This window comes from Albibacillus kandeliae, assembly GCF_003116585.1.
GTDB classification, from domain to species: Bacteria; Pseudomonadota; Alphaproteobacteria; order Rhodobacterales; family Rhodobacteraceae; genus Albibacillus; species Albibacillus kandeliae.
Map to the genome: position 1 here is coordinate 451,976 of NZ_QEHM01000006.1, position 57,671 is coordinate 509,646.

General features: G+C 67.2%; 46 protein-coding genes (2 of these 46 running past the window's edge). 15 read left to right on the forward strand and 31 right to left on the reverse strand.

Features of this window, described 5'->3' with window-relative positions:
• The 3 genes from DDT93_RS15505 to DDT93_RS15515 all read right to left on the reverse strand — a co-directional run.
• On the reverse strand, positions 1-644 hold the 5' portion of the coding sequence (locus DDT93_RS15505; RefSeq protein WP_109466752.1) for a winged helix-turn-helix domain-containing protein. 28 nt of this gene lie to the left of the window's left edge; the window shows 644 of its 672 coding nt (coding positions 1-644); the start codon lies at positions 642-644; its stop codon lies off the left edge, out of view.
• A 135-nt stretch (positions 645-779) separates the two neighbouring features.
• Positions 780-1,403, reverse strand: a complete 624-nt coding sequence (locus tag DDT93_RS15510; protein ID WP_109466753.1) for a LysE family translocator — start codon at positions 1,401-1,403, stop codon at positions 780-782.
• 199 nt (positions 1,404-1,602) lie between these two features.
• Complete coding sequence (locus DDT93_RS15515; RefSeq protein WP_109466754.1) at positions 1,603-3,345, reverse strand: sugar phosphorylase; 1,743 nt, start codon at positions 3,343-3,345, stop codon at positions 1,603-1,605.
• Positions 3,346-3,630: 285 nt separating this feature from the next.
• Between DDT93_RS15515 and DDT93_RS15520 the strand changes: the two genes are divergently transcribed.
• Together DDT93_RS15520 and DDT93_RS15525 are read left to right on the forward strand one after the other, a co-directional pair.
• A complete protein-coding gene (locus DDT93_RS15520) occupies positions 3,631-4,272 on the forward strand; it encodes a DUF1326 domain-containing protein (protein ID WP_109466755.1) in 642 nt (213 codons plus the stop codon).
• 13 nt (positions 4,273-4,285) lie between these two features.
• A complete protein-coding gene (locus DDT93_RS15525; RefSeq protein ID WP_109466756.1) occupies positions 4,286-5,095 on the forward strand; it encodes a DUF2182 domain-containing protein in 810 nt (269 codons plus the stop codon).
• Between the two features lie 3 nt (positions 5,096-5,098).
• On the opposite strand, the gene DDT93_RS15530 is transcribed toward DDT93_RS15525, so the two are convergent.
• From DDT93_RS15530 to DDT93_RS15555, 6 genes are all read right to left on the reverse strand, one after another.
• Positions 5,099-6,727, reverse strand: coding sequence for a Na/Pi cotransporter family protein (locus DDT93_RS15530; RefSeq protein WP_109466757.1), 1,629 nt, complete (start codon positions 6,725-6,727; stop codon positions 5,099-5,101).
• Positions 6,728-6,874: 147 nt separating this feature from the next.
• Positions 6,875-8,317, reverse strand: a complete 1,443-nt coding sequence (locus DDT93_RS15535; RefSeq protein WP_109466758.1) for a glutamine synthetase family protein — start codon at positions 8,315-8,317, stop codon at positions 6,875-6,877.
• Positions 8,310-9,626: an aromatic ring-hydroxylating dioxygenase subunit alpha gene (locus DDT93_RS15540; RefSeq protein ID WP_109466759.1), complete on the reverse strand. Its 1,317-nt coding sequence runs from the start codon at positions 9,624-9,626 to the stop codon at positions 8,310-8,312. The genes DDT93_RS15535 and DDT93_RS15540 overlap by 8 nt, the downstream gene beginning before the upstream one ends.
• Before the next feature lie 60 nt (positions 9,627-9,686).
• Positions 9,687-10,985, reverse strand: a complete 1,299-nt coding sequence (locus DDT93_RS15545) for a TRAP transporter large permease (protein WP_109466760.1) — start codon at positions 10,983-10,985, stop codon at positions 9,687-9,689.
• The gene (locus tag DDT93_RS15550; RefSeq protein ID WP_109466761.1) at positions 10,982-11,509 is read right to left on the reverse strand and encodes a TRAP transporter small permease; all 528 of its coding nucleotides are present in this window, start codon (positions 11,507-11,509) and stop codon (positions 10,982-10,984) included. The genes DDT93_RS15545 and DDT93_RS15550 overlap by 4 nt, the downstream gene beginning before the upstream one ends.
• 114 nt (positions 11,510-11,623) lie before the next feature.
• Entirely contained in the window at positions 11,624-12,640 is a 1,017-nt protein-coding gene (locus DDT93_RS15555) for a TRAP transporter substrate-binding protein (protein WP_157960190.1), read from the reverse strand.
• Positions 12,641-12,841: 201 nt separating this feature from the next.
• Between DDT93_RS15555 and DDT93_RS15560 the strand changes: the two genes are divergently transcribed.
• Positions 12,842-13,621, forward strand: coding sequence for an IclR family transcriptional regulator domain-containing protein (locus DDT93_RS15560; RefSeq protein ID WP_109466763.1), 780 nt, complete (start codon positions 12,842-12,844; stop codon positions 13,619-13,621).
• Positions 13,622-13,631: 10 nt separating this feature from the next.
• Here the strand turns inward: DDT93_RS15560 and DDT93_RS15565 are convergent, their stop codons facing one another.
• Together DDT93_RS15565 and DDT93_RS15570 are read right to left on the reverse strand one after the other, a co-directional pair.
• Positions 13,632-14,582 (reverse strand): hypothetical protein, encoded by a 951-nt coding sequence (locus DDT93_RS15565; protein ID WP_157960191.1) that lies wholly within the window; start codon positions 14,580-14,582, stop codon positions 13,632-13,634.
• 10 nt (positions 14,583-14,592) lie between these two features.
• On the reverse strand, positions 14,593-15,357 hold the full coding sequence (locus DDT93_RS15570) for an SDR family NAD(P)-dependent oxidoreductase (RefSeq protein ID WP_109466765.1): 765 nt from the start codon (positions 15,355-15,357) through the stop codon (positions 14,593-14,595).
• A 184-nt stretch (positions 15,358-15,541) separates the two neighbouring features.
• Here DDT93_RS15570 and DDT93_RS15575 point away from each other — a divergent pair, with 184 nt between their 5' ends.
• Positions 15,542-16,375 carry a bifunctional allantoicase/(S)-ureidoglycine aminohydrolase gene (locus DDT93_RS15575; RefSeq protein WP_109466766.1) on the forward strand — a complete coding sequence of 278 codons (834 nt, stop codon included), beginning with the start codon at positions 15,542-15,544 and terminating at the stop codon, positions 16,373-16,375.
• Positions 16,376-16,437: 62 nt separating this feature from the next.
• Here DDT93_RS15575 and DDT93_RS15580 read toward each other — a convergent pair whose 3' ends face one another.
• Complete coding sequence (locus tag DDT93_RS15580; protein ID WP_109466767.1) at positions 16,438-17,217, reverse strand: MBL fold metallo-hydrolase; 780 nt, start codon at positions 17,215-17,217, stop codon at positions 16,438-16,440.
• A gap of 110 nt (positions 17,218-17,327) precedes the next feature.
• Here DDT93_RS15580 and DDT93_RS15585 point away from each other — a divergent pair, with 110 nt between their 5' ends.
• Entirely contained in the window at positions 17,328-18,311 is a 984-nt protein-coding gene (locus DDT93_RS15585; RefSeq protein ID WP_109466768.1) for a type I glyceraldehyde-3-phosphate dehydrogenase, read from the forward strand.
• 108 nt (positions 18,312-18,419) lie between these two features.
• Here the strand turns inward: DDT93_RS15585 and DDT93_RS15590 are convergent, their stop codons facing one another.
• From DDT93_RS15590 to puuE, 3 genes are all read right to left on the reverse strand, one after another.
• Positions 18,420-19,877: a uracil-xanthine permease family protein gene (locus DDT93_RS15590; protein WP_109466769.1), complete on the reverse strand. Its 1,458-nt coding sequence runs from the start codon at positions 19,875-19,877 to the stop codon at positions 18,420-18,422.
• Positions 19,878-19,943: 66 nt separating this feature from the next.
• Complete coding sequence (locus DDT93_RS15595) at positions 19,944-20,429, reverse strand: ureidoglycolate lyase (protein ID WP_109466770.1); 486 nt, start codon at positions 20,427-20,429, stop codon at positions 19,944-19,946.
• Positions 20,426-21,838: an allantoinase PuuE gene (gene puuE, locus DDT93_RS15600; protein ID WP_109466771.1), complete on the reverse strand. Its 1,413-nt coding sequence runs from the start codon at positions 21,836-21,838 to the stop codon at positions 20,426-20,428. Before puuE ends, DDT93_RS15595 begins: the two co-directional genes overlap by 4 nt.
• 144 nt (positions 21,839-21,982) lie before the next feature.
• Between puuE and uraH the strand changes: the two genes are divergently transcribed.
• Entirely contained in the window at positions 21,983-22,336 is a 354-nt protein-coding gene (uraH, locus tag DDT93_RS15605; protein WP_109466772.1) for a hydroxyisourate hydrolase, read from the forward strand.
• 36 nt (positions 22,337-22,372) lie between these two features.
• On the opposite strand, the gene DDT93_RS15610 is transcribed toward uraH, so the two are convergent.
• The 5 genes from DDT93_RS15610 to DDT93_RS15630 form a co-directional block, all read right to left on the reverse strand.
• A complete protein-coding gene (locus DDT93_RS15610; RefSeq protein WP_198654864.1) occupies positions 22,373-23,968 on the reverse strand; it encodes a caspase family protein in 1,596 nt (531 codons plus the stop codon).
• Positions 23,969-24,178: 210 nt separating this feature from the next.
• On the reverse strand, positions 24,179-24,952 hold the full coding sequence (locus tag DDT93_RS15615; RefSeq protein WP_109466774.1) for an AAA family ATPase: 774 nt from the start codon (positions 24,950-24,952) through the stop codon (positions 24,179-24,181).
• Between the two features lie 103 nt (positions 24,953-25,055).
• Positions 25,056-26,585 (reverse strand): catalase, encoded by a 1,530-nt coding sequence (locus DDT93_RS15620; RefSeq protein ID WP_109466775.1) that lies wholly within the window; start codon positions 26,583-26,585, stop codon positions 25,056-25,058.
• A gap of 127 nt (positions 26,586-26,712) precedes the next feature.
• Entirely contained in the window at positions 26,713-27,798 is a 1,086-nt protein-coding gene (locus DDT93_RS15625) for a sensor histidine kinase (protein ID WP_109466776.1), read from the reverse strand.
• A gap of 101 nt (positions 27,799-27,899) precedes the next feature.
• Positions 27,900-28,829 (reverse strand): LysR family transcriptional regulator, encoded by a 930-nt coding sequence (locus DDT93_RS15630; protein WP_109466777.1) that lies wholly within the window; start codon positions 28,827-28,829, stop codon positions 27,900-27,902.
• A gap of 331 nt (positions 28,830-29,160) precedes the next feature.
• Here DDT93_RS15630 and DDT93_RS15635 point away from each other — a divergent pair, with 331 nt between their 5' ends.
• The gene (locus DDT93_RS15635; protein WP_109466778.1) at positions 29,161-30,918 is read left to right on the forward strand and encodes an autotransporter assembly complex protein TamA; all 1,758 of its coding nucleotides are present in this window, start codon (positions 29,161-29,163) and stop codon (positions 30,916-30,918) included.
• Positions 30,918-35,108 (forward strand): translocation/assembly module TamB domain-containing protein, encoded by a 4,191-nt coding sequence (locus tag DDT93_RS15640; protein WP_109466779.1) that lies wholly within the window; start codon positions 30,918-30,920, stop codon positions 35,106-35,108. Before DDT93_RS15635 ends, DDT93_RS15640 begins: the two co-directional genes overlap by 1 nt.
• A gap of 37 nt (positions 35,109-35,145) precedes the next feature.
• On the opposite strand, the gene DDT93_RS15645 is transcribed toward DDT93_RS15640, so the two are convergent.
• The 4 genes from DDT93_RS15645 to xylF form a co-directional block, all read right to left on the reverse strand.
• Positions 35,146-36,111 (reverse strand): glucokinase, encoded by a 966-nt coding sequence (locus tag DDT93_RS15645; protein ID WP_109466780.1) that lies wholly within the window; start codon positions 36,109-36,111, stop codon positions 35,146-35,148.
• Positions 36,104-36,880, reverse strand: coding sequence for an ATP-binding cassette domain-containing protein (locus DDT93_RS15650; protein ID WP_232825470.1), 777 nt, complete (start codon positions 36,878-36,880; stop codon positions 36,104-36,106). The genes DDT93_RS15645 and DDT93_RS15650 overlap by 8 nt, the downstream gene beginning before the upstream one ends.
• A gap of 2 nt (positions 36,881-36,882) precedes the next feature.
• A complete protein-coding gene (locus DDT93_RS15655) occupies positions 36,883-38,184 on the reverse strand; it encodes a sugar ABC transporter permease (RefSeq protein WP_109466782.1) in 1,302 nt (433 codons plus the stop codon).
• 85 nt (positions 38,185-38,269) lie between these two features.
• Positions 38,270-39,292: a D-xylose ABC transporter substrate-binding protein gene (gene xylF / locus DDT93_RS15660; RefSeq protein WP_109466783.1), complete on the reverse strand. Its 1,023-nt coding sequence runs from the start codon at positions 39,290-39,292 to the stop codon at positions 38,270-38,272.
• A gap of 212 nt (positions 39,293-39,504) precedes the next feature.
• Between xylF and DDT93_RS15665 the strand changes: the two genes are divergently transcribed.
• Entirely contained in the window at positions 39,505-40,701 is a 1,197-nt protein-coding gene (locus DDT93_RS15665) for an ROK family transcriptional regulator (RefSeq protein ID WP_109466784.1), read from the forward strand.
• A gap of 21 nt (positions 40,702-40,722) precedes the next feature.
• Positions 40,723-42,279 carry a CRTAC1 family protein gene (locus DDT93_RS15670; protein ID WP_109466785.1) on the forward strand — a complete coding sequence of 519 codons (1,557 nt, stop codon included), beginning with the start codon at positions 40,723-40,725 and terminating at the stop codon, positions 42,277-42,279.
• A gap of 129 nt (positions 42,280-42,408) precedes the next feature.
• On the opposite strand, the gene DDT93_RS15675 is transcribed toward DDT93_RS15670, so the two are convergent.
• The 7 genes from DDT93_RS15675 to gap all read right to left on the reverse strand — a co-directional run bounded on the left by DDT93_RS15675 (position 42,409) and on the right by gap (position 51,523).
• Positions 42,409-43,704, reverse strand: coding sequence for a cytochrome-c peroxidase (locus DDT93_RS15675; protein ID WP_109466786.1), 1,296 nt, complete (start codon positions 43,702-43,704; stop codon positions 42,409-42,411).
• On the reverse strand, positions 43,701-44,645 hold the full coding sequence (locus tag DDT93_RS15680) for an aldose epimerase family protein (protein WP_109466787.1): 945 nt from the start codon (positions 44,643-44,645) through the stop codon (positions 43,701-43,703). Before DDT93_RS15680 ends, DDT93_RS15675 begins: the two co-directional genes overlap by 4 nt.
• A gap of 8 nt (positions 44,646-44,653) precedes the next feature.
• Positions 44,654-45,961 (reverse strand): xylose isomerase, encoded by a 1,308-nt coding sequence (gene xylA, locus DDT93_RS15685; RefSeq protein WP_109466788.1) that lies wholly within the window; start codon positions 45,959-45,961, stop codon positions 44,654-44,656.
• 10 nt (positions 45,962-45,971) lie between these two features.
• Positions 45,972-47,423, reverse strand: a complete 1,452-nt coding sequence (gene xylB, locus DDT93_RS15690; RefSeq protein ID WP_109466789.1) for a xylulokinase — start codon at positions 47,421-47,423, stop codon at positions 45,972-45,974.
• Between the two features lie 84 nt (positions 47,424-47,507).
• A complete protein-coding gene (locus DDT93_RS15695) occupies positions 47,508-48,629 on the reverse strand; it encodes a hypothetical protein (RefSeq protein ID WP_109466790.1) in 1,122 nt (373 codons plus the stop codon).
• On the reverse strand, positions 48,622-49,569 hold the full coding sequence (locus DDT93_RS15700; RefSeq protein WP_109466791.1) for a CpsD/CapB family tyrosine-protein kinase: 948 nt from the start codon (positions 49,567-49,569) through the stop codon (positions 48,622-48,624). Before DDT93_RS15700 ends, DDT93_RS15695 begins: the two co-directional genes overlap by 8 nt.
• A gap of 946 nt (positions 49,570-50,515) precedes the next feature.
• Positions 50,516-51,523 carry a type I glyceraldehyde-3-phosphate dehydrogenase gene (gene gap, locus DDT93_RS15705; RefSeq protein WP_109466792.1) on the reverse strand — a complete coding sequence of 336 codons (1,008 nt, stop codon included), beginning with the start codon at positions 51,521-51,523 and terminating at the stop codon, positions 50,516-50,518.
• A gap of 236 nt (positions 51,524-51,759) precedes the next feature.
• On the opposite strand from gap, the gene DDT93_RS15710 reads away from it, so the two are divergent.
• The 5 genes from DDT93_RS15710 to DDT93_RS15730 form a co-directional block, all read left to right on the forward strand.
• Positions 51,760-52,542 (forward strand): 2-dehydro-3-deoxygalactonokinase, encoded by a 783-nt coding sequence (locus DDT93_RS15710; RefSeq protein WP_109466793.1) that lies wholly within the window; start codon positions 51,760-51,762, stop codon positions 52,540-52,542.
• Positions 52,539-54,002, forward strand: coding sequence for a flavin-containing monooxygenase (locus DDT93_RS15715; protein WP_157960192.1), 1,464 nt, complete (start codon positions 52,539-52,541; stop codon positions 54,000-54,002). Before DDT93_RS15710 ends, DDT93_RS15715 begins: the two co-directional genes overlap by 4 nt.
• 3 nt (positions 54,003-54,005) lie before the next feature.
• Positions 54,006-54,911: a LysR family transcriptional regulator gene (locus tag DDT93_RS15720; RefSeq protein ID WP_109466795.1), complete on the forward strand. Its 906-nt coding sequence runs from the start codon at positions 54,006-54,008 to the stop codon at positions 54,909-54,911.
• Positions 54,912-55,015: 104 nt separating this feature from the next.
• Positions 55,016-57,094 carry a hydantoinase/oxoprolinase family protein gene (locus DDT93_RS15725; RefSeq protein WP_109466796.1) on the forward strand — a complete coding sequence of 693 codons (2,079 nt, stop codon included), beginning with the start codon at positions 55,016-55,018 and terminating at the stop codon, positions 57,092-57,094.
• 5 nt (positions 57,095-57,099) lie between these two features.
• Positions 57,100-57,671: the start of a hydantoinase B/oxoprolinase family protein gene (locus DDT93_RS15730; protein ID WP_109466797.1), read on the forward strand. The gene runs 1,138 nt beyond the window's last position; only the first 572 of its 1,710 coding nucleotides appear in the window; it begins with the start codon at positions 57,100-57,102; its stop codon lies off the right edge, out of view.

The window sequence follows — 57,671 nt, forward strand, 5'->3', positions numbered from 1 at the left end:
CGCACCGTCTTGATCAGCTCGGTGTCGAAGGGACGATCCACCTTGGCGCGCAGACGGCTGATGTGGGTCTCGACCACGTTGGTGCCGGGGTCAAAGCTGATGTCCCAGATCGCTTCCAGCAGCATGGTGCGGGTCTGCACCCGGCCCTTGCGGCGCAGCAGGTGCTCGAGGATCGAGAACTCGCGCGGCAGCAGGTCCAGCGTCTGCCCTGCCCGTGTGACCCGGCGCGCGATCAGGTCCATCTCGAGATCGCCGGCGCGCAGCACGCTCTCGCGCTCCATCGCCTGCGGGCGGCGCGACAGGGCCGCGACCCGGGCCGAGAGTTCGCCGAATGCGAAGGGCTTGACGAGGTAGTCGTCCCCCCCGGCATTCAGCCCGTCGATCCGGTCGTCCACGCTGCCGAGCGAGGTCAGGAACAGCACCGGCGTCCGGTTGCCCGCGCCGCGCAACGTCTTGACCAGCGTCATGCCGTCGATCTCGGGCAGCATCCGGTCCACGATCATGACGTCGTAGTTGCCCGTCGTCGCCTGGATCAGGCCCTCGCGCCCGTCGGCGACGAGGTCGACGCTCTGACCTTCCTCGCGCAGGCCCCGGGCGATGTAGTTCCCGGTGGTCTCGTCATCCTCTACGACCAGTAGTTTCATCCCAACCTCGCAAGCCTGCACGCCATCGGCGCAAGGCTTCATATAATACGTCCAAGCCTCTACGAAACACGGGGCGATTACCATCCGTCGTCGGCAAGGTTACAAATGTGACAGGTTCCGGCCGATCCCGGGGGGTCAGGCCGCGCCGCGCCCCGGCTGACGGGCCAGCAGGAGCAGGACGCCAAACACCACCATGCCCGCGCCCGACAGGCGCTGGAACCAATGCAGGCGCGTCGCGGCGAATGCGGCCGCGAAACGGCCCGCCGTCGCGTAGACCGCGATCGCGACCACTTCCAGCAGCAGGAAGATCCCGCCAAGCTGCGCGTAGCTGAGCCAGTAATGGTCGGCGACGACGAACTGGGGGAAGAAGGCGGCGAAGATCAGGATGGCCTTGGGATTGCCGAGGGCGGCCAGACCTTCGCGCCGGAATGCCTGGGCCAAGGGCACCGCGCCGCGCTGGGATACCGAGGCGCCGGTGGCGGCGGGGGTGCGCAGCAGCTTGATCCCCAGCCAGATCAGGTAGGCCGCGCCGATGATCTTGACCACACCGAAGACCGTGGCCGAGGCCGAGAGCAGGACGCCGAGCCCGAGCGCGCTCGCCGCGATCATCGGGACGAAGGCGGCAAGGCGCGCGGTGCTGGCGGCCAGCGCGAAACGGACCCCGCTCTGCGCGCCATGCGTCATCGCCAGCAGGTTGTTCGGCCCGAAGGCGAGGTTCAGCGCAAAACAGGCCGGGGCGAAGAGAAGCAGGTCGATCATGGCTCTGACACAGATGGAGGCGATGGCTCCTTATGAACCACGGCGAGGCCGTTGAGAAGGCTGTCTCATGCGGGCAATGCGGCTGGGCAGACGACACGAGGCAAGGCTAACAAGTGGTTAACGCCCCTTTGTTTCCAGATACTTGCCCGAAAAATGTTTCGCGCGCGAAACGGCAAACAAAGGGTTAACGGGGCCGCGCCTAGCGGTTGGTGATCCAGCGGCACTGGTAGGGGGCCAGCACCATCTCCTCGCCCAGCGCCTCCACCGCCTCGCCCGAGAGGATATCGACCCAGTTCTCGTCCTCGATCAGGTTGATCGACGAGGGCGCGATGCGGACCTCCTCGTCGCTGACGTTGTGAAGGGCAAAGATAGACTGGTCGCGGTCGAGGCTCTGGCGCCAGATACCGAATACCCGCTCGTCGAGGGCGAGGGTGAACTGCGTCGCGTTGGGATGAAACGCGGTCTGCCGTGACCGCAGGCGCAGCCGCGCCGACAGCGCGTTCAGGACCCGGGCGTGGGGCGATTCCGGGTTGTCGAGCTGGTCCAGCAGCGTCGGGTAGTCCCAGCGGTGCCGGTTGATCGCGCGGTTCATCCCCCGCCGTTCCACCGCCTCGTGGTCGTTCGGCGTGGCCAGCAGCGAGTGGATGTAGAAGGCCGGGATCCCTTCCAGCGACATGACGATGGTCTGCGAACACATGAAGCGCTCGAAATGCAGGTCATCCTGCCCTTTGAAGGTCGCGCCGAGCGCGTCGTAGAAGGTGGTGTTCAACTCGTAGGGTGATTGACCCCCATCCGGCAGCGCCCGCATCGACACCAGCCCACCCTGCGACAGCACCGTGTCGATGACCTTCTGCTTCTCGTCCTCCGGCAGCACGCCCTCGGCGGGGCGCATCCCGATGCCGTCGTGGCTGGCGGTGAAGTTCAGATAGGCGCAGCCCAGTTGCGCGGGCGGCATCCCCGCCTGCCAGCGGTTCAGGTAACGCGCGCTGCCCGACATCATGGCGTGCAGGATCAGCGGCGGCAGTGGGAAGTTGTAGACCGCGTGCGCCTCGTTGCGGTTGCCGAAGTAGGAGAGGTTCTCGGCCTTGGGCACGTTGGTCTCGGTCAGCAGAATCACCGGCTCGGTCGCGAAATCGCAGAGCAGCCGGATCAGCCGCACGATGGCATGGGTCTGCGGCAGGTGGATCGACTTGGTGCCGACCTCCTTCCAGATGAAGGCCACCGCATCCAGCCGGACGATCCGCACGCCGTTGTCGATGTGCAGCCGTATGATGCGCAGGAACTCCAGCAGCACCTCGGGGTTGCGGAAGTCCACGTCGATCTGGTCGTGGCTGAAGGTGCACCACACGTGACGCGGGCCCTGCACCGTCTCGACCTCCTGCAACAGTGGCGTGGTGCGCGGGCGGACCACCTCGCTCAGGTCATCGTCGGGCGAGGCCTCGAAGAAGAACCTGTCGTAGGGCGCGATGCCTTGCCGGTAAGCGTTGAACCACGGGCCCTGGCTCGAGACATGGTTGAGCACGAGGTCCGACATCAGGTGAAACTCGCTCCCGATGCGGTTGATGTCGGCCCATTCCCCCAGTTCACTGTTCACGGCGCGAAAGTCGGTGACCGCGAAGCCGTCGTCGGAGGTGAAGGGAAAGAACGGCAGGATGTGCACCCCGTTCACCACGCCCTTCAGCCGCGAGACGAGAAAGTCGTGCAACAGGTCCAACGGCTTGTGCTTCCCGTCGATCAGCGTGTTGCCGTAGGTGATCAGCAGCGCATCGTGTTCCGACCAGAGCCGGTTCCCGGGCGTGCGCGAGCGTTTGCGGCGGTGGCTGCCCTCGGGCCAGAACGCCTCGACCACGTGGGAGGCGAGGATGTCGGGGTCGATATCCGGGTAGATGCTGCGCAGCAGGGCCGAGAGCTTCTGGCTGAAGGAAAGCGCGGAGGCGGTCATCGGTTGGCGATCGGTACTCTTGTTGCGGGACTGGCTAGGGGGAGCATGGGTAAAGCCGGCCCGAGGATCAATCAACAAGCCCGAATTTGTGGCAAGGACCCGCCAATCGCTTTGAAACGCGCCATTTTCTCATGCAGCGCCGGGCCGTTTCCCTCCTGTCCGCGCCACCGGACAGGCCCGACGGACGGGTACCGGAAACATCGCGGCTGAAAAGATAGCAAAAACGTGATATGTTGCAGATCTAGCCAATTTTTCACGTAAATTTTTTTCGGGGGAGGCGTCGAGATGACACCTTGGGAAATTCACGGGTACGAGTTAGCTAACTGTAACTGCGCCACGGGTTGTCCGTGTCAGTTCATGCCACTGCCGACGAAGGGCAAATGCGAGGCGGCAGTGGCCTTTATCATCGAGTCGGGAAAACACGGGGACGTCGACCTGTCGGGCACCAAGGTGGCGCAGGTCTATCAATGGCCGGGTGCGGTGCACGAGGGCAATGGCACCATGCAGACGATCATCGACGAAAGCGCCACCCCGGCACAGCGGGCCGCGCTCGAGAAGATCGTGACCGGTCAGGACACCGAGGACATGGCCACCTTCTGGTGGGTCTATTCCGCGATGAGCCCGAACAAGCTGGAGACGCTCTACAAACCCATCGAGATCGAGATGGATTACGAGGCGCGGACCGGCAAGGCGAGCGTGGCGGGCGTCTTCGACACCGTCTGGGAGCCGCTGAAAAACCCGGTCACGGGGGCCGAGCACAGGGCCAGGATCGACTTGCCCCACGGGTTCGAGTACCGCGTGGCCGAGGTTGGCAAGGCAACCACCCGGACCAAGGGAGCAATCAACCTGACCGGGACCGAGGGCAGCCACGCCCATTTCTGCGCCCTGCACATCACCGGAACCGGCGTCCTCGAGGCCGCGGCCTGAGCCGCAGGATGTCATGACACAACTGAGTGTGACCGAGCGCCTGCTGAGGCGCGACAGGCATCTGCTGGTCCTGATGATCTGCGCGCTGTTCCTGCTCGCGGGTCTTTACACGGTCTTCGGCGTCGGCATGGACATGTCGGCGCTGGAGATGACGGCGATGCGCGACATGCGCGACATGCCGGGGGTGCGTGCGCCCGGTGACTGGAGCGCGTCCCACGCACTCCTCGTCTTTCTGATGTGGTGGGTGATGATGATCGCCATGATGCTGCCCAGCGTCGCGCCCACCGTGCTGCTGAATGCCGCGATGCTGCGGCATACGGAGGACGCGGATCGCGTGGCCGAGCTCTGCTCGGTCTTTCTTGCGGGCTACCTCGTGGCCTGGGCGGGCTTCAGCCTTGTCGCGGCGTCGGTGCAGTGGGCGCTGGAAGCGGCCGGGGTGGTTTCGGCCACGATGATGACGCTGATCGACACGGTGCCCGGGGGCCTCCTGCTGATCGTGACCGGCGTCTTCCAGTTCAGTTCGCTCAAGGCCGCGTGCCTTGCCCATTGCCGCGCGCCGATCAAATTCCTGACGGAGCGCCGAAAACCCGGCGTTCGGGGCGCCTTCCTGATGGGGCTGGAGCACGGCACCTACTGCCTTGCCTGCTGCTGGTTCCTGATGGCCCTGCTCTTCGTCGGCGGTATCATGAACCTCATCTGGATCGTCGGCCTCGCGGCTTTTGTTGCCCTCGAACGGCTCAGCCCGTGGGGGGAAACAGCCTCCCGCGTCGCGGGCGTCGTGCTGATCCTCTGGGGCGTCGTGATCCTTGGCGGTCTGATCTGACGGTCAGACCGCCTTGAGACGGCTTTCGACCAGCAGCCCCTCCTCGTCGAGGATCGGGTGCGCGACCGAGACCACATGGGCGTTGACCCGCTTGAGATCGCGCAGCATGTCGAGGTGCAGCGAGGACGTCTGGAGGCTGGCGGCGTCGCCGTCCTGCAGGCGCATGAAATGCCGCTGGGCCGACTGGCGCTCCATCTTGCGGATGTCGACCTTGACCTCCATCAGCTGCTTGGCGAGGTCGCGGTCGCCGGTCATGAAGATGGTCTGCGCGACCTTGATGTTCTCCAGCGTCATGACGAACATCCCGCTGAGCTCGCGGTAGCCCTCCTCGGAGAAGCGCAGGCCGAGGCCGATCTTCTTGCGCACCTCGGGGCCGAGCCCCTTGTCGATGATGTCGCCGACGTGTTCGAGGTTGATCACGTAGTCAAGGATGTTGATCGCACGGCGGCGGTCGGCCTCGCCCGCCTCTCGGCCCAGCCGCGAGAGGTAGACCTTGACCTCCTGCTGGAGCCGGTCGACGCGGTCTTCCAGCACTGAGACCTCGGCCAGCGGGGCCGCGTCGTTCTTGCGGAAGGCGGTATGGGTCTGGACCATCATCCGCTCGACGATGTCGCCGATCGCCAGCGCCTCGCGGCTGGCCCCGGCAAGGGCGAGCGCGGGGGTCTCCAGCGCCTCCTCGTCGAGCCACTGGGTCCCGGCCTCTTCCATCTTCTCGGCGTCGGGCAGCATCCACTCGACCACGCGCGAGATCACGCCGGAGAACGGCCAGATCGCCACGGCGAGCAGCAGGTTGAAGGCAAGGTGCACCTCGACCGCCAGCCCGGTGGGCGGCAGCGGCAGTTGGCTCACCGCCTGCCCTGCGAACCCCGCGAGGGGCAGCATGACGAGGCAGCCGACGCTGCGCACGATCAGGTTGCCGACGGTAACGCGGCGCGCCGAGGGGTCCGAGCGCAGGGTCGCCAGCACCGGGGGCAACGCGCCGCCAAGGTTGGCACCCAGCACCAGAGCCACGGTCAGCCCGGGCTCCATGCCGAGCGTCAGGATCAGCATGACCACGGCCAGCGAGGAGGAGCAGAGCGCGGCCAGCGCGGCGGCGAAGAGCATCGCCACGGGCCAGGCGTTGTTCAGCAGGGACAGGAAGGCCGCCATCGCCTCGGACCCGCGCAGCGGGGCGGTCGCCTGCCCCAGCAGCGTCAGGGAGAGCAGCATGAGGCCGATCCCCATGAGTGCGAGGCCCGCACCGGAATAGGCCACCCGGACCTGCCGGCGCAGCACGTAGCCCGTGAGCAGCAGAAAGGGCACCAGAGCTTCGAGCCCGGCGGAGACGATCCATGCGGTCAGCGCCGTTCCGACGTTGGCGCCCAGCAGTACGATCTGCGCCTTGCGTCCGGTGATCACGTCACGCTCGACGAAAGAGGCGGTCATCAGGGCGGTGGCGGTGGAGGATTGCAGTCCGAGGGTGGCAAGCAGCCCGGAGACGAAGGCGCGCGGCCCGGTCCGGGTGCCGAGCCCGAGCGCCATCTTGAGCCGCATTCCGAAAGCCTCGGTCGCGCCGTCGCGCACGAGACGCAGACCGAAAAGAAGCAGGGCAACCGCGCCCGCGAGCTGAAGAACAACCGATACCGACTGCACGCCTTGACCTCCGCCCCCGTTTCCCGGGGTGCCTGTCCTGGCGGGGCCGGACGAACCGGCCCCGCTGAATTTGTAACTACAATGTATATACTGTAGCGATCTGGCCCGAGGTCAAGCGGCCAGCCTCCGAAGCGCCCTCACGGGGGCTCAATAGAGGTTGAAATATTCCGCCTGCTCCCATTCGGACACAGTTCCGAGATACCTTGCCCATTCCGCGCGCTTGATGTGAACGAGGTAGTCGACGAAACCGTCCCCCAGCACCCGGCGGTAAAGGGCCGAACCCTCGAAGGCGGCGATGGCCTCGGCAAGGGTGGTCGGCAGCGGCGCCGCGCCCGGATCGTAGGGCGAGGTGGTGGGCGGTGGTGCAGACTTGCCCGCCTCGATCCCGGCCAGCCCCGAGATCAGCTGCGCGGCGAAGGCATAGTAGGGGTTCGCCGTGCTGTCGGGCGCGCGGTTCTCGACCCGGCTCGCCGCGTCGCCCGGTGCCATCAGCGCGCGGAGCATGGCGCCCCGGTTGTCCTCGCCCCAGGCGATGCGGTTGGGTGCCAGTTGGAACGGCTGGTAGCGCTTGTAGCCGTTGATGGTGGGCGCCAGCAGGAGGCTCGATTCCGCCGCGTGATCCAGCAGGCCGGCGATCCATCCGCTGGCCGTGGCCGAGATCGCGCCGTCGTCGCCGGGCACGAAGAGGTTGGCCCCCGTCATGTCCTGGATCGACTGGTGCACGTGCCAGCCGTTCGCCGAGATGTTCTCGAGCCGGGGTTTGGCCATGAAGCTGGCGTGCAGCCCCTCGGCGGCGCAGACCTCTTTCACCATGGTCCGAAACATGACCATCGTGGCGGCATGTTCCATCGGGCCGCCCGGCTCGAAGGTCAGTTCGAACTGGCTTGGCCCCATTTCGATCTCGACCGAGCGGACCGGCATCCCGAGCCCCTGCGCCATGCGGCGGATGCGGTCGAGCACGTGCTCGGCCTCGCCGTAGCGGGTCTCGGTCAGGTACTGGTAGCCCTGCGTCAGCCCACGGGTGACCACCGGAGCGCCCGGCATGGTGGACTGCGCATGGCCGAGGCTGGGGTCGAGGCGTTCGAAGACGTGGAATTCCACCTCCAGCCCCATGCAGGCCTGCATGCCCTTTGCCGCCAGCGCATCGACCGCCGTCTTCAGCACGGTGCGCGAGGCGAAAGGGATCGGCGTGCCGTCGCGGAACACCACGTCACAGAGCAGCCAGGCCGAGTGCGGCGACCACGGCAGAACCTTGTAGGTGGTCGCGTCGGGCACCATCAGGACATCGTTGGCGCCGCGCAGCGGCCCCTTCACGCCCGGATCGTCGGACCAGACCGGAAAGACGGTCCGGTGCGACGTGTCCTTCAGCAGCAGGGTCGAGGGCACCCCCACCCCGCTCTTGAAGGCGGAGGCAAGAGCGCTGGCGACGATGGTCTTGCCGCGCAGGATGCCGTGCTGATCGGCGAACAGCAGCCGCACGGTCTCGACACCACTGTTGGCGACGCGGGCGACCAGTTCCTCGGCGGCGGCAAGCGCCGCCGCGTCGAGGCAGCCCATCCGGGCCAGAGCGCCGTTCCTGAGGTCAGACATTCGCATCCCACGGGCAGGCGTCGCGGCGGACCTTGTCGCTGGCCTTGGCCGAGGCGAACCAGTCCTTGTCCTCGGTGATCGAGTCATTGGAGACCGGGCCGGTGATCTCGGAGGGCTTGACCCCGTTCCACATCGGCAGCTCCTCGATCTTGCCTTCCTTGACCGAGGCGATGGCGGCGCGCAGCTTGCGACGGTTGCGGATGATGCCCACGTCGGTCTTGCCGAGGTGTTCGTCGGTGCGGTCCTGAATGCCGCCCATCGACTCCACCGCCCACTGGTCGTGCACGTTGATGTCCATGCCCATGCCGGTGTAGGTCTGGGTCCCCTGCTCTTCGGGGTCGTAGCCGTAGTTGTTCCGCTTGTTCTTGAGCGGGGCATAGTCCGGCAGGCGGTGTTCCTTGAGCCGCTGTTCGCGCATCTTCACCTTGTCCACGGGTTTGTCGAAGCTCGTAAACATCGAATACCAGTAGCAAGTCTTGTCATCTACCGGAACGTGCCACTGGGTGATTGTCATCTCGCGGCTCATCGGGATGCAGATCGCCTCGGGGAAGATCTGGTTGGTGACGCGCACATGGGTCAGGCCGCCGTCCATGTGGCGCAGCGCGGTCAGGCGCAGGCCATAGTCGGTGTCCTCGACCTGGATGTCCGGGCGCGGGTAGTCGCGCAGCAGCTTGGTCATCGGGATCTCGGTGTTCGCGGCCTTGTCGCGGAACTGCTTGCCATAGCTGTCGGCCGGGTCCTCGTCTTCGAGGAAGCGGTGCAGGAAGGAGGCGTGCGCCGGGTCGATGCCGACCTCGAGCGCCTGCAGCCAGTTGCATTCCCACAGGCCCTTGAAGGCGAAGACGTGGGTGTCGGGCGCGCGGAAGCAGTCGAACATGGGGAATTCCGGCGCCTCGCCCGGACCCATGTAGGCCCAGATGATGCCGTTCTTTTCCACCACCGGGTAGGAGCGTGCCTTGATCTGCTCGTGCATCTTGGAGCCTGCGGGCTCGCCCGGCTGCTCGACGCACTGGCCGGACCGGTCAAAGTGCCAGCCGTGGAACGGGCAGCGCAGCCCGTTGTCTTCAAGTCGGCCAAAGCACATGTCGGCGCCGCGGTGCGGGCAGTGGCGCTGGATCAGGCCCAGCTCTCCCTGCTCGTCGCGGAACAGCACGAGATCCTCGCCCAGCAGGCGCACGGGCACCACGGGGCGGGCGGTCATCAACTCGTCGCTGAGGGCGGCGGGCTGCCAGTAGTAGCGCAGTACCGAACCGGCATCGGTGCCCGGGCCCACGAGGGTCAGGCTGTCGTTCATTTCCTGGCTGATCATGTCGAAATCCTCATCAGTCTAAGTGTTGCGGCGCCTTGCGGCACCGGGAGCCGGGCCTCCCTACATCCTCCCCGGCAGAAACAGCGTGATGGCGGGCACCGCCAGCAATATGGCGAGACGCACGAGGTCGATCGCCACGAAGGGTAGCACCCCGGTCATGATCGTGCCCATGCTGAGATCGCGGGCCTGGCCCTTGACCATGAACAGGTTCATTCCCATCGGCGGGGTGATCAGGCCGAGCTCGACCGTCACCACGGCGATGACGCCGAACCAGACCGGGTCGAACCCGTTGGCCATGATGACGGGAAAGAAGATCGGCACGGTCAGAAGGATCATGGCGAGGCTTTCCATGAAGCAGCCCATGATCACGTAGAACAGCAGGATCAGACCCATGACCTGCCAGGGCGTGAACTGGTTCACCGTCACGAAGTCGACCATGGCGAAGGAGATCTGCGAGGTGGAGAGCACGAAGCCGAAGACCTCGGCGCCGATCAGGATCAGGAAGATCGCGCCGGTCGCGGCGATGGTCTCTCGCGCGACCTCGATCAGTTGTTTCCAGCGCAGACCACGGAACAGCGCGAAGATCAGGGCGAGCGCGGCCCCTGCCCCGCCCGCCTCGGTCGGGGTGAAGAAGCCACCGTAGAGGCCGCCCATGACCAGCCCGAAGAGCACCAGCGCGGGCGCGAAGAGTTGCAGCGTGCGCAGCGCGCCGCCGGTGGTTTCCGCATAGGCGACGGTATCGGGTGCGCCCTTCCAGATGCGGGCCATGAAGATGATGGTCAGCACGTAGAGCGCATAGGCGAGGATGCCGGGCAGGATGCCCGCGAGGAACATGTCGCCCACCGATTGTTCGGTGATCAGCGCATAGAGCAGCAGCGCGATGGAGGGCGGGATCAGGATGCCGAGGGTTCCACCCGCAGCCAGCGAACCGGTGGAGAGGCGCGGATCGTAGCCGTGTTTCTGCATCTCCGGCAGCGCCACGCGGGTCATGGTTGAGGCGGTCGCGAGCGAAGAGCCGGAGACGGTGGAGAAGACCGCGCTGGCGGTGACCCCGGCGGCGGCGAGCCCGCCGGACCAACCGCGCGTCAGGCGCTGTGCGCCCTCAAACAGGTCGCGGGCGACGCCCGAGGCGGAGATCAGGTTGCCCATCAGCAGGAACAGCGGAACCAGCGTGAAGGAGTAGTTCGAGGCAGTCTCGAAGGTCGCGGTCTGCAGCACGCTGAGTGCCGGATTGAGGCCGATCATCCCGGCGAAGCCGAAGAACCCGGCCAGCAGCATGGCGAGGCCGACGGGGCAGCCCAGCAAGACGGCGGCGAAGAGGCCGGCGACGGCGATGTATCCGATGACGAGAAAGCTCATGACAGGTGGCCCTCGCCGTGGTCGGGTTTGGGTGCGCCGTGGGTCAGCGCCTCGCCGAGGCAGACGATTGCCAGCAGGACCGTTTCGACCGCCACGGCGGCGTAGAAGATGTAGAGGGGCAGGTTCATGTCCTGCGTGGCGTCCCCGCGGGCCTGCGTCGCCTGCATCTCGTGCCAGAACAGCCAGGCCAGCGTCAGGGCCGTGGCGCCCAGGACGAGGAACCAGAAGCGCGTGGCGAGACGCTGGATGGATACGGGAAGCCGGGTGACGAGGATGTCGACCGAGATCATCCCGTCGCGCAGCGAGGCCGCGATGGCGGGCATGGTAAGGATCAGCAGGGAATAGGACGCGATCTCGATCGCGCCGGGGATCATGAAGTTGACCGCCGTGCCGGTGGCGTCGAACACCATCCGTGCGATGACATTGAAGGCGACGACCCCGAGCATCAGGGCGACGGCGAGGATGGCGACAGCCTCGCTGCATCTGCGGGCGATATCCGCGAGGGCGGAAATCAGTTTGATCATGGCTGGGGCAATCCTGGCCTTGCTTATGGTCTTTTGGTGTCGGGGCCCCGGCTCGGGGGCCGGGGTGGGGTCTTGTGGTGTCGGGGCCCCGGCGCGGGGGCCGGGGCGGGGTTGTCAGAGTTCAGCTTCGCATTCGGAGACGTAGCCCTTGACCGCCTCGTAGGTGGCGGTGCCCGGCAGGCCCTGGTCGTCGAGCGACGTGACGTAGGCGTCGCTGGCGCGCTGCGCGGCTTCTTCCCAGCGGGCGCGTTCCTCGTCGGTCAGGGTGTAGACCTCGACCTCGGGATCGGCTTCGCGCTCGGCCAGCACCTTGGCGCCTGCCTTGTCGTAGCCGCTGCCCGCGATGACGGCCCACTTCATGCCCGAGTTGTCGTCGACGGCCTTCTTGGCCTCGGGCGACAGGGCCTCGTACTTGGCCTTGTTCATGGTCGAGACGAAGGCCAGCGCGTAGAAGCCGAACTTGGTGTGGTACTTGGTCAGCTCGGCGAGACGGAAGCTCTCGACCGATTCCCACGGCAGCATGTAGCCGTCGATGGTGCCGCGCTGGAGCGATTCATAGGTGTTGGGTGCGGGCATCCCGACGGGTTCCGCCCCCAGTTCCTCCAGCAGGCTGCCGACGACCTGGGTCGGGCGACGGAGCTTGAGGCCCTTCAGGTCCTCCAGCGTGTGAACCGGCTTGTTCGCGGTGTGCAACTGGCCCGGATCGTGGGTGTGGACGAAGAGCACGTGGGTTTCGTTGTATTCTTCGTCGAGCGCACCGGAGTCATAGAGCTTCTGGAAGGCGCAGGAGCCGACGGCACCAGTCTTGAACAGGCCCGGCAGTTCCATGATCTGGCTCAGCGGGAAGCGGCCCGCGGTGTAGCCCTGCACGGTCCAGGCGATGTCGGCGATGCCGTTCATCGCGTTGTCGTAGCCTGCGGGGGCCTTGCCAAGCGTCTGGGCGGGAAAGACGGTGACGTCCAACTCGCCGCCAGAGGCCTCTTTCACGGCCTCCGCCCAGTCGAGGAAGATTTCCTGGTTCTGCCAGCTGTTGGCAGACATGAAGTGCGCATAGCGCAGATTTTCAGCCTGGGCCGCGCCGGTCGAGAGACCGGCGGCGAGGACACAGGCTGCAGCTAGCTTTTGGAGCATGAGGGGAGGACCTCCAGTGTTGGGTGCCGGGGAGAGGCACATCTTTTTGCTTGCAGTTTGTGCGATTATCGAACATAAGTTCAATATACATACTTTCTGATACATCTTTCGGATCTGTCAAGTGAGCCGGAGGGAATATTCACCTTTCGATGAGCGCCCTCCGGGCCATGCTCATTTTTGCGGCGTCACCGGGGAGGGACGATGAGCCAGGACGAGAGCGCGCTGAAATCGGTTTCGCTGACGGTGATGAAGGGCATGGCCGTGTTGGCCGCCTTCGACGGGCGCACCCACTCGATGACCCTTGCCGAACTCGCCCGCGCCACCGGACAGGACCGCGCCACAGCGCGGCGTGGGGCGCTGACGCTGGTGCAGCTTGGCTATCTCCAGCAGAACGGGCGGGGTTTCAGCCTGACGCCCAAGGTCCTGCTGATCGCGGGCGGCTTTCTGCAGGCGAACCGGTTCGGCCTGCACGTCCAGCCCGTGCTGAACGGTCACGCCGAGACGCTGGGCACCGAGATCACCCTCGCGCTGCGCGAGGGATCGGACGTGCTGTTACTGGCGCAATCGACACTGCATCACGGGCGGCCAGTGTCCTTCGGGTTTACCGTGGGCAGCCGCCTGCCCCTGCTGCACACCAGCCTGGGCCGCATGTTGCTGGCCTGCGAAGCGGACGAGGCCCTGCCCGATCTGATCAGCGCGGCCCCGCCGCCGCGGTATACCGACCTGTCGCTGGCCAGCCCCGCGGAGATCACGGAGAGCATCCGGCAGGCACGGGCCGACGGCTATGCCATGACCGACGGCGAGTTCGAGGCCGGGATCGTGGGCTTTGCGGTTCCGGTCAGCCGCCCCGGCCATCGCGGGCTGGTGGTGGGGGCCAACGTGGCGCGCGGTGCCGGGGGGACCGACAAGGACCGGATGCTGCAGACCCTGCAGCTCTGCGCCGCCGATCTGCGGCGCAACGAGGCGCTGGAGGCGCTGTGACGGCGGCGGCCTAGCGCAGTTTCTGCAGGTCGTAGCCGTTCCAATAGAGGATGCTCTCGCAGGCTCCGAGCCCGCGCTCCTGACAGACCGTGGCCCGTTCGGCCGAGGAGATGCCCATGTTGCCGTTGGTCAGGGGCCGCAGGCTGGGGCCCATCGCAAGGAACTCGATCGGCTCGGGCTGCAGTACGTAGCGTGCGCTGAGGAACACCCCGGCGGTGCATTCCGACGCTCCGCAATAGGGCCTTGGCGGACCGGAGAGGCAGGTGACCCGCGACCAGTCGAGCACGGCGTCCTCGATCCCGTCGCCGTCGATGTTGCCGGTCTGAAGATAGCCCGGCTCGCGGTCGGCGGGTCCGTTGCAACCAAGCTCGATCGACGCCTCGGCCGCCTGACGCATGGCGCCCTCGGTGACATCGGGACGACCATCCCAGGACTTGCCGATGGCGAGGAACATGGAGCGGCAGTACTGGCCAAGCTGGCGCACCGCCCGGTCGAACCCGGCGGCGGGCGTGCGGCGGGTGCCTGCCTCGCTGCGCAACTCCACCACCGGCACGGCGGACATGGCCGAGAACAGCGCGTCGTCGACCACGAGGTCGACGTACCAGACCGCGAACAGCTCGTCCCACTTGACCGAGCGCAGCTTGTAGCCGGTGCTGCCCGCGACGATCATCACATCCGAACGCGGGGTGCGCTCCGGGTCCGGGGCGCCGATATCGGCCTCGCTGAGGTAGAGGCGGAAGGCCCCGGTCGGGGTGATGTCGGGCTCGGTGTTGCCGGTGGTGTGCGGCGACATCCCGCGCGGCGAGCGTTCGCCGCAGAGCAGGGTCATCTGCGACCCTTCGGGCGCGATGATGGCCCCGGTGAAGTAGGAGCCGTCGTCATGGGTCTGCAATTGCCAGCCCTGCGCCTGGGCAAGGGCCGGGAGCAGCAGCAGGAGCAGTGCGGAAATCAGTCGTTGCATCATGGTCCCGTCAGTCCGCCGTCCAGCCGCCATCGACCAGCAGCGAGGTGCCCGTCACGAGGGCCGAGGCCGGGGTGGCGAGGTAGAGCACCGCGCCCATGATGTCCTGCACCTCGCCCGGGCGGCCGAGCTTGATCTTCTCGCCCAGCCATTCGACCAGTTCGGGGCGGGCGAAGGTGGGCTCGGTCAGCGGTGTGCGGATGAACGTCGGCGCGATGGTGTTCACCCGGATGCCCGCCCGCGCCCATTCGAGCGCCATCGACTTCACCATCCCCTCGAGCCCCCACTTGGAGGCGCAGTAGAGGGTGCGTTCCACCCCGCCGACATGGCCCATCTGGCTGGAGATATGGATGATCGAGCCCTTGCGGCCCTCGTCCAGCATGGCCCGCGCGGTGAGCGTCGACAGGTAATATGCGGCCCGCAGGTTCAGGCCGATGACGCGGTCGAACTCGGGCACCGGCATGTCCACGGCAAGCGCCGGATAGGTCGTGCCGGCGGCGTTCACCACCACGTCGAAGGCGCGCCCCTCGAGCGCGGCGGTCATGGCGTCGAGATCGGCGATGTCGAGGGCCAGCGCCTCGGCGGACCAGCCCCGCGCGGCCATCGCGTCGACCGTCTGCTGCAGGCGGTCGGCCCCGCGCGACACGCAAACCACATGCGCGCCTGCCGCCGCGAGGGCCACGGCGGCGCCCTGCCCGATCCCCGAGGACGCGCCGGTGACCAGCGCCGTCTTCCCGGCGAGTCCGAAGGATGGCGGGTCGGGCAGGTCGATCATGGGCGGTTCCTCGGTCTTCGAATTGCGCGCAGTTTCGTTCAAGGCGGCGCGGAGTTCAACGGCCCACCCCGGCCATCGGCGGGCAATTTCAAATTTTCCGGAACAGTCCTGTGCCCGGGCCTCCCCTTTCCTCCGTCCCGGTTTTCACCAACTATGGCGCAACAGGAAATCGGAGACCGCGCCAATGTCGACGCCACGCTACTACACCGGGATGGGCGGCCACCCGGGACAGGACCAGCTCCTGACCGACCGGGCCATGTTCACCGAGGCCTACGCCGTGATCCCGAAGGGCACCATGCGCGACATCACCACGAGCTACCTCCCGCATTGGGAGAACACCCGGCTCTGGGTCATTGCCCGCCCGCTGAGCGGCTTTTCCGAAACCTTCTCGCATTACATCATGGAAGTGAGCGCCGGGGGCGGCAGCCGCCGTCCCGAGACCGACCCGGAGGCCGAGGGCGTGCTCTTCATAGTGGACGGCGCGGTGACCCTGACCCTTGCCGGGAACGACCACGTCTTGGAGCCCGGCGGCTACGCCTACCTGCCCGCGGGCAGCGACTGGCAGCTTGCCAACCATGCGGGCCCGGCGGCCCGGTTCCACTGGATCCGCAAGGCCTATCAGCCCGTCGACGGCATCGAGGCGCCGGAGGCCTTCGTCACCAACGAGAGCGCGCGCGAGATGATCCCGATGCCGGGAACCGAGGGCCGCTGGGCCACGACCCGCTTCGTCGCGCCAGACGACATCCGCCACGACATGCACGTGAACATCGTCACCTTCGAGCCCGGCGGGGTCATTCCCTTTGCCGAGACCCACGTGATGGAACACGGGCTCTACGTGCTGGAGGGCAAGGCGGTCTACCGGCTGAACCAGGACTGGGTCGAGGTTGAGGCGGGCGACTACATGTGGTTGCGCGCCTTCTGCCCGCAGGCCTGCTATGCTGGCGGGCCGGGGCGGTTCCGCTACCTGCTCTACAAGGACGTGAACCGGCACATGCCGCTGCGCCTGTCGGCGCGGTAGCAGGTCCGCCCGTGCCGGGCGGAGCCTCCGGCGGGGATATTTCAGGACCCAAAGAAGGCGGGTCAGGCGCGGGCGTCCCACGCCTGAAACTGCGCATCGACGAGGGCGTGCAGGCGGGCGCGGCCGAAGCTGGGGCAATGCCCGCCGTGGACCACCTCGACCGGCAGCGCCCTGAGGCGGCCGAGGCTGGCGGCGTAATCGGCGAGATCGGAATGTTCGAGGTCGTCGACGAGGCCGCCGTCGTAGAGGGTGTCGCCGGAGAACAGCGTGCCGGTCTTCGCCTCCCAGAGCGCGATGCCGCCGGGGGAATGGCCCGGCAGGTGCAGCACCTCGAAGGCGCGGTTGCCGAGGTCGAGCACGTCGCCCTCGGCCACTGTGGCGATGCCGGTGGCGGGGCGCAGCGCGTAGCTGCCGGAGCCGAAGCCCTCGTGGGGGAGCGCCGTGACCATCGGGCCAGAGAGCACGCCCGGGGGCAGCAGAAGGCTCGCCATCTCCATCGGATCGTAATGCGCGTCGAGCAGGTTCAGCGGGTGGGGCGGCGCGCGCAGGCCCTCGGCCTCGAGCGCGTGCACGCAGCAGTCGTCGAACTCGTGGTGGCCGCCGACGTGGTCCATGTGCACGTGGCTCGCGACCGCCGTCACCCGCTGGCCAAGGATGTCGCGGGCGAAGCTGCGCAGACTGGCGAGGCCGGTGCCGGTGTCGATCATCAGGTCGCGGTCGCGGCCGCGGACGTGCCAGATGTTGCAGCGCAGGAAGGGGTGGACATGGGGCTCCCAGATCAGGGTGATGCCCTCCCCCGCGGTTGCCTTCTCGAACCAGCGATCGGCGATCGGAAATGCCATGCCCTGCCCTCTCGTTGCATGCTCCGACCTGACCCCGGATCGTAGCCGAAAGCAACCGGGGGCGCGGAATCGGGATTGAGACGGCGCGGGCTTGGTGCCATCACTCGCGCATGCGTATCGCCATCAACGGATTCGGCCGCATCGGCCGCACCATTCTGCGGCAGGTTCTGACCGGCCCGGAGCGGTCTATCGAGATCGTGCGGATCAACGACATCGCGTCGCTCGAGATGTGCGCCTATCTCTTTCAGTACGACAGCACCTTCGGCCCCTACCCGGGGCAGGTGGACACGCAGGACGGGGCGCTCGTCATCGACGGGCGCGCGATCCCCTTCAGCCAGGATGGCGACCTGCACGCCGTGGACCTTGCGGGGGTGGACGTGCTGCTGGACTGCACCGGCATCGCGCGGAGCACCGACGTGGCGCGGCGCGGGCTGGCGGCGGGCGCCGGTTCGGTGCTGATCTCGGGGCCCTCGCCGGCGGCGGAGGTGACCATCGTCACCGGGGCCAACGAGGGCATGCTGGGGGCGGCGAAGGTCGTCTCGAACGCCTCCTGCACCACCAATGCGCTGGCGCCGCTGGCCAAGGCGATCCATGCGATCGCCGGGATCGCGCGCGGGCACATGACGACGATCCACTGCTATACCAACAGCCAGCCGATGGTGGATGCGCCGCGCGGCGATTTCGCCCGGAGCCGCGGCGGGGCCCAGTCGATGGTGCCGACGACCAGTTCGGCGACGCATCTGGTGGACGTGGTTCTGCCGGAGCTGAAGGGGCGCATCAGTGGCTCGGCCGTCAGGGTGCCGGTGGCGAGCGTCTCGGCGGTGGACCTCGTGGTTCAGCTGGAACGGCCGATGGGCGAGGATGTCTTTACGGCGGCCCTGCGACGGGCCGCGGCGGAGTCGGGCGGCGTGCTGGGGTGGATCGAGGGGCCGCTGGTCTCGACCGATCTGCGCGCGCGGCCGGAATCGCTGGTCATCGCGGCACCGGAGCTACGCATGGTCGAGGGTCAGGTGCGGGTGTTTGGCTGGTACGACAACGAATGGGGGTTCTCGGCGCGGATGCTGGACGTCGCGGCGCGGATGGCAGCGCGGTAGGGGCTCTGCCCCGTCGCGCGGCGCGCGACTCCCCGGGATACTTGGGACCCAAAGAAGACCTGGGATACGTGAAGGGGGCCGCGCGGGCCCCCTTTTGTCTCTTTCAGATCAGTCGCGGGCGAAGCTGCCCTTGCCGTGGCCGGACATGCCGCCGGAGACTTCCTCGGTCGACTCGTCGGCGAGTTCCTCGGGCAACACGAGGTTCAGCACGATGGCGATGAGCGCGGCGGGCAGGATGCCGGAGGCGCCGAGGATGCGCAGCGTGTCGGGCAGGTGCTGGAGCGCGTTGGGGGCGCTGTCGGAGACGTTCATCACCTCGAGCTGGAGGCCGAGGCCGAAGGAGAGCGCCACGGCGAAGATCACCATGTTGCGGCGGTTCCAGTTCACGTCGGACAGCATGGAGATGCCCGAGGCGACCACCATGCCGAACATCACGATGACGCCGCCGCCCAGCACCTCGATCGGCACGGTGCGGATGACGCCGCCGACCTTGGGGACGAGGCCGCAGACGATCAGGAAGATAGCGCCGATGGTGACCACGTGGCGGCTCATCACGCCGGTCATGGCGATGAGGCCGACGTTCTGCGAGAAGGATGTGTTGGGGAGCGCGCCGAAGAGGCCTGCGACGGCGGTGCCGAGACCGTCGGCATAGGTCGCGCCGGCGATCTCCTTGTCGGTCGCCTCGCGCCCGGCGCCGCCCTTGGTGATGCCCGAGACGTCGCCCACGGTTTCCACCGCCGAGACGAAGGCCATCAGGCAGAAGCCGATGACGGCGGCGAAGCTGAATTCGAAGCCGTACTTGAAGGGCACCGGCAGCGAGAAGGTGGCGGCGCGGGACCAGCTGGCGCCGATCGCGTCGAAGGTGAGGTAGCCGGTCAGGAGACAGTAGACGTAGCCGACGATCATGCCGATCAGAACGGCCGAGATCGAGAGCATGCCCTTGGTGAAGAACTTTACCCCGAGGGTGACGAAGACGACGATCAGGGCGATGGACCAGCTCATCGCGCCGCCGTAGCTCTCGGCGCCAGACGCCTTGGCCGGGACGCCGCCCGCGGCATACTCGATGCCGACCTTGACCAGCGCGAGGCCGATCATGGTGACCACGAGGCCGGTGACGAGCGGCGGCAGGGCAAAGCGGATGCGACCGATGATGGTGCCGAGGCAGGCGTGGAACAGGCCGCCGAGCAATACCCCTCCGAAGAGGGCAGCGAGCGCATCGACGCCCTTGCCCGCGACCAGCGGGATCATGATGGGCAGGAAGGCGAAGGAGGTGCCCTGCACGATGGGCAGCGCCGCGCCCACGGGGCCGATGGTGATGGTCTGCAGCAGGGTCGCGATGCCGGCGAAGAGCATCGACATCTGGATCATGTAGAGCAGTTCGGGAAAGTCCGGGCTGTTCGAGCCGAAGCCGAAGCCCGCCGCACCGGCCACGATGATCGCGGGGGTGACGTTGGAGACGAACATCGCCAGCACGTGCTGGATGCCGAGCGGGATGGCGCGGGCGAGCGGTGGGGTGAAATTGGGGTCGCGCAGCTGCGCGGGTGTTCCGAGTGAACTGTCTGCCATGTCCCTGTTGTCCTTTGTTGGGTTTGCGGGGTCCGCCGCCTCTTGCCGGGCGGTCGGGTCCGGGTGTTATCCGGTGATTTCGTAGGGCTCCTCGAACCAGTATTCCTCGAGGTTGCTGCCCTCGCCGATGCGGTCGACGACGGCGAAGAGGCCGGGGGCGTGGAGCGGGGTCAGCACCCCGTGCCAGGTGCCCCGGTGATAGTTCACCCCCTGCCCCGGCCCGGTCAGGAAGGCCACCGGCGTGCCCGGTCGGCCGCCCGCGTCGGGCGCGACGATGACAAGGAAGGGCTGCAGGCTCATCGGCAAGAAGGCCTGACTGCCGAGCGGGTGCCGCTCCATCATGTCGAGGGCGTAGGGAAGGCTGCGCGGGACGGCGTCGAACAGGCTGATGCCCGTCCTGCCGTCGCTCACGTCGATGAGGGCGAGGTCGTGGTGGCGCCCGCAGAGGCCCTGGTTGATGATCCGGTCCGGTTCGCCCTCGGCGCGCAGCAGGTCACCGAAGGGCGCGAAGGCCTCGGCCGTGATCGGCTGGATCGAGATGGTCCGGCTCATCCGGGCAGCAGGGCCGCGAGGCGGATCAGGGCGATGCGCTCGACCTGGCGGCAGGCCTCGGCGAACTCGGTGTCGCGGTCGTTGTCGAGGCGGGCGCGGAAGGCGGCGAGGATCGACTGCTTGTCGTGGTCGCGCACGGCGATGATGAAGGGGAAGCCGAACCTGGCGGTATAGGCCTCGTTCAGGCCGGTGAAGATGCCGTGCTCCACCTCGGTCAGCGCGTCGAGGCCGGCGGAGGATTGTTCCGCCGTCGACTCGGCGGTCAGGCGCTTGGCGGCGGCGAGCTTGCCCGCGAGGTCGGGGTGTGCGGTGAGGACGCCGAGGCGTTCCTCGTCGGAGGCGGAGCGGAACATCCGGGCCAGCGCGTTGTGCAGACCCACGGCGGTGTCGTGGGCGGGGCCGAGTTCAAGCTCGAAGGCGCGCTCGGCGATCCACGGAGAATGCTCGAAGACGCCGCCGTAGGTGGCGACGAAGCGGTCGCGGTCCATCAGGTGCGGGCGCGGACGGTCGACGGGCGGATGCTCGCGCGCCCAATGCTCGGCGATGTCGAGGCGGGTGGCGAACCAGACGTCGGTATGGCTGCGCGCATATTCCAGGAAGCGCTCCAAAGCGCGGATGCGGCCCGGGCGGCCGACGAGGCGGCAGTGCAGGCCGATGGACATGAACTTGGCCTGCCCCTCCTCGCCCTCGGCGTAGAGCGTGTCGAAGGTGTCACGCAGGTAGGTGAAGAACTGGTCGCCGGAGTTGAAGCCCTGCGCGGTGGCAAAGCGCATGTCGTTGCAGTCGAGCGTGTAGGGCACGATCAGCTGGTCGCGGTCGCCGACCCTGAGCCAGTAGGGCAGATCGTCGTCATAGGTGTCGGCGACGTAGTCGAAGGCCCCGCATTCGGAGGCGAGGCGCACGGTGTTGATCGAGGCGCGGCCCTCGTACCAGCCGCGCGGGGGCTCTCCCACCACCTCGGTATGAAGGCGGATCGCCTCGGCGATGGCGGCGCGCTCGTCCTCTTCGGGCATGTCCTTGTGTTCGATCCACTTGTAGCCGTGGGTCGCGATTTCCCACGGAGCGGCCTTCATCGCGGCGACCTGCTCGGGCGAGCGGGCGAGTGCGGAGGCCACGCCGTAGATGGTGATCGGAGTATCCTTGAGCAGGCGGTGGAGACGCCAGAACCCGGCGCGCGCGCCGTATTCGTAGATCGACTCCATGTTCCAGTGCCGCTGGCCCGGCCATTGGGCGGCGCCGACGATCTCGGAGAGGAACGCCTCGGAGGCGGCATCGCCGTGGAGGATGTTGTTCTCGCCGCCCTCCTCGTAGTTCAGTACGATCTGTACCGCGATCTTGGCGCCATTCGGCCATTTCGGATCCGGCGGGGTCGCCCCGTAGCCGATCATGTCACGCGGGTATCGGTTCATTCTGAGTCCCAGGATTTTTCTTTCGGTTTAATTGACATAGCCTATCGTGTTTTTCAAAAAATGACGAAAGCAATCTCAAACAGCCTGCGTTTGCGCAATGCGGTTTCCTGCGGCAGACCATGTGCATCCAAAGGAGGCATTCCGATGACCGGCTACCTGACCACCCATGTGCTCGATACCGCGCGGGGCTGCCCTGCCGAGGGGGTCGCCATCGATCTCTACCGGATCGAGGGCGAGGCGCGCATGCATCTGCGGCGCCTGACGACGAATGCCGACGGGCGCACGGATGCGCAGATCCTGCCGGAAGGCGAGTTCGCGACCGGCGTTTACGAACTGGTGTTCCACGCGGGCGATTACCTCGACGCGAGCGGCGCGCCGGGCGAGAGCCCGAGGTTCCTCGACACCATTCCGCTGCGTTTTGGCATGGCCGAGGCGGCGCACTACCACGTGCCGCTGCTGCTGTCGCCCTACGGCTATTCGACCTATCGCGGCAGCTGAGGCGAAGCGGCGCGCCGGGATGGCGCGCCTGCGCTCTTACTTGTTCAGCAGCTTGCCGACGGCGAGGCCGCCGATGAAGGCCCCGATCTGGGCATTGGCATTGCTGTTCGAATTGCCCGAGGACGAACTCCCGCTGCTCTTGCGCTGGCTCGGCGCCGCCTGCGTGACCACGACGGGGTTGCTGGCGGCCCAGACCATGTAGGCCTGCTGGGTGTTCGTCGCCATCACCTGATACTGAAGCTGGTTCAGGTAGCCGGTGGCAATGAAGCCGTTGATGACCTGCCAGTTGGTGATGCCCGCCCGTGTACGCGGGCCGAACTGGCCATCCGGTGTTCCGACGTTCTGACCGGTGATGTTCAGGCGCGCCTGGATCTCGCGGCGCAGGCCCGGGGTCATGCCCATTGCCGCCTCGGTGAACTCTGTCCCCGGCTGGGCCTTCATCTCGGGCGTGATCATCGGTTGGGCCTGTGTCTCGCCCACGGTGCGCGTGGCGCTGTCGGTCACCGGCGCCGGGTTCGCCGCCGCGCCGATCGGGTTGGCGGGCTGGGCGAAGACCGGCAAGGTCGCGACAGGCGCGGGGGTGGCGGGTGCGGGCGCTGCCGTCTGCGCCGAGGCCACCGCGACGCTGCGCTCGGACTGGAGCCGTTCGATGGACTTGCGTGCCACCGCCGAGAAGAGGCCCTCCGGGAAGGTCTCGAGATAGGCCTCGTAATCCTCGATCCGGTTGCTCTCGCGCGCGAACTGGAACAGCATCTGGTCCCGCTTGAGTGTCTCGGTGTCGGCATTGCCCGATGCATTGGCCGTCTCGGCGGACCCGGTCGCGGCCTCGGTGGCCTCGGGCGCAGGTTCGACGGCGCGCACGTTCAGTGCGACCCGGCCGGTCAGCGAGGAGTTCAGCCAGGGCCGCTGCATCTCGTTGGTCGAGGAATACACATCGCCGGTCACCCGGCTCATCACTTCGGTAAAGTCGGTGTCGGGGGCCGAGATGTGCTTGAGCAGGGCCGTGGTGAAGGGCGAATGCTCGCCCTCGCCGTCCAGCGCCACGTCGCCGGGCGCGGTGGCAAAGGCAATCGCCATACCGCGCCCGGGGTTCTGGATATCCATCCGCGCGAGGCCCGAACCGATATCGACCGAGCGAGAGGCGCCGCCCAGCGACCGCGAGAGCGTGCGCGCCAGCGGGTTGTTGCGGCAGGCGTCCAGCACGACGAGGCTCACCCCGTCGGAACGCTGCATCTGCTTGGCGACGAAGTCGACCTCGATCGCCTCCCAGTCGAGCGAGGTGGCCTCGGCCATCTTGGCGTCGACCGGGATCAGGTAGTTCCTGCCATCGACCGCGAGGCCGTGCCCGGCGTAGAAGAACAGGGTGAGGTCGGCGTCGGAGGCCAGCCGGGCGAACTCGCGCACCGTGGCGCGGAATTCATCCCCGGTGAGGTCGTATCCGTCGACGGTGACGAACCCGAGTTCCTTGAGAGAGGCGGAGACCGCCTCGGCATCGTTGCGGGGATTTCGCAACGGCTCGACGCTGGTGTAGGCGCCGTTTCCGATCACAAGGGCCACGCGCTTTTCGAAGGTGTTCGCCTCTCCCCGCACAGCAAGGGTAACGACGAGCAGCATCGCCATCAGAAGCTTCATAATCGGCATCCAGAATAAATGAAAAAGAACTGGGCGCGAGTAATGGCCGCGCGCCGGAACCTGTCAAGATGGATGCGATGGGAGGTATGGAATACCATGACATCCGGGGGCCGGGCCGGGCGAGCGGGGGGCGGATTTCACACGTTCCCTGGGTAAATCTTGCTCCCTACTCGGCTTCACCGCGCCGCAGGCAATCGGAGCGAGTCGGGGTCAGAACTGGCTCTCGTCGTGGTCGCGCAGGGCCTCGGCGATGAAGTCCTCGGGATCGACCGTGAAGGACTGGTAGAGCCTGAAATGAGAGGTGTCGCGATAGTTCACGTCGCTGATGCCGTTCCTCGTCACCTCGAGCACCCGCGCGCCGGGCAATGCCATCAGGATCGGAGAATGGGTTGCCATGATGACCTGCGAGACCCGCTCTTCCTGAATGCGGCTGAGAAGGCGGAGCAGCCCGAGTTGCCGCTTGGGCGAGAGCGCGCTTTCGGGTTCGTCCATGAGGTAGATGCCCTGCCGCAACATGCGCTCTTCGAAGAGCCGGACAAAGCCCTCGCCGTGGCTCCATGACAGGAAATCGGCGGCGGGGCTCTGGACCTCGTCCAGATACCGCGCGACGGAAAAGAAGGTTTCGGCCTTGAAGAACCAGCCATCGGTGACCTTGGGGAGCCAACCGGCGCGCATCACCTGAGCGAGGTCCCCGCCACCACGCTCGATCGCGCGGGAGTGGTCGACCGGCAGGTAGCCCTTGCCCCCGCCCGCCTCGTCATAGCCGCTGAGGGCCGCGATGGCCTCGATCAGCGTCGATTTCCCGGTGCCGTTCTCGCCGACGATAATGGTGACCGGCGTGGTGAACGCAATCTCGAGGTCATCGGTCTGAAGCCACGGCAGGTTAAAGGGATAGCCGGTCTTTGTGGCGAGTTCGTCGCCCCGGAATTCCAATCTCTGGAGGAAGGGCGACGGCAGGGTGGTCGTGGTTCTTCGGCGTGCCATGTCATGAACTTGCGTTTGGGTCTGGCGGAACCATACCCAACAATCCGGCAAGAGTGAGATGGCGGTGCGGCACGCCCGAGACCCCCGGGCGCGCCAAAGGCGCCTATTCGGCGGCCTTCACGTTGCCGATGCTCTCGGCCGAGGCCATGCCGGGTGCGTCGGACTTGCCTCCGAGCTTGTCGCGCACCCCCTTCTCGATGGCGGCGCCAATGTCCTTGTCGATGTTCTTCCAGTAGTCGAAGGCGCGCAGGAGGACCTTTTCGCTGACCCCGTCGGAGAGATGCCCGACCACGTTGGAGACCAGCCGCTTGCGCTGCGCGTCGTCCATGACCTCGCGGATCAGCGTCCCGGCCTGGCTCCAGTCGTCGTCATCCTTGCGCAGGGTGTAGGCCGTGCGGACCATGTCGCCGTCCGCGTGCCAGAGGCCGGCCTCGGTTTCGGAGGGCTGCGCCGCGGGGCCGCCGTAGGAGTTGGGCGCATAGACCGGGTCCGACACCGGCTCGACCCGCATCGCGCCGTCCTTGGAGTAGCTGTGGACCGGGGACTGCGGTTTGTTCACCGGTATCTGCTTGTAGTTCACGCCGAGCCGCGCGCGGTGCGCGTCGGCGTAGGAGAAGCCGCGCGCCAGCAGCATCTTGTCCGGCGACAGGCCGACGCCCGGCACCATGTTGTTGGGCTCGAACGCGGCCTGCTCGATCTGAGTGTGAAAGTCGGTCGGGTTGCGGTCCAGAACCATCTTGCCGACCTCGATCAGCGGGTAGTCGGCGTGCGGCCAGACCTTGGTGAGGTCGAAGGGATTGAGGTGATAGGTCTTGGCGTCCTCGTAGGGCATGACCTGCCACTTGAGCGTCCAGCTCGGATACTCGCCCTTGGCGATATGATCGAAGAGGTCGCGGCGGTGGTAGTCGCCGTCGGTTCCCGCCAGCTTGTCGGCCTCGTCCTGGCTCAGGTAGGCGTTGCCGTCGCCCTGATCGGTGTGGAAGTGGAACTTGACCCAGAACTTCTCACCCTTGGCGTTGACCAGCGAATAGGTGTGGCTCGAATAGCCGTTCATCTCGCGCCAAGTCTTCGGAATGCCCCGATCGCCCATCAGGTAGGTGACCTGGTGGGCGCTCTCGGGGCTGAGGGTCCAGAAATCCCACTGCATGTCATGGTCGCGCATGTCGTTGTCGGCGCGGCGCTTCTGGCTGCGGATGAAGTTCTGAAACTCGATCGGGTCGCGGATGAAGAAGATCGGGGTATTGTTCCCGACCATGTCGAAGTTGCCTTCCTCGGTATACATCTTGACCGAGAAACCGCGTGGATCACGCCAGGTGTCGGGGCTGCCGCGCTCGCCCGCGACGGTGGAAAAGCGGATCAGCACGTCGGTCTTTGTGCCGGGCTGGAACACCTTGGCCTTGGTGTATTTCGAAACATCCTGCGTCACTTCGAAATGGCCGAATGCGCCGCCTCCCTTGGCGTGCGGCTGTCGCTCGGGGATGCGCTCGCGGTTGAAGTTGGCCATCTGCTCGAGCAGGTAGTGGTCGTTCAGGACGATCGGGCCATCGGGCCCCACGGTCAGCGAATGCTCGTCGCTCTGGACCCGGATTCCGGCGTCGTTCGTGGTGGGGGGAACTGATTTCTTGCTGGTCATGTCCGCGAACCTCTGGCTGTTGGAAGGATGTACCCGGTCAACGGACGCGCGAGGGCAAAGTTCCTCCGTCCCCGGAATTTCCCTCCGGGGTCCGCGCGGGGCGCGGGGCCTGCGGTTTACCGCCGGTTCAGAAGGTCAGGGTCAGGCGGCTGCCGGAGTCGTCGAGGAAGGTTTCGAGTTCGCCTTCGACCTGCGAGGCCGCCGCAGCGATCAGGGATTGCCCCAGACCGGCACCCGATGACGTGGCGCCGTCAAGCTTGACCGCCCCGACCCCGTTGTCGTGGCAGTCGAGCCGCATGGCCCCGTCGCCGTTCACCGAGAAGCCGACGCGGATCTGCCCCTCGCGGCCATCGGGAAAGCCGTGCTTGATCGAATTGGCGAGGAATTCACTGACAATGATGCCGAGGGCCGAGACCTTCTCGGACGAAATGGCGGCATGGTCGGCGGAGAGGTCGAGGCTGACGCCAGCGGGCAGCGACACTTCGAGCAGGCCCGCGATACGCTTGAGGAACGCGGCCACGTCGACGCGGCGGTCGCCCGCGGAATACTGGAGTTCGGTATGCAGGGCGCCGATTGCCTCGATCCGGCGGCGGATGGTCTGGAGCGCGTCGAGCGCGATCGGGTCCGAGATGCCGCGCGAGGAAAGGCGGAGGATGGAGGCGACGTTCTGCAGCGAATTCTTGACCCGGTGATCCATTTCCTTCTGCAGGATTTCGCGGTCGCGCAGGGCCTTGCGCAGTTCCATCTGGCGCACCACCTGCCGCGCCAGCACGGTCAGGGCATCGCGCTGGAGGTCGTTCAGGCGGCGGGGCTTGTCATCGAGCACGCAGAGCGAGCCGAGCGGCAGGCCATCGCTGGTGATCAGCGGAGCGCCCGCATAGAAACGCAGGTGGGGGCTGCCGCTGCAAAGCGGGTTGTCGGCGGTGCGCGGGTCGGCGAGGGTGTCTTCGACCTCGAAGACCTCGTCCTGCAGGATCGCGTGGGAACAGATCGAGCGGCTAAGGTCGGTCTCGGTGTCGTCGAGCCCGACGCGCGCCTTGAACCACTGGCGGTCTTCGTCCACGAGGCTGATCAGCGAGATCGGCATCTCGCAGATGCGGGAGGCGAGCTGGACGATCTCGTCAAAGTCCCGTTCGGCCTCGGAGTCGAGAATATCCAGTGCATGGAGGGCGGACAGCCGCTTTGCGTGGTCCGGGTGTCTGTCTGCCAGCACTCTGTCTCTGCCTTTCGTTTCCAAGGGACAGTCGGCGATACTAGTGCGGTTTCGGGCCGCGTCCACATTGAAAATGGGTTTGGTAAAGACGCCCCGGGGGCTCAGGGGGCCACTCCGCGCGCCTCGGCCTCGCGCACGGCGCGGCCGATACGGTCGGTGGTGAAGTCCATGAAAAGACGCGTCTTCGGGTCCTGATGGCGGCGGTGGGTGTAGAGGCAGGCCATCTGCACCGGCACCGGCGGGGTGCGCCGTGCCACCGGGACGAGCGCGCCGGACCGCAGATGGTCGGCGATCTCGAAGACCGGCTTGAGGGCGATCCCCTCGCCCGCGAGCGCCCAGTCGGTCAGCACGTCGCCGTCGTCGCACTCGAACCGCCCGGAGACGGCAAAGCGCTGCGGGCCCTCCGGGGTGGCCAGCATCCACTGGAACTCGGTCGCGCCGGGAAAGCGCAGGTTGAGGCATTCGTGCCGGTCGCGGATCAGGTCGGTCCCGGTTTCGGGCCGCCCGCGCGCATCGATGTAGTCCGGCGAGGCGCAGAGCACGCGCTGGCAGTCGGCGATCTTGCGGATGCGCAGGGTGCTGTCGGCGGGCTGGCCGAGGAAGAAGGCCATGTCGAGCCCCTCGGTCGTGAGGTCCACGGTGCGGTCGGAGAGCCGCAACCGCAGCTCGATCTCGGGGTACTGCGCAAGGAACTCGGGCGCGAGCGGCGCCACCAGCCGACGCCCTACCCCAAGCGGAGCCGCGACATAGAGCGATCCGCGCGGGCTTTCGGTCAGGTTCATCACCTCGGCTTCGGCGCGTTCGACCGTTTCGAGCACGGCGCAGGCCCCGCCGTAGAAGGCCTTGCCCTGCTCGGTCGGTGTCAGGTTGCGCGTGGTGCGCTGGAACAGGCGGACGTTGAGGTGATCTTCGAGCTGGGAAATCCGCGCCGAGGTGACCGCCGGTGAAATCCGCAGGTCGCGCCCGGCGGCGGACATGCTGCCCAGTTCGTAGACCCTGACAAAGGTCCGGATGTTGTCGAGGTAGGACATTTTCAGCGCATTTTTGATAGTGGCGGGAACTATGCGAAAATACCGAATACTCGCGCCATTGACCAGCACCGCCGTCAAGGGGTTCGGATTTCACGCCGCGCACCCCTCACGGGTGCTGCCGCGGGCGGCAACCACTGGCGGGCGATTGGCCGATCTTCGCCCCCTCGATCAAGAAGTCGGCATGTTTCAAGTTTGACCGAGCGGCAAGCCATGTTACTTCGGTCAAAGGGTTCGACTTGTTGGGGTAAGGCAATTGTTTCAGGTCCGTTCAGTCCTAGGCTTTTCGTTTTCGCCCGAGGCACCGCGCGCCCTGCTTCGCGTCGCAGGAGTCATGGCCGTCCTGGCGGCCCCCCTGCCCGCGCTGGCCTTCGAAGCGACGCTTTCGGCCCCCGGCGCCCCCGACGATATCGCGGACAAGCTGCGCGGCGCCTCCTCGCTCATGGGGGCGGAGGACTCGGGGCTGAGCACGTCGCAGGAGCTGCTGGCCGCCGCGCTTGCCGATTACCGGACGATCGTTCAGGTGCTCTATGACTCAGGCTATTTCAGCCCCACCGTCAGCATTCTCGTCGATGGCCGCGAGGCCAGCGCGATCCCCCTGATCTCTCCGCCCGGCAAGATCGACAAGGCGGTGATCAAGGTCGACACCGGTCCGATCTTCCGCTTCGGCCTTGCCCGGGTCGCGCCGCTGGCGCCCGACACCGAAATGCCCGAAGGGTTCGCCAAGGGCGAGACCGCGACCACCGGCATCATCCGCGAGGCGGCTTCGGCCGGGCGGGATGGCTGGCGCAACAGTGGTTACGCCAAGGTCGCTATCGGCGACCAGCGGATCACGGCGAACCACCGGAGCAACACGCTCGACGCGGATATCAAGCTGATCCCGGGCCAGAAACTGCGGTTCGGCAACCTGACGGTGACCGGCAACAGCAAGGTGCAGACGGCGGCGATCCGGCGCATCGCCGGGTTCCCGACCGGCGAAGTCTACAGCCCGCAGATGGTGCAGAAGGTCGGCTCGCGCCTGCGCCGCACCGGCGCCTTTTCGTCGGTCGCCCTGGTCGAAGCGCCGAAGGCCAATCCCGACGGCACGCTCGATTACACCATCCAGGTGGCCGAACAGCTGCCTCGGCGCATCACCTTTGGCGCCGAAGTGGAATCGAACAGCGGCGTGACGCTCTCGGCGATCTGGCTGCACCGCAACCTGCTGGGCCGCGCCGAACGGCTGCAGCTCGAGGGCGAAGTCCGCAACATCGGCGGCACGGACGATATCGACGGGCGGCTGGCCTTCCGGCTCGACTTTCCCGAGCGGCTGGGGCCCGACAACAACCTGTTCTACCTCGGCTCGCTGGAGCGGATCGACCGCGATCACTACACGATGAACGTGGCACAGCTGGGTGTCGGGGCACGGCGTACCTTCTCGGACCAGCTCTATGCCGAGCTTTCGCTGATCTACAGCTATTCTGACGCAGATGACGCCTATGGCGAGGGCCGCAAGTTCCGCGTGCTCAAGATGCCGTTCCACGCCGAGCTCGACCGGCGGGATTCGTCGCAGAGCGCGACCAGCGGGTATTACCTTGACGCCAAGCTGACCCCCTTCGGCGGCATCAGCGGATCGTCCTCGGGCCTGCAGGCGGTACTGGACGGGCGCAAGTACCTCAGCCTCACCGAGACCGGCAGCATCGTGCTCGCCGGGCGGGTGCAGCTGGGGTCGGTGCTGGGCGCCGAGGCCGACAGCACCTCGCCCGATATGCTGTTCTTCTCGGGTGGCGCGGGTACGGTTCGCGGCCAGCCCTATGAATCTCTTGGCATTCCGGTCAACGGCGACGTCGCCGGCGGGCGCTCGCTCCTGGCGGCGAGCGCCGAGGTGCGCGCCCGGGTGACCACCGCGATCTCGGTCGTCGGCTTCTTCGACTGGGCGGCGGTCGGGTCGTCCAGCTTTATCGACGGCGACACCGAGTCCCATGCCGGTGCCGGTCTGGGCCTGCGCTATGACGTCGGCGGTTTCGGCCCCATCCGGCTCGACCTCGCCATGCCCGTCAGCGGCGACACCGGCGACGGGCTGCAATTCTACCTCGGGATCGGGCAGGCCTTCTGATGCGGTACCTCACTCTCGCCCTTGCGCTCCTGTTCACCCTGACCATCACGCAGTCGCAACCCCTGCTCGCGCAGGACAGCACCGATGATGATGGCGGTGGCAGTTTCATCTCGAACCTGCTGGAAAAGTCGCTGTCGGGCGACAACCGCAACGTGCGGGTCGTCGGGTTGTCGGGGGCGCTGAGTTCCTCGGCGACCATCCAGCAGATCATCATCTCTGACGACGAGGGGCCGTGGCTGACGATCAGCAACGCCCAGCTGGACTGGGCTCGTGCGGCCTTGTTGCGGGGCAATCTGCGGATCAACAAGCTGAGCGCCGAGACCATCGAGCTGAGCCGTGCGCCGGGGACGACGACCACCGAGGAAGACCTGCCGAGCCCCGAGGCCACGCCGTTCCAGATCCCCGAGCTGCCGGTCGCGGTCAACATCGGCGAGCTTTCGGTCGGCACGCTGACGCTGGGCGAGCCGGTGATCGGTGTTGCCGCCAGCCTGACCATCAACGGCAAGCTGGTGCTGGAAGACGGGTCACTCGACACCACGATGGCAGTGACCCGCCTCGACCGGCCCGGCGACGAGATCGACCTGACTGCGGGCTTTTCCAACGCCACGCGCCAGCTGACGCTGGACCTGAGCGTGACCGAAGACGCGGGCGGCCTCGTCTCGGAACTGATGAAGATTCCCGACCGCCCCTCGGTGCGGCTGACCGCGAAGGGCGAAGGCCCGGTGACCGATTTCACCGCCGACCTGTCGCTGGCCACCGACGGCACCGAGCGAGTGACCGGCCAGGTCTCGCTTGCCGGGGACGGCGCGGGCGGCGACATCGACTTTGCCGCGCAGATGGACGGCGACCTGACCCCGCTGCTGGCGGAACCCTACCGCGAGTTCTTCGGGACCTCGTCGCAGCTGCGCCTCGACGGCAGCAATGGCACGGAGAGCGGGCTGGAGATCAGCGAGTTCAGCCTTGCCGCCAGCGCGCTGGACCTGTCGGGCTCGGCCAAGATCGGGCCGGACGGCACACTGCAGAACGTGGCGCTCGACGGGAGCATCTCTCCGCCCGAAGGCGAGACGGTGACCCTGCCGACCGGCGATCCGGTGACCGAGATCACCTCGGCGACGATCAAGGGCGGGTTCGATGCCGCCGAAGGCAACAGCTGGCAACTGACGGCCGACATTCGCGGCATGTCCCGTGTCGATATCTCATTCGACCGGGTTGAGCTGACCGCCGAAGGCACCCTCGAGCAGGGTGCAAACACCCATCTTGCAGGGAACCTGACGGCGGGGCTGACCGGCCTGACCTTCCCGGAAGAGCAGTTGCGCGAGGCGATAGGCGAGACGCTGGACCTCGACGGCAGCTTTGACTGGAACAACGGCGCCCTTACCCTCGACGGGTTCGAGCTGACCGGCACCGACTATGCCGCGCGCCTGTCGGTCCTGATCGACGGGCTTGATACCGGGTTCAACATCGGCGGCACCGCCGAAGTGGAAGCGACCGACCTCTCGCGCTTCTCGGCGATCGCGGGCCAGTCGCTCGGCGGATCGGCCAAGGTGGCGCTGGAAGGCAATGGCGCGCCGCTGAACGGCACCTTTGACGTGCGGCTGAACGCCGACGCGCAGGGCCTGCGGGCGGGGATCGAGATGGTGGACCCGCTGATCGGCGGCGAGACGACGATCCGGATGGATGCGGCGCGGGACGGGTCGGGCACCATGCTGCGTTCGTTCGAATTGCAGGGCGAGGCCCTGAGCGCCTCGGCCAGCGGTACGGTGCGCACCGGGCGTGCCGACCTGACGCTGCGCGCGGCGCTGGACGACCTTGGGCGTATCGTGCCCGCCTCGCCCGGTCCGGTCACGATCAGCGGCGACCTGAGCCATCAGGAGGGGACCGTCACCGGCACGGTGCAGTTGAACGCCCCGAACGAGACCTTCCTGACCGCCGACGGCACCATGACGCCGGATGGCGCGCTGACGGCAACTTACCGCGCGGCGTTCAACCAGCTAGAAGACTTCGTCGCGCAGATCGCGGGTAACGTGACCGCGCGCGGAGACGCGACCCGCAGCGCGGCGGGCATCTGGGAAGTGACCAGCCTGACCGGCGGGACCGCCGGGATATCGGGCCGGATCAGGGCGGGGTACGACGAGAAGGCGGGGACCGCCGACCTCGATTTCGACGCGGGGCTTGCCCGGCTGGAACGACTGGTGCCGCAGCTGACCGGCGCGGTGAACGCGCGGGGCAAGGCCAGCCGCACCCATGAGGGGCAGTGGAACGCCAGCCTGGAGACCGGCGGCAGCGCCGGTATCGAGGGCAGTTTCGAGGGTGACTTCAACGAGGCTTCGGGCGAGGCGCACCTCGCGCTGGACGCCGCCTTTGAGCGGCTGGAGCGCTTTGTGCCGCAGCTTGCCGGTACCGTGGAGGCCAAGGGCCGCGCCGAGCGTTCGGCCGATCAACGCTGGAGCGCCAACATCACCACCGGAGGCAGCGCCGGGATCACTGGCCGGTTCAACGGCGCCTTTACCGAACCCACCGGCGAGGTCGACGTCTTCTTCGACGCGGCGCTGGAACGGCTGCAACGGCTGGTGCCGCAGGTCAGCGGTACGCTGGAAGCCAAGGGCCGGGCGCGGCGCGATGACGTCGGGAAGTGGCTGGTCAACGCCGTGTCGCGCGGCGATGCCGGGCTGTCGGGCACCTTCAAGGCCGAGTTCGACGAGGCCCTGACCGATGCCGAGGTCTACTTCGACACCACCGTCGAACGGATCGAGCGGTTTGTGCAGGACTTTGCCGGGACCGTCACGGCGGCGGGGGTTGCCAACAAGGAAGGCGACGTCTGGTCCCTGAATGCCAAGGGCACCGGCCCGGGCAGCATCTCGGCGGACGTGAACGGCACCTATGACCAGGCCGCCAACACGGCGGATATTACCGCAGTCGGACAGGCGCAGCTGGGGCTGGCGAACGCCTTCATCTCGCCGAACTCGGTGCGGGGCCTTGGCGAGTTCAACCTTGCCCTGCGCGGCGCGCCCTCGCTGGAGGCGCTGTCGGGCACCGTCTCGGCCTCGGGCGTGACCATCGCCTTGCCCTCGGCGGCGCAGACCATCACCGGCCTGAACGCGACTGCCCGGCTGTCGGGTGGGCAGGCACAGATCGGCGTGACCGGCGGGCTGCGCGCCGGTGGCCAGTTCCGTGTCGACGGCTCTGCCGGGATGGCGGCGCCCTACAACGGCAACATCACCACCCGGCTGGTCAACCTGATCATCACCGACAACCTGAGCTACACCACCACCGCGAACGGCCAGATCACCATGAACGGTCCGCTGACGGGCGGGGCGACCATCGCGGGGCAGATCGATTTCGGCGACAGCGAGATCAACATCAACACCGCGGGCGGTTCGGTCAGTGCAGCCCCGATCCCCGAGATCGGGCACATGTGGGAGCCGGGCAGTGCCCGCCAGACCCGCGCCCGCGCCGGGCTGATCGAGACGGGTAACGGCGGCGGCGGCACCAGCCGCCCCTACAACCTGAACGTCGTGCTGAACGCGCCCAACAAGATCTTCGTGCGCGGCCGTGGCCTGAACGCCGAACTGGGCGGCCGCCTCGTGGTGGGTGGCAATACCAACCAGATCGTGCCCTCGGGCCAGATCGGCCTGATCCGGGGCACCTTCAGCCTGCTGGGCCGCAGGCTGGAACTGGACGAGGGGCAGGTTTCGATGCAGGGCAATCTTGAGCCCTACCTCTACTTCGTCGCCACCACCTCCACCTCGGAGGGGGACGCCACGCTGACCATCTCGGGCCCGACCAGCGCGCCGGTGATCGAGGTTACCTCAACCCCGGAACGCCCGAGCGAGGAGGCCCTTGCGCTGCTGCTGTTCGGCGACCAGTTCAACGACCTGTCGCCGCTGAAGATCGCGCAGCTTGCGTCGCAGGTCGCGACGCTCAGCGGCAAGGGGGGCGGTCTGCTGGGCAAGATCCGGCGCGGGCTTGGGGTCGACAACCTCGACCTCGGGACCGATGACGACGGCAATGCCCAAGTGGGCGTCGGCGCCTACCTGTCGGACGATCTCTATACGGACGTGTCGGTGAATGCCGATGGCCAGAGCGAGGTCAACCTGAACTTTGACCTGACCGACAACCTGACCATCAAGGGCTCGGTCGACAACGCGGGCGAGACCGGGATCGGCCTTTTCTTCAAGCGGGACTACTGAGGCGCGAACGATGCAGGTGGCTGGCCTGCCTCGGGGTCTAGCCTGCCTCGGCCAGCGGACGTGCGAGCCGGGTCAGGCCGAAGAGCGCGGCGGCGTCGTCGGCGATCACCCGCAGGGGAACCTGGGCGATCAGGTGCTCGAAGGGCCCGTCCGAGGGCAGGCTTTCGAGGAAGGCTTCCTCGCGGTTGCCGCCGAACAGGCCGCGCGCGACGCTGCCGGCAAAGTATATGCCATCCAGCGGAAGGTACTGGAAGACCAGCTGGCGGGTCAGCAGGCTGAGGTACCGCACCACATGCTCGACCGTCTGGCGCGCGAGCGCGTCGCCGTCCGCCGCCGCATCCACGATCTCGTGCGCGGGGGATTCCCGCCCCCCCGACAGGGCGCGGTAGAATTGCACCAGCCCACGCCCCGAGAACAGGTCCTCGGTGGTGGGAAAGCCGAGCGCGGCCTTGCCGATGGCGGCCTCGACCGCCGCGACGACAGAGGCGGGAAGGCTGGAGTGGCCCAGTTCCGCCTCGATCACCATCGAGCCCTCGGGGCTCGATTTGGCGAGGCAGACGTTGAAACCGGTGCCGATGCCGACGACCAGCGCCTGCCCGTTGCTGGGCCCTGCACCGGTGGCCGGGCGCATCAGGCGCACCTGATCGCCCCCCAGCGCGGGCAGCGAGTGGCCGAGCGCGGCGAGGTCGTTGACCAGCCGGACTGGCACCCTGTCCTGTTCGGGCAGGGCGCGAGACAGGGCCTCCCTCTCGAAGGTCCAGTCCCGGTTGGTCAGGCGCGCACGGTCGGATGTCACCGGGCCCGCCACCGCGATGGTGATGGCCCCCACCCTGCCCCGCACCCGGTCGGTCGCGAAACGGTGCAGCACCTCGTAGAAGGAACCATAGGCCTCGTTCGGGTACCGGGTGATGGCGCTCAGCGCGCCATCCGGCCCGGCGAGCGCGAGGCGGGCATTGGTGCCCCCCACGTCCGCCACGAGCACCTGGGAGGGCATGTCACGCATTGGCCCCGCCGGGTTTCTTGCCGAGGATGATCATGCCGAGCAGGTCGTCGTCGGTGACGTCATCGACGTCCACGGTTCCGACCAGCTGGCCGTTCTTCATCACGCTGGCGCGGTCACAGAGCTTCATCACGTCGTGGATGTCGTGGCTGATCAGGAAGATGCCGATCCCCTGCGCCTTGAGTTGCTCGATGAGTTCCGCGACCATCTGGGTCTCGTGCGGGCCGAGGGCCGCGGTCGGTTCGTCCATGATCAGGATCTGGGCGTCGAAGTATACCGCGCGCGCGATTGCGACCGACTGGCGCTGGCCGCCGGAGAGGGCCGAGACCGGCTCGTTGAACTTTTTGAAGTTCGGGTTGAGCTTGGACATGATCTTGCGGGTCTCGGCCTCCATGGCGTCGTCGTCGACGAGCCCGAAGGACGTGACCAGTTCGCGGCCAAGGAAGAGGTTCGAGGCGGCATCGAGATTGTCGGCCAGCGCGAGGGTCTGGTAGATCGTCTCGATCTTGTAGCGCCGCGCGTCGCGCGGGTTGGTGATCGTCGCCTTCTCGCCCCGGATCAGGATATCGCCCGAGTCGGCCTGATAGGCGCCCGAGAGGATCTTGATCAGGGTCGACTTGCCCGCGCCGTTGTGACCCAGCAGGCCGACGACCTCGCCCGCGTGCAGGTCGACGCTGACATGATCCACCGCGTGCACACCGCCGAAGCTGATGCAGATGTCGCGCATCTCGACAAGTTTCTCGCCGACGGCTGCCTTGTTGGTGTCTGCCATGATCATGCCCCCCCGGTGCGTTTGCGGTAGATGATGTCGATGAGCACGGCGAGCACGAGAACGCCGCCGACCACGATGTTCTGCAGCGGCGCGTCGACGCCGACCATGGCCATGCCCGATTGCAGCGACTGCATGATCAGCGCGCCGAGAATGGCGCCGTGGATGGTGCCGACCCCGCCCGCGAGCGCGGTGCCGCCGATCACGGCCGCCGCGATCACGCGGAGTTCGTCCAGCGTGCCGATGTCGTTCGAGTGGTTGGTCAGGCGGGCCGAGGCGACCACTGCCGAGATGGCGCAGAGCGCGCCCATCAGCGCAAAAATCTTGACCGTCAGCCAGCGGGTGTTGATGCCCGAGAGCTCGGCCGCGTCCGGGTTGCCGCCGGTGGCAAAGATGTAGCGGCCGAACCGGGTGCGACGGGCCAGGATGGTCATGCCGATGGCGAGCGCGATCAGCAGCAGGACGGAGTACGGGATGCCGTAGGACTGGGTAAAGCCCTCGGGCATGGTCTCGCCCCGCAGTTCGAAGATGCGCTCGAGGCGGCGGGTCGGGATCTCGTAGGCGTTCAGGATGGCGACGAAGCCAAGGATGGCGATGGCCATGATCGCGGCGACGACGCCCTCGGCCCACATCGGTTTGACTGGGAAGCCGTGTTTGACCTTGTTGCGGCGCGCATTGAACAGGCCGTAGAGCGCGGCCAGCAGGGCGATGATCCCCACGACCCACGAGGCGGTGTTGCCAAGCGTGCCGTTGATGCCGCCGAATTTCTGGAAGGTCTCGTCGAGCGGGCCGATGGTCTTGCCGCTTGTGATGTACCAGGCGACGTTGCGCCAGACCAGCAGGCCGCCGAGGGTCACGATGAAGGCGGGGATCGCGAGATAGCCGACCAGCCACCCCTGGAAGGCGCCGATCGCGATGCCGGTCAGCAGGCCGACGATGATGCTGAGCCAGGGGATCAGCGGATGGCCCAGCCCGAGGCCGAGCGCATCGGGCAGCCAGCTGGTCTGGGTCATCGCCATGACGGCGGAACAGGTGGCCAGCAGCGCACCGACGGAGAGGTCGATGTGGCGGGTCACGATGATGAAGACCATGCCGGTGGCCATGATCGCAACGCTGACGGTCTGAATCGTGAGGTTGAAGATGTTGCGCGGCGTCAGGAAGCGCCCGTCGGTCAACACGTTGAACACCAGGCACACCAGGATGAAGGCGCCGACCATGCCCAGCAGGCGCATGTCGATCTCGAGTGTCTGGAAGAAATTCTTGCGGGCCGGCCCTGCGGGCGCGGTTCCGGTCTTGGACTGGTCCATTGGAATGTCCTGGCTGTCTGGTCGCCCTGCCCCCTCAGCTGGGGACAGGGCTCTTGAGCTTACGAATAAGCGACGAGTGGCGAACTTAGTTGCAGGGGGCGACCGCTGCGGTCACGCCCTGGCACAGCGAATCCTGGTCGATCCAGCCGGCATCCACGACGACGTTCAGGTTGTCCTTGGTGATCGGGATCGGGTTCAGGAACTCGGCCCAGAGCGTGGTGCCCGCGGGGCTGGTCCACTCCTCGGCTCCGTCGATCTCGCCCATCTTGGCACCACCGGCCAGCTTGAGCGCGATTTCGGCAGCCGCCTTGCCCAGTTCGCGCGAGTCCTTCCAGACGCTGACGGTCTGGGTGCCCTTGGCGACACGGTTCAGCGCGGCAAAGTCGGCGTCCTGCCCGGAAACCGGGATGCCTTCCATGCCCTGCGCGGTCAGCGCCGCGACGACGCCGCCGGCGGTGCCGTCGTTGGAGGCCACCACGGCGTCGACGTCATTGTCGTTGGCCGTCAGGATCTGCTCCATGTTGCGCTGCGCGTTGGCGGGCAGCCAGCCGTCGGTATAGGCCTCGGCCACGATCTTGATCTTGCCGGAGTCGATCGCCTCCTGCAGGACCTCCTGCTGACCGCCACGGAGGAAGTCCGCGTTCGGGTCGGTGGGCGAGCCCTTGATCATCACGTAGTTGCCTTCGGGCTGGGCTTCCAGCACGGCGCGGGCCTGCATGCGGCCGACCTCGATGTTGTCGAAGGTCAGGTAGAAGGCGCGCTCGTCCTCGATCAGACGGTCATAGCCGACGACCGGGATACCTTCGGCGGCGGCGGCAGCCACGGCGGGGCCGATGGCCTGCGTGTCCTGCGCGAGGATGATCAGCGCGTCGGCGCCCTGGGCGATCAGGCTTTCCACGTCGGAGAGCTGCTTGGACGACGAGCTTTGCGCATCGGCCGAGATATAGGTCGCCCCGGCGGCTTCCAGCGCCTTCTTGATGGCCGCCTCGTCGGTTTTCCAGCGCTCTTCCTGGAAGTTCGACCAGCTCACACCGACGGTCTGGGCCATCGCGGCAGAGCTCATCATTGCGCCGACGAAGATCGCCGTCGCGGTTGCACGGATTTTCATATTCTCCTCCACGTTTATTGCACCGCTGCAGATGAATCCCCTTGCAGGGTGGGTTCGGGCATCGTGATCCATTTTAATTTGAAAATCAAATTAAATTGTCTACCCTGTGCGCAGTACCGTAAAAAGTGTTAACCTGACCCTGGGGGCGAAAGCAGGCATCCGCGCGCGACGAGCGCCGGAGGCGGAAAGGCGACACCTGAGAAATGGCTGTTATGCAAAGAGAATACGGACGCCGGCGGCTGTTGCAGGAGATCCGGAAGGCGGGGAACATTCCCCGGATCGAGCTGGCGGATCTGACTGGCATTAGCCGGGCGACCGTCACCACCATTACCGCGGAGCTGCTGCAGAACGGGCTGATCGAGGAGGTCCCGCGTGCCGACGATGAGGGCGACGCCCGGCGCGGCCGCCCCCGGGTGGCGCTCAAGATTCGCGGCGCCGCGCACCTTGTCGTGGGTGTGAAGGTTTCGCACCAGCAGCTTTCTCTGGTGCTGATGGATTTCGAGGGCAACCAGCTGGCCGAGCTGGAAACCGAGATGGACAAGCCCGTCTATCCGCCCGACGAGCTTGCCTCGGTGCTGGCGGAAGCTGTGAAACGGCTGGCGCGCAAGGCGGGCCACGCGATGCGGGACATCTCGGGCGTGGGCCTTGGCATCGCCGGGATCGTCGAGGCGGAACAAGGGGTTATCTACTGGTCCCCCTCCCTCACCCAGCGCAACGTGGAGTTCGGCCGCCTGCTGAGCCTGCGGCTCGGCCGCCCCGCCTTTGTCGACAACGACGCCAACCTCGTGGCGGTGGCCGAGAAGAGTTTCGGCCTCGGGCAGGACCATTCCGACTTCCTCGTCGTCACCATCGAATCCGGCGTCGGCATGGGCATGGTGATCAACGGCGAGCTCTACCGCGGCACCCGTGGCTGCGGCGCCGAATTCGGCCATACCAAGGTGCATCTGGACGGCGCGCTCTGCCGCTGCGGCCAGCGCGGCTGTCTCGAAGCCTATGTGGCCGACTACGCCCTGCTGCGCGAGGCGCAGACGCTGATGGGCTTTGACACGAGGCTGTCTTCGGGCGAGCGGGTCGAAGCGCTGCTGACCGCTGCCCGCGAGGGCGACGACATGGCAGGCCGCGTGGTCAGCCGCGCGGGGCGGGTCTTTGCCCTTGGTCTCGCAAACCTGGTGAACATCTTCGACCCCGAGCTGATCATCCTCGCGGGTGAGCAGATGCAGTCCGATCACCTCTATGCCGAGGAGGTCATCGAGGAGATGCGCAAGTCGATCGTGCAGGTCGACAAGGCCCCGCCCGAGGTGGTGGTGCACCGCTGGGGCAACCTGATGTGGGCGCGCGGCGCGGCCGCCTATGCGCTCGACAAGGTCTCGCAGCTGGCGCTGGAAGGACTGGGAGAGAACGCAGCCTGAGGGCGCGAAGGGGAGGACGGGATGACCTACGAGACCGCGCGGAGGCGTCGCGCCCCCGCCCTCTGCTCTGCGGCCCTGATCGGCTGCGCCGCCGTCCCGGCCATTGCCGGACCCCGGTTCGAGCCGGTGGCGATCCCCGAACACGTCTATGACGGCGGCTGGGAGCATTTCGTCGGCGGCGGGCTGGCGGTCTTCGACTGTTCCGGCGACGGGCTGCCCGAACTGCTGGCGGCAGGCGGCACGAACCCGATGACCCTGCTGCGCAATACCTCACACCCCGGCGGCGCGCTGACCTTCGAGGCCGCCGCGCCCGGGGCGCTGAGCCTGACCGGGGTCTCCGGTGCCTACCCGCTCGACATCGACGGCGATGGTCTGCTCGACCTCGCGGTGCTGCGGGTCGGTGAGAACGTGCTGCTGAAAGGCGGGCCCGACTGCAGCTTTGCCCCCTTCGAGGGGCTCGGGTTCGAGGGCGGCGAGGACTGGACCACCGCCTTCTCGGCCACCTGGGAGGCGGGGCAGAGCCTGCCGACCCTCGCCTTTGGCAACTACGTTGACCGCGACGCCCCCAACGGGCCGTTCCGGGCCTGCGACGACAATGCACTCTACCGCCCCGAGGGAGCGACCTACGGCGCGCCGGAAGTGCTGGCGCCCGGCTACTGCCCGCTGTCGATGCTGTTCTCGGACTGGGGGCGGCAGGGCCGTGCGGACCTGCGCATCAGCAACGACCGCCACTACTACGTCGATGCCGGGTCCGAGCAGCTCTGGGCCATGACCACCCCGCCCCGGCTCTACACCGAGGCGGACGGCTGGCAGACCCACAAGCTCTGGGGCATGGGGATCGCCACCCGCGACATAGACCGCGACGGCGATCAGGACGTGTTCCTGACCTCGATGGGCGACCAGCGCCTGCAGGTGCTGGTCGACAGCGCCGCCGGGCCGCGGTTCGAGGACGTGCCCTACGCCCTCGGCACCACCGCGACGGCGCCCTACACGGGCGGCGACGGGCGCCCCTCGACCGGGTGGCACGTGGCCTTCGGCGACGTGGACCTCGACGGGCGCGACGACATCTTCATCACCAAGGGCAACGTCGAGCAGATGCCCGACAGCGCCTGGGACGACCCCAACAACCTGCTGATGCAGGGCGAGGACGGCCGCTTTGTCGAAGCGGGTCTCGAGGCGGGGCTTGCCAGCCTCCTGCGCGGGCGCGGCGGTGCTCTCGCCGACCTGAATGGCGACGGGCTGCTGGACGTGGCGGTGGTGAACCGGCGCGGCCCGATGGAGGTCTGGCAGAACGTGACCGAGACGCCGGGCCACTGGCTCGAGGTCGCCCTGAGCCAGCCTGCCCCCAACACGCGCGCCATCGGCGCGTGGATCGAACTCGACGACGGCACCGGCTCGCGCCTGCGCGAGATCACCGTCGGTGGCGGCCACGCTGGCGGCGCGGCGGTAGCAGAACATTTCGGGCTGGGTGCAGCTGCGACGGCGCGGCTGCGGGCGATCTGGCCGGACGGCACGATCTCGCCCTGGTCCGAGGTCGCGGCGGATCGCCTGGTGACGATCACCCGGCAGGACCGATAGCCACGCGGCGGCGTCGAAGGTGGCTTTGTGAGTATTTGAGAAGAGAAGAAATGGGATGGACAAACCCAGTTCTTCTTTCCTTCTCAAATACTCAAATCGCCCCCTCGGCAAAGAGGCAGACGCCGGGTTTCAGCGCTCCACCGGCAAACCGCTCGGCAGGCTCTCGGGCACGCCGAGGCGTCCGTCGATGCTGGGCTGATCCGTCAGGGCTCCGAGAAATGCGAGAAGGTTGGCGACCTCGGCATCGCTGAGCTCCATCGGGGCGAGGCTGTTGGCGGCGGCGATGGCCTCGATCTCCTCGGGGCGGTCGAGCACCCAGGTGTCTTCGACGGCGAGCGCGGGCAGAATGGCCTGGGCCGGGTCATAAGCCCGCAGGCTGGCGACGGGGGCGAGGTGGTGGCGGACCACCGCCTCGAGCGAGGCATAGGCGCCGTCGTGGCCGTAGGGCGCGGTGGCGGTCACGTTGCGCAGGCTGGGGGTGCGGAAGGCGTAGGCGTCCTTGGGATCGCCCGTCACCCGCAAACGCCCCACATCGCGGGCGTGGCGCTCGAAGCGGGCGGCCTTGCCGGGGCCGAGCTGGGGCATGGCGATGGCGTGGAAGTCGTGGTCGGTCTGGAAGCGGCCCGCGTGGCAGCCGTCGCAGCCCGCCTTGCCGTAGAAGAGCTCCATCCCCGCCGCCGCGTCGAGCGCGAGCGGCTCGCCGGTGCGCAGGTAGCGGTCGAAGGGGCTGTCGTCGGCGCGCCATTCGAAGGCGATGAAGTCAGCCATCACGTTGGCGATGTCGGCGAAGTGCAGCGGGCGGGGGCCGATCACCTTGTCGAACTGCTCGCGATACGCGGAGATCGCCTCGACCCGGGCGGTGAGCGTTTCCCATGCCCCGCCCTTACCGGTGATGAAGCCCTGGCGCACCGCCTGCGAGACATCGCTTTCGGCGTAGTGGCCTGCCATCTCGTCGGGCGAGAGGACCGGGAACATGGCCTGCGCCGAGAGGGCGTTGCGGAAGCCCTCGGCCATGTCGGGGCCAAGCGGGGTGCGGATGCCGTGGGGTCGGGAGGGATCGTCTTCCAGCCGTCCGTCGTGGAAGAAGCGGGTGAACTCGGTGGCGCCGAGATTGAAGAGCGCCGGTGCGTTCCGTGGGATGCGTTCCTCGGGGAGGTTCGCCGGGTCGGTCACGCGGTCCGGGCCGAGGCCGATGCCGCCATCGCCGAGCCCCAGCGAGAGCCCGTCGGAGGTGGCGAAGCGGGGGTGGTGGCAGGTGGCGCAGGAGACGTCGCGGTTGCCCGAGAGGATCGGGTCGTAGAACAGCAGCTGACCGAGCTTGACCGAGGCCATGTCGGTCTCGGGGAACTCGGCCTCGGTGCGGGGCAGCGGCCCGGCGAGGGCCGGCGCCGCCGCCAGCAGCGCCGCGAGGCCAAGGGCCCTCATGGCGTCACCCTGAGCGCGAGGCACTGACGGTAGGGTGCGTCGGGGGCCGCGATGGATTGCGGAAAAGCGGGGTGGTTGACCGCGTTGGGCCAGCCCTGCGGTTCGAGGCAGAGGCCGTGAAAGGGGGCATGGGCGCTGCCGTGCAGCGGCCCGATATAGGCGCCGGTATAGGCTTGCAGGCAGGGCTGGTCGCTGACCATCCGCATCTCCCTCCCGCCCGGCGCGGTGAGGATCACCGGGCTCTCCTCCGTTGCGGCGAGCCTAGCATAGGTCATGTCGAGTCCGGAACTCTCCGGATCGGCCTCGGCGATGGTTCTGCCGGACCGCAGGTCCAGGGGGGTGCCCGCCACCGGCTCGGTCCGCTCGGTCGCGACGTTCGCGGCGTCGCTGACCACGCGGGTGTCGGCGGGGACACGCAGGTGGTGGCCCCAGATCGTGCCCTGCCCCGCGAGGTTGTAATAGGAATGCTGGGCAAGGCTGACCGGCGTCGGGTGGTCGGCCTCGGCGGCCATGTCGTAGGTGAGCCAGCCGTTTTCGAGCCGGATGGTGACGGTGAGGTCAAGCCGCCCCGGAAAGCCCTGGTCTCCGTGCTCGGAAGTCAGACGCAGCTCGACGGCGCGGGCACCGTCGGTCTCCATCTGCCAGAGCCGGGTATGGATGCCCCCTGCCCCGCCGTGGAGGCAGTTGGGCGGCTCGCTGGCGTCGACCTGCCAGCGGGTGCCGTCGAGGATAAAGGCGGCGCCGCCGATACGGCCCGCGACCCGACCGACGATGGCGCCGAGGAACATCGGGTTCTGGCGGTAGTCCCCGGCCTTGTCGTAGCCGAGGACGATGTTGGTGCCGTCGCGCATCTCCCAGCTCTGGGTGATGCAGCCGAGGTTGAGGAGGGCGACCCGCTGGCCGCCGTCCTCGAGAACATGGCGCCGGATCTCCTCCCCCATTGCCGTGCTCAGACGAAGCGGTTGACGTAATTTTCCAGCTGCTCCTGACGGCCAGAGCGCGGCTCGGGTGCGATCTCGCCGCCGTGAACGCGGGCGAAGATGCTGTCGAAGTCGCTGTCGAGCATGGCTTTGGCCTCGGGCGTTGCCCAGCCCGCGTAGCGGTCGGCGAGCGCCTTTTCCAAGCCGCCGTCTTCCAGCATCGCGGCGGCGGCCTTGAGGCCACGGGCGCAGATGTCCATGCCGCCGATGTGGCCCGCGATCAGGTCCTCGGCGTCGAGCGACTGGCGGCGCAGCTTGGCGTCGAAGTTGGTGCCGCCGGTGGTGAAGCCGCCGGACTTGAGGATGTGGTAGTAGGCCAGCGCCACCTCGGGCACGTTGTTGGGGAACTGGTCGGTGTCCCAGCCGGACTGGTAATCGTTGCGGTTCATGTCGATGGAGCCGAGCATCCCCTCGGCGGTTGCCACCGCGATCTCGTGCTCGAAGCTGTGACCGGCGAGGATCGCGTGGCCCTGTTCGAGGTTCAGCTTGACCTCGTTCTCCAACCCGTACTTGCGCAGGAAGCCGATGCAGGTGGCGGCATCGAAGTCGTACTGGTGCTTGGAGGGTTCCTGCGGCTTGGGCTCGACGAGGATGGTGCCCTTGAAACCGATCTTGTGCTTGTATTCGACCACCATGTTCAGGAAGCGGCCCATGTGGTCCAGTTCCTGCCCGAGGTCGGTGTTGAGCAGGGTTTCATAGCCCTCGCGGCCGCCCCAGAGCACGTAGTTCTCGCCGCCGAGGCGGTGGGTGGCGTCCATGCACATCTTTACCGTCGCGGCGGCATAGGCGAAGACATCCGGGTCGGGGTTGGTCGAGGCGCCTGCCATCCAGCGGCGGTGGCCGAACATGTTCGCGGTGCCCCAGAGCAGCTTGGTCTTGCGGGTCGACATCTTGTCTTCGAAATAGTCGATCACGCCCTGGAAGCGGTCGAAGCTCTCGGCAAAGCTGTCGCCCTCGGGGCGGATGTCGGCGTCGTGCCAGCAGAAGTAGGGCGCGCCGAGGATGTCGAACATGTCGAAGGCCACGTCGGCCTTGACCTTGGCGTTCTCCACCGCGTCCTGCGGGTACCACGGGCGCTGGAAGGTCTGGCCGCCGAAGGGGTCGCCGCCCTCCCACGCGAAGGAGTGCCAGTAGGCGACGGCGAAGCGGAGGTGATCCTCCATCCGCTTGCCCATGACCACCTCGTCCGGGTTGTAGTGGCGGAAGGCCAGCGGGTTGTCGCTGTCGGGTCCCTCGTACTGGACGGGGGCGATATCGGCAAAGAACGGATGGGTCATGGCGGAACTTTCAGGGATGGGCCTTCAGGGCCGGGTAAGAGGCGGCGAAATCGGCATAGGCGGCCTCGTAGGCGGCCTGCAGATCGCTGCGCGGGTCGATGGTGGCGGAGATGGCCGGAGGCGTCATGACCTCGGCCGGAGACGCGCCGCCGACACCGCAGACGGCAAGGCGGGCGGCGCCGAGGGCGGCTCCGAACTCGCCCTTCTGGGGCAGGTCGACAGGCATGTCGAGGATGGTGGCCAGCAGCTCGACCCAGTAGCGCGACTGGGCGCCGCCGCCGATGGCGAGCACGCGATTCAGGTTGGCACCGGTGGATTTCAGCGCCTCGAGCGAGTCGCGCAGGGCAAAGCTGACGCCTTCGAGGACCGCGCGGGTCAGGTCGGCGCGGTCGGAGCCGATGGAGAGGCCGGTGAAGGCACCGCGCACGGCGCTGTCGTTGTGCGGCGTGCGCTCGCCTGACAGGTAAGGCAGGAAGCGGACCAAACCGGGGGCGGTGATGCTGTCGCCCAGCGCTGCGGTCAGCTCGGCGGGCTTGGCCCCGGCGATGCGGGCGAGCCAGTTGAGGCTGTCGGTCGCGGCGAGGATCACGCCCATCTGGTACCATGTGTCCGGGATGGCGTGGCAGAAGGTGTGCACCGCACTTTCCGGCTTGGGCGCAAAGCCGTCACGGGCGGCCAGCAGAACGCCGGAGGTGCCGAGCGAGACGAAGCCATCGCCCTCGCGCAGGGCCCCTACCCCGCAGGCGGCGGCGGCGTTGTCCCCGCCTCCGGCCACCACGAGGACGCCAGAGGGCAGGCCCAGTTCGGCGGCAAGGGCGGGTTTCACCTCGCCCACGATGCCGGTGCCTTCCAGCAGGTCGGGCATCTGGTCGGGGCGCATGCCGGACTTTTCAAGCAGGTCGGCGGACCAGTCGCGCGCGCCCACGTCGAGCCAGGAGGTTCCGGCGGCGTCGGACATGTCGGAGACGGCGCGGCCCGTCAGCCAGTAGGACAGGTAGTCCTTGGGCAGGAAGACCTTGTCGATCTTCGCGAAGGTCTCGGGTTCGTTCTCGGCGACCCACAGCACCTTGGGCGCGGTGAAGCCCGGGAAGACGATGTTGCCACTGATCTCGCGGAAGCCGGGCGTGGCGTCGAGACGCGCGGCCTGCACGTGGCTTCGGGTGTCGTTCCAGAGCATGCAGGGCCGGACGATCGCGCCTGCGGCGTCGATCATGGTTGCGCCGTGCATGTGGCCGGAAAGGCCGATGCCTTTTACGCCCGCGAGCCCGCCGGGCACGGTCATTCGCAGTTCGGCCAGTGCGCTGTGGACAGCCGCGACCCATGTGGCCGGGTCCTGTTCGCTCCATCCCGGATGGGCGTGGGCTGTCTGAAGCGGCACGTCGGCGACGCCGACCACCGCTGCTTCGTCATCGACCAGCAGCGCGCGCAGACCGGACGTTCCTAAATCCAAACCGATGTACATCGGGATCCTCCCCTTGGCGGGGGACTCTTTCCCGATTTAATTCTGGTGTCAAATTAAAAACGCGCCGAGTGGTCTGCCCTGCCGTCAGCCCGCCGCTGCGGTGGCGGCCCGCCGCCGGGGCCAATTCCGGGGCCAGCGCCATGCCCGGATGGCTCCGTGATGCGATGACCGGGTGGCGTGGGGCACCGAGACGATCGGCATGATGCCGGTCATGCGCTGCATCTGCTCGGCGCTGCGGATCACCGGGTTGAACCACTCCAGCGTCCAGGCGAGCCCGAAGGCGAGAATCGCGCTGACCACGCCCCCCAGCCCGACGATCAGCCCGCGCACGTCGGTGACCGGTCGCACGGGCCGTTCGGCTGGAGCGCTGACCACCAGCCTCTCGGACTGGCGCCGCATTTCGAGGTCCAGCCCGATGCGCGCCCGGGCGCGTTGCGTGGCGGTTTCCTCCAGCTGGCCGCGAAGCCTTGCCAGCTCGCGCTGATAGCGGTTCATCTCGGCCAGCAGGTGCGCGGTGCCGTTCTCGTCGAGCTCGGCCTCGGGCGTGCCCGGTTCGGGCACGGCGGGCGCGGCACGCAGGAAATTGGTGTACCGGGTTTCGAGCCGCGACAGCTCCTCGCTCAGTTCCGCCTCGCGACGGGTCAGGAAGTCGAGCGTCGCGCGGGCTTCGCCGATGCGCATCTGCACCGACAGGTTGACGAGGCGGTGGCCGAGTTCCCCGGCCACAAGGCGCGCCTCTTCGGCATCGTCCATCCGGGCGGTCGCAACGACCTCGACCTGCCCGTCCGGGGCGGTCTTCCAGTTGAGCGAGACCGCGTCTCTCAGCAGCTCCGTACGGCTGGCAAGCGGTTCGCCGGGCGAGATGCGGAACAGGTCGTAGGCCGAGGCGATTTCGGACAGGGCGGTATCGCCCAGGACATGCTGTTTCAGCAGCGGCAGGCGCTGGACGATGGTTTCGGGCACCGAGGTCGTCGCCATCGCTTCGGCCACCCGGGGCGGCGCGACCTGCAGGATCTCGCGCGCCTCGTAGACCGGTCGCTGGCCCAGCCCGATCCAGGACGAGACGAGAAAACCGAGGATCAGAACGCCGAGGATCAGCGGTGCGCGGCGCCGGACCATGTCGACGGCTTCGTCGATGGTGGCCACCGGGTTCATCTGGAGGCGCGGTTCCTTGGCCGCCGCGCGCGGCGGAAAATTGTTACGCATAGGCGGGCAGCGGACCGGTCCGCCGGGCCTGGTTCAGGACGACGCCCAGAACCCGTGTCTGTCCGTGCAGGCGCCGCTCGCAGGCCGCCACGTGCTCCGGCAGGGTCTGGCCCCCGTCGGCCACCAGCAGCACACCGTCGACCTGCGGCAGAAAGGCCGAGAGGTCGTCGTGTTCCAGCAGGGGCGGCAGGTCGCATAGCATGACGTCCGGCGACAGCTGGTCCATCATGTCGCCGATGACCCGGGCGCAGACTTCGCTTTGCAGCAGGTGGGCCGCCTCGGGTTCGGAGTGCTGCGACAGCCCGATCGCGAGCGTGTCGCCGGTGCGCACGACGTGATCGTCAAGGCTGACCTGACCGCCGAGGAAGGCGCGCATGCGGCCGGTGCCGGGCATGTCCAGCATGGCGGCAAGGCCGGGGCGGCGCAGGTTGAGATCCATCAGGAGTGTGCGGCTGCCCGGCACCTGGGCAAGGCTGTGGGCGAGATGTGCGGCGGAATAGGTGGTGCCGCAGCCCCGCGTGGGCGCGGCGATGGCGACACGGTTCCATCCGTTCGCGCGCAGCATCTTGAGCAGCGTGGTGCGCAGGTGGTCGAAGGACCCGGCGACAGCCTCCTCCATCTGCTCGCGGTCAAGGAGTTGCGAGGCGGAGCCCGGCGCGCGGACCGTCAGCGCTTCCCACGGGTCGGCCGGGACGACGGCAGGCCGCGGGAGCATGTGCATGTTTTCGGAAACGAGACGCAGGGCCGCCCTGCCCCGTGTCGCCGGAGTGGGTTCCGGCGCGGTGCGGAAGGCACGGCGCAGGCGATCCTCGACCGACTCTCCCGAGGGAGCGGCGCCGGTCCGGCGCGGACCGGTGATACCGTCGCGGCCTTTACCGGCGCCGCGACCCTGGCCATCCCCTTCCGGGCCGGCCGTGCCCGGGACATGGTCATCACTCATTACTGGCCCTTCCTTTTTACCGCAGGGACCGGTTGGTTCCGGTCCCGTCTGTCTGCCGGCCTAGCCGGGTCTTCCAATGTGTCAGGAGGCCGGCCCACCGTTGCACCGCATCGGTCATCGCCCGATACAGGTGCCCGCGGCCACGCAGGGCAGCCTCGCGTTCCAGCCTCTCCCAGTGTTCGGGCGGAACGAAGGGTGCCGACGGCCCGGAGAAAGTGTCCACGCAATAGTGAACCGAAGCCCTGTCAGCCGGAACATCCCCAGTTTCCGTCCCGCCCGGCTCGGTCCCCCCGGTCCCGTGCCGGCCAATGGGTCCCGATAATGGGAACTGACCTGACTCCAACAATTTACTTCCTCCGGACCGCCTGCCCGGACAAAGTCCGGTCTCGGGTTTGCCCCCACAGACAGTCCAACTCGTCACGCACCGCGATGCGTTGGATCGAATGTCGATCCTGCATCGGGCTGAAGCGGGTACCGCCGGAACCGAAAACAACCGGAACACACTCGTAACTACCGGCGGCGCCTCAACTCGTTCAGCCACATCCTAGGTAACAGTCGGTTTCAGGTTCGCGCAGAAATCCGCGAAAAACAGATCGTTTCCAGATCTGGACCCCTTGTTTTTATGGAAAAAGGCAAAAATGGGTTGGGACAATTGCGGATGACAGCGGCCTTTGTTTCCATTTTATTGACACGAGTAGGTGTCTGAACGGGTTCGGCCACGTTTCGAATCCGGCGCAGGGGCTGTCAGGCATTGGACAAAGCTGGGAGCCGCCTTTGGCGGTCGAGCCAGACGCGCGCGCGCAATCGACCCTCAGACAGTCGAATTGCGGGCTGTATTGAGGGCCGCGATCAGGACCGGACTGAGTGAGGGCCGGGCCGCAATTGCGTAGCCCGGCCCCCGGTCAAACTCTGCGAAGCAGCCAGTGCGCGCCAAGGGCGTTCGGGATCAGCCGCGCGCGGTGGCCATCGCGTTGGCGGTGTCGAGCATCCGGTTGGAGAAGCCCCACTCGTTGTCGTACCAGCTGAGGACGCGCACCAGCCCACCGTCGCTGACGTTGGTCTGCGCCGTGGCGAAGATCGACGAATGCGGGTTGTGGTTGAAGTCGGAGGAGACCAGCGGCAGGTCTGATGTGGTCAGGATGCCCTTCAGCGGCCCCGAGGCCGCAGCGGTGCGGATGGCGTCGTTGACCCCGTCGACCGTAGCGGGACGGGAGGGCATGAAGCAGAGGTCTACCACCGAGACATTCGGAGTCGGCACCCGGATCGCCGAGCCGTCGAGCTTGCCTTCAAGGTGCGGCAGGACGAGACCGACGGCGCGGGCGGCCCCGGTCGAGGTGGGGATCATGCTGAGCGCGGCGGCGCGGGCGCGGTAGAGGTCCTTGTGCGCGGTATCCAGCGTCGGCTGATCGCCCGTGTAGGAATGGATGGTCGTCATGTAGCCCGTCTCGATCCCGAAGGCATCGTCCAGCACCTTGGCCACGGGCGACAGGCAGTTGGTGGTGCAGGAGGCGTTGGAAACGATCAGGTCGGCAGCGGTCAGCGTGTCGTGGTTGACGCCGAAGACGATGGTCTTGTCCGCGTCCGTCGCGGGGGCCGAGCAGAGAACGCGACCGGATCCGTTCTTGAGATGGGCGGACGCCTTGTCCCGGCTGTTGAAGACACCGGTGCATTCCAGCGCGATATCGACGTCCGACCAGGGCAGGTCTGCGGGGTTGCGCTCGGAGGTCACCCGGACCCGGTGGCCGTTGACGATGATGGCGTCCTCCTCGACCGAGATCTCGGCGTTCAGGTATCCGTGCACGGAGTCGAACTGGAGTAGGTGCGCATTGGTGGCCACCGGCGCGAGGTCGTTGATCGCGACGATCTCCACGTCCTTGCGGCCGCTTTCGATCCAGGCGCGAAAGACGCAGCGTCCGATACGGCCGAATCCGTTGATGGCGAGTTTGACGGTCATGATGTCCCCTCAGGTGTCAGGGTATTGGCTCAGGGCGGCTCGGCCCAAATTGATAGCGCTAACATAGGGGTATCTAGCACCTCCGGCGCCATATGGCCAGCCTCTGTTCCGATGCCCGCAATCTTGCCGGTCGTGATCGGGCGTGACAGGGTGGGCGGACCCAAGACCGGACACCGTGACATGAAGACCCGCCTGACGCCCCCTGCCCCCGCCCTCCCGTGCCGGAGGCCCGGGGCATGAGCGGTTGGGTCGCGGTGGATTGCGCGCCCTCGGGTCCGCGCAGCTGGCAGATGACGGGCGGAGATGCCGGGGCGCCCCAGACCTGGCCGGCGGGGACGTCGCCTGCCGAGGTCGCCGCGGCCTTCCCGGGCCGGACCGTGGTCGCCTGCGGTGCGGCGGCGGCCCCCCTGTCGAAACTGCCCTCGACGCCGTCCGAGACAGCGCCGGTTGCTGTGCAGGACGGGCTCAACCTTGTTCCCGGGCTGCGGCAGGCCGAACCGGCGCTGGAGATGCGTGGCGGCGAGACGCGGATCGCGGGGTTCCTGTCGCTGAACCCCAACTGGGATGGAGTGATCTGCCTGCCCGGTCCGCGCAGCCACTGGGCGCTTGTCAGCGCGCGGGAAGTGGTGAGTTTCCAGAGCTTTCTCTCGGGCGAGTTGATTGCCGCCCTCAGTGCGACACCGTCCCTGTCGGGGATCGGCGGCGCGTGGGATGCGGATACGTTCCGCGATGCCCTGTCGGAGTCGCTGTCACGCCCCGAGCGGATGGCCTCGCGGCTGGCCAGCCTTGGCCCGGAGGACGCGGCGCGATTGGTGGGGCTGGTGCTGGGTGGCGAAATGGCGGCCGCCCGCCCCTACTGGCTCGGCCAGCAGGTCGCCGTGATCGGCGCTGGAGACGCGGCGCGGCCCTACGTTGCGGCGCTGGAGGCGCAGGGCGTGCCGGTGACCCAGACGGACGAGACGCGGATGGTGCTCGCGGGTCTCACGACGGCGTGGCGGCGGATCGGAGAGGCAAAGTGAGCGCGAACGGCGAAGACCGGCTGGAGGTGCTGATCATCGGCGCGGGCTTTGCCGGTATCTGCGCCGCGATCAAACTGCGCGAGGCCGGGGTCACCTCGCTGCGGATCGTCGACAAGAACCCGGACATCGGCGGGACGTGGTTTGCCAATACCTATCCCGGCGCGACCTGCGACGTGCCCTCGCATTTCTATTCCCTATCCTTCGCGCCCAATCCGAACTGGAGCCGCCTGTATTCGCCCCAGAAGGAAATCCTCGCCTACCTGCGCGACTGCGTGGAGACATTCGGGATCGCGCCGTTCCTGGACCTTGGCCACGAAGTCCGTTCTCTGACCTATGATGCTGTGCGCAGGGGATGGCGAGCCGAGATCGACGGGCGCGGACCGGTCTTTGCCCGCTTCGTGATCAACGGGACCGGTGGCCTGCACCGGCCGATCCTGCCCGAGATCGAAGGGCGCGACAGCTTTGGCGGGGTGACCATGCACACGGCACAGTGGGACCATGCCTTTGACGCCACGGGCAAGCGGGTCGCGGTGATTGGCACCGCCGCCAGCGCGATCCAGGTCATTCCCCAACTGGCGAAACGGGCGGCACGGGTGGATGTCTACCAGCGCACGGCAAACTACATCTCGCCGCGCGGCAACTTCGTCTACAGCAAGGAACAGAAGGCGCGATTTGCCCGGTTCCCGGCGTGGCAGCGACTTTATCGCCGGATCATCCGGACGCGGATGGACTGGTTGCTGTTCCCCCTGATCCTCAAGGAAAAGCGCCGGAGCCTGCTGTCGGACCGCATCCTGCGCTACCTTGGCAAGGCGGTGCCCGACCCGGAGTTGAGGGCCAAGCTGACGCCGGAGTTCGAACTTGGGTGCAAGCGCATCCTCGTTTCAGACGACTTCTACCCGAGCCTCAACCGCGAGAACGTGGATCTGATCACCGACCCGATCCGGCGGATCACCGGGACCGGGATCGAAACGCGGAACGGCGTGCTGCGCGAGGTGGACGCGATCATCTATGCGACCGGGTTCGACATGTATGCGCACATGAAGGCGCTGCCGGTGACGGGGCGCGATGGCGTCCGGCTGGGCGAGCTTTGGGGCGAGCGGATCGAGGCCTATCGCACGGTGATGGTCGCCGGGTTCCCGAACTACTTCACCGTCACCGGGCCGAACAGCGGCACCGGGACGACCTCGGTCGTCGACATGATCGAACAGGCGGTGGGCTGGATCGTGAAGGCGATCCGCGCGACGCCCGCGCAGGGCTCGGTGGATGTGAAGCCCGAGGCGCAGGCGGCGTGGAACAGGGCGCTGCATGCCAAGCTGGACAAGACGGTCTGGGCCACCGGCTGTTCGAGCTGGTACAAGCGGGCGGACGGGCGCATCGAGACGCTTTATCCCGGCAGTGCCGCCGCCTATGCGCGCGAGATGCGACGGCTGCGGCGCGGCGAACTGGCGTTCGAGGAATAGGCCGTGGCGGTCACGCTGAAGCAGATCGAGGCCTTTGTCTGGATTGCCGACCTTGGCAGTTTCCGGGCGGCGGCGGAGCGGCTGAACACCACCCAGCCGAACATCTCGGCACGGATCGCCGCACTGGAGGGGGCGCTGAACGTGTCGCTGATGGAGCGCGACGCGGGATCGGTCCGGCTGACCGCGCGGGGGCGCGACCTGCTGGACCATGCACGCGCCGTGCTGCGGCAGGTCGACGGGCTGATCGAGGCCTCGGGCGAGGCCGGGCTGTATGACGGGACGATCCGCCTTGGGGTGACCGAGCTGATTGCGAACACATGGCTTCGGGACTTCCTGCGCGCCTTCAGCGGGGCCTATCCGAAGATCAGCGTGGAACTGACGGTCGACATGTCGGCGAACCTCGAAGAGGAGCTGTTCAGCCACCGGATCGACCTTGCCCTGCAGAACGGGCCGTTCAGCCGCATCGCGACCGGGCACATGGAGATCGGGCGGTATCCGCTGATCTGGTGCGCGTCGCCCCGCCTGAAACTCCAGGACCGGGGCAACCTTACCGCGGCGGACCTTGCCGCGCACCCGATCCTGACCCATGCGCGTGGCGCGCGGCAGCACTCCGAGATCGCCCTGCATTTCAGCGAGGCCGGGGAACCCGTGCGGCTTGTGCCGTCGAGTACCCTGTCGGCGGGCATCCAGATGGCGGTGAACGCGATGGGCGTGGTGGCCGTGCCCGCAGCCCTCGTGCTGCGCGAGTTGAATGCCGGGGAACTGGTGGAACTGGACTATGCCTGGCATCCCGGCACGCTGGATTTCGCGGCACGCTACGATGCGCGCACGGCGCCGTCGTACCTTGCCCGGGCGGCAGAAATTGCCCGCGAGACGGCGCTGGGACATGATTGGCCGGCGCTGCCATAGGATCAATTTTTTCGATCCTTTCCAAAAAATCAAATAATTTGATGTGATCCACCGCCATCGCTAGCCTGCGACTCGAACCTTTCTGGATTAGCGACGGACGGCACATGGCGGCGACTTCTGTAAGAATGGGCATCGATATCGGCGGGACCTTCACGGACGTCGTTCTCGAGGTCGATGGCACCCCCTTTTCGACCAAGGTGCTGACCACCTACGGCGCGCCCGAGGACGCCATCGTCGAGGGCATTCACCGCGTCATCGCCCGCGCCGGGATCGCTCCGGGTGAGATCACGCAGATCATCCACGGCACCACGCTGGCCACCAACGCGCTGATCGAACGGCGCGGAGCCAAGACGGCGCTGGTTACCACGCAGGGCTTTCGCGATGTGATCGAGATGCGGACCGAGAGCCGGTTCGAGCAATACGATCTGAACCTGACCCTGCCCGAGCCGCTGCTGGCGCGGAACCACCGCTACACGCTGAACGAGCGGATGGATGCCAAGGGCAACGTGCTGATCCCGCTGGATCGCGCCGAGGTCGAGGCGCTGGCCGAGGTGCTGAAGGAAGGCGGCTTCGAGTCGATCGCCGTTGGCCTGCTGCACTCCTACCAGAACGACGCGCACGAGAAGATGGTGCGCGACGTGCTGGCCGAGAAGCTGCCGGGCGTCATGGTTTCGCTCTCTTCCGAGGTCAGCCCGCAGATGCGGGAATACGAGCGCTTCAACACCGCCGTGGCCAACGCCTACATCAAGCCGCTGATCAAAAGTTACCTCGGGCGGCTGGAACAGCGCCTGCGCGACGAGGGCGTGAACTGCTCGGTGTTCCTGATGCACTCGGGCGGCGGCATCATCTCGCTGGAGAGCGCGGCGGAGTTTCCCGTGCGTCTGGTGGAATCCGGCCCGGCGGGCGGCGCGGTCTTTGCCGCGAACATCGCCGCGCGCTATGGACTCGACAAGGTGCTGTCGTTCGACATGGGCGGGACCACCGCCAAGATCTGCCTGATCAAGAACCAGACCCCGAAGACCGCCCGTGTCTTCGAGGTCGCCCGCACCTACCGCTTCAAGAAGGGATCGGGGATGCCGATCTCGATCCCAGTGATCGACATGGTCGAGATCGGTGCCGGGGGCGGATCGCTCGCCCACGTAGACTCGATGCGCCAGATCCGCGTCGGGCCGGAATCGGCAGGCTCCGAGCCCGGACCGGCCTGCTATGGCCGTGGCGGCGAGCGTCCGGCGGTGACCGACGCTGACCTCGTGCTGGGCAAGCTGGACCCCGACAACTTTGCGGGCGGCTCCATCACCCTGCATAAGTCGAGCTCCGAGGCGGCGCTGAACGGCGCCATCGGCGAGGTGCTGGACATGGACCCGCTGGAGGCGGCATTCGGACTGGCCGAGGTGGTCGACGAGAACATGGCCAACGCCGCGCGCGTGCACGCGGTGGAGAACGGTGAAGACCTGTCGGAGTATACCATGATCGCCTTTGGCGGCGCTGCCCCGCTGCATGCCGGGCGGCTTTGTGAAAAGCTGGGCGTGTCGAACTGCCTTGTTCCGCCGGGTGCGGGCGTGGGTTCGGCCATCGGGTTCCTGCGGGCGCCCTTCAGCTTCGAGGCCAACAAGTCGGTCTATACCCGCCTGTCGGACATGGATGGCGGGACGGTCAAATCGCTGCTGAGCGATTTGGAGGCAGAGGCGACGAAATTCGTCCGCTCTTGCGATGCGACCGCGCAAATTGACTGCGAATACAAGGTCTACATGCGATACACCGGCCAGGGCTGGGAGATTCCCGTGGTGCTCTCGCCCGAGGATGCAGCCAACCCCAAGGCGGAGCGGTTCCAGGACTTGTTCGAGGCGGATTACACCCAGCTGTTCGGTCGCCCGGTCGAGGGGCTCGACATCGAGATCACTGTCTGGTCGGCGAACGCGACCACGCCGCCGCAGCCGGTTGAACCGGTCGACGACGAGGGCGTCGGCTCGAACGTCACGGCGCCCGCCACGCGGACCCTGTTCGACCCCGCGCTCGGCAAGACCGTCGAGGCCGGGATCGTCGAGCGCAAGACGCTGGAGACCGGGCAGGCCATCGCCGGCCCCGCCGCCGTCACCGAGGACGAAACTACCATCATCGTGCCTGCCAGCCGTCGCGCCCAGCGACGTGCCGACGGCTGCATCGAACTGCAAGTGAAGGGGTAAGCGATATGGCCCTGTCGAAAACCACAGTCTCCAACCAGGTCATGTGGAACCGCCTGATCTCGGTCGTCGAGGAACAGGCGCAGGCCCTGGTGCGCACCGCGTTCTCCACCTCGGTTCGCGAGGCGGGCGACCTCTCGGCCGGTGTCTATGACGTCAAGGGGCGGATGCTGGCCCAGGCCGTCACCGGAACCCCGGGCCATGTGAACGCCATGGCCGATGCCGTCGGGCACTTCATCCGCCGGATCGGCCGGCAGAACATGTACGAGGGCGATGTCTACATCACCAACGATCCGTGGGAGGGCACCGGCCACCTGCACGACATCACCGTCGTTTCGCCGTCCTTTCTGAACGGCGTTCTGGTCGGCTTCTTCGCCTGCACGGCGCATGTGGTCGACGTGGGCGGGCGCGGCTTTGGCGCCGATGCGAACTCTGTCTACGAGGAAGGCATCTACCTGCCGATCATGAAGTTCGCCGAGCGCGGCACCGTGGATCAGACGCTGATCCGCATCGTGCGCGGCAACGTGCGCGAGCCCGACCAGCTGATCGGCGACATCTACGCACTGGCCTCGTGCAACGA

What these genes read in the sequence shown, in the direction of transcription:
- DDT93_RS15525 (WP_109466756.1), top strand. Translation starts at nt 4,286, where the DNA reads ATGACACAACTGAGTGTGACCGAGCGCCTGCTGAGGCGCGACAGGCAT.
- DDT93_RS15675 (WP_109466786.1), bottom strand. Translation starts at nt 43,704, where the DNA reads ATGAGGGCCCTTGGCCTCGCGGCGCTGCTGGCGGCGGCGCCGGCCCTC.
- DDT93_RS15665 (WP_109466784.1), top strand. Translation starts at nt 39,505, where the DNA reads ATGCAAAGAGAATACGGACGCCGGCGGCTGTTGCAGGAGATCCGGAAG.
- DDT93_RS15680 (WP_109466787.1), bottom strand. Translation starts at nt 44,645, where the DNA reads ATGGGGGAGGAGATCCGGCGCCATGTTCTCGAGGACGGCGGCCAGCGG.
- DDT93_RS15585 (WP_109466768.1), top strand. Translation starts at nt 17,328, where the DNA reads ATGCGTATCGCCATCAACGGATTCGGCCGCATCGGCCGCACCATTCTG.
- DDT93_RS15580 (WP_109466767.1), bottom strand. Translation starts at nt 17,217, where the DNA reads ATGGCATTTCCGATCGCCGATCGCTGGTTCGAGAAGGCAACCGCGGGG.
- DDT93_RS15520 (WP_109466755.1), top strand. Translation starts at nt 3,631, where the DNA reads ATGACACCTTGGGAAATTCACGGGTACGAGTTAGCTAACTGTAACTGC.
- DDT93_RS15575 (WP_109466766.1), top strand. Translation starts at nt 15,542, where the DNA reads ATGTCGACGCCACGCTACTACACCGGGATGGGCGGCCACCCGGGACAG.
- xylF (WP_109466783.1), bottom strand. Translation starts at nt 39,292, where the DNA reads ATGAAAATCCGTGCAACCGCGACGGCGATCTTCGTCGGCGCAATGATG.
- DDT93_RS15555 (WP_157960190.1), bottom strand. Translation starts at nt 12,640, where the DNA reads ATGCTCCAAAAGCTAGCTGCAGCCTGTGTCCTCGCCGCCGGTCTCTCG.
- DDT93_RS15635 (WP_109466778.1), top strand. Translation starts at nt 29,161, where the DNA reads ATGGCCGTCCTGGCGGCCCCCCTGCCCGCGCTGGCCTTCGAAGCGACG.
- DDT93_RS15535 (WP_109466758.1), bottom strand. Translation starts at nt 8,317, where the DNA reads ATGTCTGACCTCAGGAACGGCGCTCTGGCCCGGATGGGCTGCCTCGAC.
- puuE (WP_109466771.1), bottom strand. Translation starts at nt 21,838, where the DNA reads ATGAACCGATACCCGCGTGACATGATCGGCTACGGGGCGACCCCGCCG.
- DDT93_RS15545 (WP_109466760.1), bottom strand. Translation starts at nt 10,985, where the DNA reads ATGAGCTTTCTCGTCATCGGATACATCGCCGTCGCCGGCCTCTTCGCC.
- DDT93_RS15710 (WP_109466793.1), top strand. Translation starts at nt 51,760, where the DNA reads ATGAGCGGTTGGGTCGCGGTGGATTGCGCGCCCTCGGGTCCGCGCAGC.
- DDT93_RS15515 (WP_109466754.1), bottom strand. Translation starts at nt 3,345, where the DNA reads ATGACCGCCTCCGCGCTTTCCTTCAGCCAGAAGCTCTCGGCCCTGCTG.
- DDT93_RS15550 (WP_109466761.1), bottom strand. Translation starts at nt 11,509, where the DNA reads ATGATCAAACTGATTTCCGCCCTCGCGGATATCGCCCGCAGATGCAGC.
- DDT93_RS15630 (WP_109466777.1), bottom strand. Translation starts at nt 28,829, where the DNA reads ATGTCCTACCTCGACAACATCCGGACCTTTGTCAGGGTCTACGAACTG.
- DDT93_RS15725 (WP_109466796.1), top strand. Translation starts at nt 55,016, where the DNA reads ATGGCGGCGACTTCTGTAAGAATGGGCATCGATATCGGCGGGACCTTC.
- xylB (WP_109466789.1), bottom strand. Translation starts at nt 47,423, where the DNA reads ATGTACATCGGTTTGGATTTAGGAACGTCCGGTCTGCGCGCGCTGCTG.
- DDT93_RS15655 (WP_109466782.1), bottom strand. Translation starts at nt 38,184, where the DNA reads ATGGACCAGTCCAAGACCGGAACCGCGCCCGCAGGGCCGGCCCGCAAG.
- DDT93_RS15565 (WP_157960191.1), bottom strand. Translation starts at nt 14,582, where the DNA reads ATGCAACGACTGATTTCCGCACTGCTCCTGCTGCTGCTCCCGGCCCTT.
- DDT93_RS15670 (WP_109466785.1), top strand. Translation starts at nt 40,723, where the DNA reads ATGACCTACGAGACCGCGCGGAGGCGTCGCGCCCCCGCCCTCTGCTCT.
- DDT93_RS15595 (WP_109466770.1), bottom strand. Translation starts at nt 20,429, where the DNA reads ATGAGCCGGACCATCTCGATCCAGCCGATCACGGCCGAGGCCTTCGCG.
- DDT93_RS15650 (WP_232825470.1), bottom strand. Translation starts at nt 36,880, where the DNA reads ATGGCAGACACCAACAAGGCAGCCGTCGGCGAGAAACTTGTCGAGATG.
- DDT93_RS15620 (WP_109466775.1), bottom strand. Translation starts at nt 26,585, where the DNA reads ATGACCAGCAAGAAATCAGTTCCCCCCACCACGAACGACGCCGGAATC.
- DDT93_RS15590 (WP_109466769.1), bottom strand. Translation starts at nt 19,877, where the DNA reads ATGGCAGACAGTTCACTCGGAACACCCGCGCAGCTGCGCGACCCCAAT.
- gap (WP_109466792.1), bottom strand. Translation starts at nt 51,523, where the DNA reads ATGACCGTCAAACTCGCCATCAACGGATTCGGCCGTATCGGACGCTGC.
- DDT93_RS15700 (WP_109466791.1), bottom strand. Translation starts at nt 49,569, where the DNA reads ATGAGTGATGACCATGTCCCGGGCACGGCCGGCCCGGAAGGGGATGGC.
- DDT93_RS15540 (WP_109466759.1), bottom strand. Translation starts at nt 9,626, where the DNA reads ATGATCAGCCAGGAAATGAACGACAGCCTGACCCTCGTGGGCCCGGGC.
- uraH (WP_109466772.1), top strand. Translation starts at nt 21,983, where the DNA reads ATGACCGGCTACCTGACCACCCATGTGCTCGATACCGCGCGGGGCTGC.
- DDT93_RS15610 (WP_198654864.1), bottom strand. Translation starts at nt 23,968, where the DNA reads ATGAAGCTTCTGATGGCGATGCTGCTCGTCGTTACCCTTGCTGTGCGG.
- xylA (WP_109466788.1), bottom strand. Translation starts at nt 45,961, where the DNA reads ATGACCCATCCGTTCTTTGCCGATATCGCCCCCGTCCAGTACGAGGGA.
- DDT93_RS15645 (WP_109466780.1), bottom strand. Translation starts at nt 36,111, where the DNA reads ATGCGTGACATGCCCTCCCAGGTGCTCGTGGCGGACGTGGGGGGCACC.
- DDT93_RS15640 (WP_109466779.1), top strand. Translation starts at nt 30,918, where the DNA reads ATGCGGTACCTCACTCTCGCCCTTGCGCTCCTGTTCACCCTGACCATC.
- DDT93_RS15510 (WP_109466753.1), bottom strand. Translation starts at nt 1,403, where the DNA reads ATGATCGACCTGCTTCTCTTCGCCCCGGCCTGTTTTGCGCTGAACCTC.
- DDT93_RS15570 (WP_109466765.1), bottom strand. Translation starts at nt 15,357, where the DNA reads ATGATCGACCTGCCCGACCCGCCATCCTTCGGACTCGCCGGGAAGACG.
- DDT93_RS15560 (WP_109466763.1), top strand. Translation starts at nt 12,842, where the DNA reads ATGAGCCAGGACGAGAGCGCGCTGAAATCGGTTTCGCTGACGGTGATG.
- DDT93_RS15615 (WP_109466774.1), bottom strand. Translation starts at nt 24,952, where the DNA reads ATGGCACGCCGAAGAACCACGACCACCCTGCCGTCGCCCTTCCTCCAG.
- DDT93_RS15695 (WP_109466790.1), bottom strand. Translation starts at nt 48,629, where the DNA reads ATGCGTAACAATTTTCCGCCGCGCGCGGCGGCCAAGGAACCGCGCCTC.